Annotated in this window: 50 protein-coding genes and 1 pseudogene (1 of these 51 running past the window's edge); 28 read left to right on the plus strand and 23 right to left on the minus strand. The window is 39.0% G+C overall.

The features are described from left to right. Positions 1-163: 163 nt before the first annotated feature. The 7 genes from Xedl_RS12455 (at position 164) to Xedl_RS12490 (ending at position 5,966) form a co-directional block, all read left to right on the plus strand. Complete coding sequence (locus Xedl_RS12455; RefSeq protein WP_074024093.1) at positions 164-493, plus strand: hypothetical protein; 330 nt, start codon at positions 164-166, stop codon at positions 491-493. A 244-nt stretch (positions 494-737) separates the two neighbouring features. Then, positions 738-980, plus strand: a complete 243-nt coding sequence (locus tag Xedl_RS12465) for a hypothetical protein (protein ID WP_074024096.1) — start codon at positions 738-740, stop codon at positions 978-980. 93 nt (positions 981-1,073) lie between these two features. After that, positions 1,074-2,876, plus strand: a complete 1,803-nt coding sequence (locus Xedl_RS12470; protein ID WP_074024098.1) for a hypothetical protein — start codon at positions 1,074-1,076, stop codon at positions 2,874-2,876. Positions 2,877-2,885: 9 nt separating this feature from the next. Continuing rightward, a complete protein-coding gene (locus tag Xedl_RS12475) occupies positions 2,886-3,173 on the plus strand; it encodes a DUF2523 family protein (RefSeq protein ID WP_074024100.1) in 288 nt (95 codons plus the stop codon). 5 nt (positions 3,174-3,178) lie between these two features. After that, on the plus strand, positions 3,179-4,291 hold the full coding sequence (locus Xedl_RS12480) for a zonular occludens toxin domain-containing protein (RefSeq protein WP_074024101.1): 1,113 nt from the start codon (positions 3,179-3,181) through the stop codon (positions 4,289-4,291). After that, positions 4,288-5,511 (plus strand): type II secretion system protein GspD, encoded by a 1,224-nt coding sequence (locus Xedl_RS12485; protein ID WP_074024103.1) that lies wholly within the window; start codon positions 4,288-4,290, stop codon positions 5,509-5,511. The genes Xedl_RS12480 and Xedl_RS12485 overlap by 4 nt, the downstream gene beginning before the upstream one ends. A 206-nt stretch (positions 5,512-5,717) precedes the next feature. After that, entirely contained in the window at positions 5,718-5,966 is a 249-nt protein-coding gene (locus Xedl_RS12490; RefSeq protein ID WP_074024104.1) for a hypothetical protein, read from the plus strand. Between the two features lie 165 nt (positions 5,967-6,131). Here the strand turns inward: Xedl_RS12490 and Xedl_RS12495 are convergent, their stop codons facing one another. The 5 genes and pseudogenes from Xedl_RS12495 to Xedl_RS12515 form a co-directional block, all read right to left on the minus strand. Further along, positions 6,132-7,091, minus strand: coding sequence for a P63C domain-containing protein (locus tag Xedl_RS12495; protein WP_208605051.1), 960 nt, complete (start codon positions 7,089-7,091; stop codon positions 6,132-6,134). Between the two features lie 86 nt (positions 7,092-7,177). Continuing rightward, positions 7,178-7,384 (minus strand): hypothetical protein, encoded by a 207-nt coding sequence (locus Xedl_RS12500; protein ID WP_074024108.1) that lies wholly within the window; start codon positions 7,382-7,384, stop codon positions 7,178-7,180. Positions 7,385-7,626: 242 nt separating this feature from the next. Next, positions 7,627-7,857: a hypothetical protein gene (locus Xedl_RS12505; RefSeq protein ID WP_083600324.1), complete on the minus strand. Its 231-nt coding sequence runs from the start codon at positions 7,855-7,857 to the stop codon at positions 7,627-7,629. Positions 7,858-8,262: 405 nt separating this feature from the next. Then, positions 8,263-8,511, minus strand: a pseudogene (locus Xedl_RS33610) (hypothetical protein); the annotation flags it as partial. 100 nt (positions 8,512-8,611) lie between these two features. Continuing rightward, positions 8,612-9,073, minus strand: a complete 462-nt coding sequence (locus tag Xedl_RS12515; protein WP_074024112.1) for a YaiI/YqxD family protein — start codon at positions 9,071-9,073, stop codon at positions 8,612-8,614. Between the two features lie 179 nt (positions 9,074-9,252). Here Xedl_RS12515 and Xedl_RS12520 point away from each other — a divergent pair, with 179 nt between their 5' ends. Continuing rightward, a complete protein-coding gene (locus tag Xedl_RS12520) occupies positions 9,253-10,032 on the plus strand; it encodes a helix-turn-helix transcriptional regulator (RefSeq protein ID WP_074024114.1) in 780 nt (259 codons plus the stop codon). 42 nt (positions 10,033-10,074) lie between these two features. Continuing rightward, a complete protein-coding gene (locus Xedl_RS12525) occupies positions 10,075-10,794 on the plus strand; it encodes a transglutaminase-like domain-containing protein (RefSeq protein ID WP_074024116.1) in 720 nt (239 codons plus the stop codon). Between the two features lie 52 nt (positions 10,795-10,846). Here Xedl_RS12525 and Xedl_RS12530 read toward each other — a convergent pair whose 3' ends face one another. Further along, positions 10,847-11,950 carry an alkene reductase gene (locus tag Xedl_RS12530; RefSeq protein ID WP_074024118.1) on the minus strand — a complete coding sequence of 368 codons (1,104 nt, stop codon included), beginning with the start codon at positions 11,948-11,950 and terminating at the stop codon, positions 10,847-10,849. A gap of 459 nt (positions 11,951-12,409) precedes the next feature. Here Xedl_RS12530 and Xedl_RS12535 point away from each other — a divergent pair, with 459 nt between their 5' ends. Next, on the plus strand, positions 12,410-13,321 hold the full coding sequence (locus Xedl_RS12535) for a LysR family transcriptional regulator (protein WP_074024119.1): 912 nt from the start codon (positions 12,410-12,412) through the stop codon (positions 13,319-13,321). On the opposite strand, the gene Xedl_RS12540 is transcribed toward Xedl_RS12535, so the two are convergent. Both Xedl_RS12540 and Xedl_RS12545 read right to left on the minus strand, forming a co-directional pair. Continuing rightward, a complete protein-coding gene (locus Xedl_RS12540; protein WP_074024121.1) occupies positions 13,318-14,454 on the minus strand; it encodes an MFS transporter in 1,137 nt (378 codons plus the stop codon). The two genes, Xedl_RS12535 and Xedl_RS12540, sit on opposite strands and share 4 nt — an antisense overlap. A 164-nt stretch (positions 14,455-14,618) precedes the next feature. Further along, the gene (locus tag Xedl_RS12545) at positions 14,619-15,029 is read right to left on the minus strand and encodes an ASCH domain-containing protein (RefSeq protein WP_074024122.1); all 411 of its coding nucleotides are present in this window, start codon (positions 15,027-15,029) and stop codon (positions 14,619-14,621) included. 134 nt (positions 15,030-15,163) lie between these two features. Between Xedl_RS12545 and Xedl_RS12550 the strand changes: the two genes are divergently transcribed. Next, positions 15,164-15,565, plus strand: a complete 402-nt coding sequence (locus tag Xedl_RS12550) for a DUF2946 domain-containing protein (protein WP_074024124.1) — start codon at positions 15,164-15,166, stop codon at positions 15,563-15,565. A 77-nt stretch (positions 15,566-15,642) separates the two neighbouring features. After that, positions 15,643-17,646, plus strand: coding sequence for a TonB-dependent copper receptor (locus Xedl_RS12555; protein ID WP_074024126.1), 2,004 nt, complete (start codon positions 15,643-15,645; stop codon positions 17,644-17,646). Positions 17,647-17,684: 38 nt separating this feature from the next. On the opposite strand, the gene Xedl_RS12560 is transcribed toward Xedl_RS12555, so the two are convergent. Further along, positions 17,685-18,188 carry a MarR family winged helix-turn-helix transcriptional regulator gene (locus Xedl_RS12560; protein WP_074024127.1) on the minus strand — a complete coding sequence of 168 codons (504 nt, stop codon included), beginning with the start codon at positions 18,186-18,188 and terminating at the stop codon, positions 17,685-17,687. 173 nt (positions 18,189-18,361) lie between these two features. Between Xedl_RS12560 and Xedl_RS12565 the strand changes: the two genes are divergently transcribed. Then, a complete protein-coding gene (locus Xedl_RS12565; RefSeq protein WP_074024128.1) occupies positions 18,362-19,249 on the plus strand; it encodes an EamA family transporter in 888 nt (295 codons plus the stop codon). A 29-nt stretch (positions 19,250-19,278) separates the two neighbouring features. Continuing rightward, positions 19,279-19,875, plus strand: a complete 597-nt coding sequence (locus tag Xedl_RS12570) for an NADPH-dependent FMN reductase (RefSeq protein ID WP_074024129.1) — start codon at positions 19,279-19,281, stop codon at positions 19,873-19,875. Between the two features lie 222 nt (positions 19,876-20,097). Here the strand turns inward: Xedl_RS12570 and Xedl_RS12575 are convergent, their stop codons facing one another. Further along, positions 20,098-20,529 carry an N-acetyltransferase gene (locus Xedl_RS12575; RefSeq protein WP_208605052.1) on the minus strand — a complete coding sequence of 144 codons (432 nt, stop codon included), beginning with the start codon at positions 20,527-20,529 and terminating at the stop codon, positions 20,098-20,100. A gap of 435 nt (positions 20,530-20,964) precedes the next feature. Between Xedl_RS12575 and Xedl_RS12580 the strand changes: the two genes are divergently transcribed. After that, complete coding sequence (locus Xedl_RS12580) at positions 20,965-24,045, plus strand: autotransporter domain-containing protein (protein WP_074024130.1); 3,081 nt, start codon at positions 20,965-20,967, stop codon at positions 24,043-24,045. A 172-nt stretch (positions 24,046-24,217) separates the two neighbouring features. Further along, complete coding sequence (locus tag Xedl_RS12585; protein ID WP_074024131.1) at positions 24,218-25,699, plus strand: trypsin-like serine peptidase; 1,482 nt, start codon at positions 24,218-24,220, stop codon at positions 25,697-25,699. A 56-nt stretch (positions 25,700-25,755) separates the two neighbouring features. On the opposite strand, the gene Xedl_RS12590 is transcribed toward Xedl_RS12585, so the two are convergent. Next, entirely contained in the window at positions 25,756-26,502 is a 747-nt protein-coding gene (locus Xedl_RS12590) for a class I SAM-dependent methyltransferase (protein ID WP_074024132.1), read from the minus strand. Between the two features lie 40 nt (positions 26,503-26,542). Between Xedl_RS12590 and Xedl_RS12595 the strand changes: the two genes are divergently transcribed. Next, positions 26,543-27,742, plus strand: coding sequence for an MFS transporter (locus Xedl_RS12595; RefSeq protein ID WP_074024133.1), 1,200 nt, complete (start codon positions 26,543-26,545; stop codon positions 27,740-27,742). A 164-nt stretch (positions 27,743-27,906) separates the two neighbouring features. Next, positions 27,907-28,680, plus strand: coding sequence for a class I SAM-dependent methyltransferase (locus Xedl_RS12600; protein WP_083600326.1), 774 nt, complete (start codon positions 27,907-27,909; stop codon positions 28,678-28,680). A 130-nt stretch (positions 28,681-28,810) separates the two neighbouring features. Here the strand turns inward: Xedl_RS12600 and Xedl_RS12605 are convergent, their stop codons facing one another. The 5 genes from Xedl_RS12605 to Xedl_RS12625 form a co-directional block, all read right to left on the minus strand. Further along, the gene (locus Xedl_RS12605) at positions 28,811-29,695 is read right to left on the minus strand and encodes a radical SAM protein (RefSeq protein ID WP_074024135.1); all 885 of its coding nucleotides are present in this window, start codon (positions 29,693-29,695) and stop codon (positions 28,811-28,813) included. Positions 29,696-29,707: 12 nt separating this feature from the next. Beyond that, positions 29,708-30,703 carry a hypothetical protein gene (locus Xedl_RS12610; protein WP_074024136.1) on the minus strand — a complete coding sequence of 332 codons (996 nt, stop codon included), beginning with the start codon at positions 30,701-30,703 and terminating at the stop codon, positions 29,708-29,710. Between the two features lies 1 nt (position 30,704). Further along, positions 30,705-31,550 carry a TauD/TfdA dioxygenase family protein gene (locus Xedl_RS12615; RefSeq protein WP_074024137.1) on the minus strand — a complete coding sequence of 282 codons (846 nt, stop codon included), beginning with the start codon at positions 31,548-31,550 and terminating at the stop codon, positions 30,705-30,707. A gap of 569 nt (positions 31,551-32,119) precedes the next feature. Beyond that, positions 32,120-34,063, minus strand: coding sequence for a pyridoxal phosphate-dependent decarboxylase family protein (locus tag Xedl_RS12620; protein ID WP_074024139.1), 1,944 nt, complete (start codon positions 34,061-34,063; stop codon positions 32,120-32,122). Between the two features lie 473 nt (positions 34,064-34,536). Further along, positions 34,537-35,424, minus strand: a complete 888-nt coding sequence (locus tag Xedl_RS12625) for a dimethyl sulfoxide reductase anchor subunit family protein (protein ID WP_074024141.1) — start codon at positions 35,422-35,424, stop codon at positions 34,537-34,539. Positions 35,425-35,684: 260 nt separating this feature from the next. Here Xedl_RS12625 and Xedl_RS12630 point away from each other — a divergent pair, with 260 nt between their 5' ends. Next, entirely contained in the window at positions 35,685-36,440 is a 756-nt protein-coding gene (locus Xedl_RS12630) for an FNR family transcription factor (RefSeq protein WP_074024142.1), read from the plus strand. Positions 36,441-36,567: 127 nt separating this feature from the next. After that, the gene (gene uspE / locus Xedl_RS12635; RefSeq protein WP_074024144.1) at positions 36,568-37,512 is read left to right on the plus strand and encodes a universal stress protein UspE; all 945 of its coding nucleotides are present in this window, start codon (positions 36,568-36,570) and stop codon (positions 37,510-37,512) included. A 60-nt stretch (positions 37,513-37,572) separates the two neighbouring features. On the opposite strand, the gene Xedl_RS12640 is transcribed toward uspE, so the two are convergent. The 3 genes from Xedl_RS12640 to pntA form a co-directional block, all read right to left on the minus strand. Then, entirely contained in the window at positions 37,573-38,490 is a 918-nt protein-coding gene (locus Xedl_RS12640) for a tyrosine-type recombinase/integrase (protein WP_208605053.1), read from the minus strand. Between the two features lie 949 nt (positions 38,491-39,439). Next, on the minus strand, positions 39,440-40,828 hold the full coding sequence (gene pntB / locus Xedl_RS12650) for a Re/Si-specific NAD(P)(+) transhydrogenase subunit beta (RefSeq protein ID WP_074024194.1): 1,389 nt from the start codon (positions 40,826-40,828) through the stop codon (positions 39,440-39,442). Positions 40,829-40,853: 25 nt separating this feature from the next. Continuing rightward, a complete protein-coding gene (gene pntA / locus Xedl_RS12655) occupies positions 40,854-42,389 on the minus strand; it encodes a Re/Si-specific NAD(P)(+) transhydrogenase subunit alpha (protein WP_074024147.1) in 1,536 nt (511 codons plus the stop codon). 386 nt (positions 42,390-42,775) lie between these two features. On the opposite strand from pntA, the gene ydgH reads away from it, so the two are divergent. From ydgH to Xedl_RS12690, 7 genes are all read left to right on the plus strand, one after another. Then, entirely contained in the window at positions 42,776-43,729 is a 954-nt protein-coding gene (gene ydgH, locus Xedl_RS12660; protein ID WP_074024148.1) for a DUF1471 family protein YdgH, read from the plus strand. A gap of 267 nt (positions 43,730-43,996) precedes the next feature. Further along, on the plus strand, positions 43,997-45,388 hold the full coding sequence (locus Xedl_RS12665) for a basic amino acid/polyamine antiporter (protein WP_074024150.1): 1,392 nt from the start codon (positions 43,997-43,999) through the stop codon (positions 45,386-45,388). Between the two features lie 386 nt (positions 45,389-45,774). Further along, a complete protein-coding gene (locus Xedl_RS12670; protein ID WP_074024151.1) occupies positions 45,775-45,981 on the plus strand; it encodes a hypothetical protein in 207 nt (68 codons plus the stop codon). An 877-nt stretch (positions 45,982-46,858) separates the two neighbouring features. Next, positions 46,859-47,389, plus strand: a complete 531-nt coding sequence (locus Xedl_RS12675) for a fimbrial protein (protein ID WP_074024153.1) — start codon at positions 46,859-46,861, stop codon at positions 47,387-47,389. Positions 47,390-47,455: 66 nt separating this feature from the next. Continuing rightward, the gene (locus Xedl_RS12680; protein ID WP_074024195.1) at positions 47,456-48,142 is read left to right on the plus strand and encodes a fimbrial biogenesis chaperone; all 687 of its coding nucleotides are present in this window, start codon (positions 47,456-47,458) and stop codon (positions 48,140-48,142) included. Between the two features lie 92 nt (positions 48,143-48,234). Beyond that, the gene (locus Xedl_RS12685) at positions 48,235-50,790 is read left to right on the plus strand and encodes a fimbria/pilus outer membrane usher protein (RefSeq protein ID WP_074024155.1); all 2,556 of its coding nucleotides are present in this window, start codon (positions 48,235-48,237) and stop codon (positions 50,788-50,790) included. Positions 50,791-50,857: 67 nt separating this feature from the next. Continuing rightward, a complete protein-coding gene (locus Xedl_RS12690; RefSeq protein ID WP_074024156.1) occupies positions 50,858-51,856 on the plus strand; it encodes a fimbrial protein in 999 nt (332 codons plus the stop codon). Positions 51,857-52,018: 162 nt separating this feature from the next. Here the strand turns inward: Xedl_RS12690 and hrpA are convergent, their stop codons facing one another. Beyond that, on the minus strand, positions 52,019-55,939 hold the full coding sequence (gene hrpA, locus Xedl_RS12695) for an ATP-dependent RNA helicase HrpA (RefSeq protein ID WP_074024158.1): 3,921 nt from the start codon (positions 55,937-55,939) through the stop codon (positions 52,019-52,021). A gap of 308 nt (positions 55,940-56,247) precedes the next feature. Here hrpA and Xedl_RS12700 point away from each other — a divergent pair, with 308 nt between their 5' ends. Next, positions 56,248-56,886, plus strand: a complete 639-nt coding sequence (locus tag Xedl_RS12700; RefSeq protein ID WP_074024160.1) for an FMN-dependent NADH-azoreductase — start codon at positions 56,248-56,250, stop codon at positions 56,884-56,886. Between the two features lie 44 nt (positions 56,887-56,930). Here Xedl_RS12700 and Xedl_RS12705 read toward each other — a convergent pair whose 3' ends face one another. The 3 genes in view from Xedl_RS12705 to Xedl_RS12715 are tightly spaced (at most 44 nt apart) and all read right to left on the minus strand, a layout consistent with a single transcriptional unit that may run on beyond the window. Then, positions 56,931-57,251 (minus strand): YdbL family probable chaperone protein, encoded by a 321-nt coding sequence (locus tag Xedl_RS12705; protein ID WP_074024161.1) that lies wholly within the window; start codon positions 57,249-57,251, stop codon positions 56,931-56,933. A 10-nt stretch (positions 57,252-57,261) separates the two neighbouring features. After that, entirely contained in the window at positions 57,262-57,438 is a 177-nt protein-coding gene (locus Xedl_RS12710; protein ID WP_244149712.1) for a YnbE family lipoprotein, read from the minus strand. A gap of 44 nt (positions 57,439-57,482) precedes the next feature. Then, on the minus strand, positions 57,483-57,671 hold the end of the coding sequence (locus Xedl_RS12715; protein WP_074024164.1) for a YdbH family protein. Its footprint extends 2,436 nt past the window's final position; only the last 189 of its 2,625 coding nucleotides appear in the window; its start codon lies beyond the right edge, outside the window; the stop codon is at positions 57,483-57,485.

The raw sequence follows: 57,671 nt of genomic DNA on the forward strand, positions 1-57,671 counted from the left end.
CGGATAAGTGTTCAATCAGAGTCATAGGTCAGCAATGAGAAGGAAAATAAATCTCATTAGATCATGTCATTTGCCTTCATTCAAGAGGTGCTAAAAAAAGTATGCTCGCGCCCTGGCCCCCAATATACCAAACACTTGTTAATGAAAAATTAGGAGTATCAACATGTCCGTTTTAGAAAAAATTCCATTTTACATTGAAGTCACATCGACTGATGTGAAAGTTGAACAAAAGACACGAACTAATAAGAACACGGGCGAAATTACTCCCTATTATACTCAGCGTGTTATTGCGCATATGGGGCCACGTTCAATGTCAGAGACAGTTATCACATTGTCAGAGCCAAATCCGTTACCAGAGGGTAAATATCTTATTTCCGGTTCTAGTTTATATCCAGGTAAGCCATTTGGTGATAATCCACCTCGCCTTGAATTTAATCAGTGGAATGTTTCTTATGTTCCGATGGAAACAGTTAAACACTTAATAAAGCTATAGGAGAATTCTATTTAATAAGGGCTAGAAATGTCCTCTTTAACAGGTTCTATTTGTGATGTGTCTAATAATTGTCAAAAAATATTATTGGACATATCTAATCAAATTCCAATTTCTTACGATTATCCTTATTTGGGTAAAGTCTGGGGGTTGGCATTTAGTTCAGTAATGATGTTATATCTTTTTTCTTTTGGTTTGGGTCAAATAATTCGCATGGTAAAACATGCTTAATAAAGGAAATTCAAGGATGTCTATAAAATCTTTTTGTAAAAAAGTAGCGTTAGGTGCAACTTTGACTGTTTCTTCTGTCTTTGCTTTTGCGGATGATGCAGTTAGCAAAGCGGGGGATGTGGATTTAACTGCGCTGACTAATAATATTAGTTTTTCGGGTGTACTTGTTGCATTAATGGCAGTTGCGGGATCTATTATTACTTTGTATGCGGGTTTTGCGGGGATCAGGTGGGTCTTGAGAACGGTTAAAGGCGCTTAATTAAAATCATTTTATTAGGTAAGGGGTGAAAACTCCTTTTTTATTTATGAATGCTGACTTATTAACGCTGGTTGTGTTTATTTGGGGGCTGTTATGCGCATGGGCTGTCATTCAAGGATTCAAAGGCTAATAGTCTATTCATTTTGTTTTTTATTTTTATTTATTAGCTGGCCTTTTCAGGTTAAGGCTAATCCTGCTTTGGCGGCGGGATTATTGGTGCGTGTTATTGCTCAGACTGCTGTTAAGAGAGGTGCTGCAAGTATGGCGGCTCGTCAAGCGGCAACAAAATATCCTCTTACAGAAATTGCTGTTCAACAAACAATTAGAAAAGAAGCTGAAGCAACGGCGTTGGCGATGTCTCGCGTTGCTTCTTCAAGGGCGGCATCAGTTCCTGCGCGTTCGGCTTTGCGTTCGGCAGGGCAGGTTACTTGGGCGGGTGTGACGGTAGCTCAGGGTATTATGACAACATCAGAGCTTATTGGTGCTTTCCATTCTGGTGATTTGGCGGTTTCTACTGATGGTGTTTCATTGGGAAATGGTAAATATGAGGTTAGGGTAGGGGGGCGCACTCAGATTGTGGATTTTGAACCATCTGACGATCAACCTGTTATTCTTTATGGTGATTCTATTGGGGGTGATACGGGTGTTGTTGTTACGCTGTCACGCCCTGTTGTGGTGAGTGGTTATTTTCTTAATGGTGATGGTTTGAATTCCTATGTACCTTTAGAGCTTCCGTTTGGGGTCTTTAAATCAATGTCTTTTGATAATAATAAAGTGACCTATAGTTTTGATGTTCGTGATGATTCAGGTGATTATTATTTTATTGAAGATGATAAAGATTCTTCAATTCAGAATGCGATGATTTATGCGTTAGTGAAAGAATTTGAGCGTCAATATAAACCCGTTATTTATGATGCTAAGGGCGATAATGGGACTTTTAAATATGTTGCTACATCTTACAGTTTAGATATTCTTGATTTTATTCCTAAAGCTGATAGTCCATTTCCTTCTTATCCTGGTATATATGAAGAAATTGGAGGTGCTAATACTGCTTATAGTGCTACTATTCCAGCAATTCTTCATGTAAAAACATTAAAAAGCGATTTCTCCCCTTGTAGTTACGTTGATTTAGCAACGACAAAAAATACAGAAAGTAAATATATGTGCGTCCCTTCGACTGACAATGATTATATTATTAATGATAAAAAAATAAGTAATGTAATTCGTTTGAGTTTAAATGCTGATTATAAAGGAAGTTATTTCAAAAATAAGAATAAATTAAATTCCGTTAAATCTGTTTCTTCTTCTGAACTTGCTAATATTCTTGGTGATGAACCGTTAGATAATTCAATTATTGCTGATTTGATTACTGACTTATTACACGATGCAGCTTTACAAGATGGTTATCAGGGTATTCCTGTTTCTGATGGTGATTACATTTCAGAATCAGAGATAGCTGATGTTTTGAAAACGTTGGGTAAAGATAAATTAACAGCGCGTGATTTATTTTCACCGTATCAAAATATTGAGATAGACCAATCAACTAATGAAACAACCATTAATAATGGCGGAGGTAAAACCGATGTTAATGTTGATGCTAAGGTTGATTTAGGTGAAGACCCTAATATTAAATCACCAGATTTAGAAGAGCCGCCCACAGGAAGAGATATCATAGATCCAATTAAAAATAGTATGCCTTTTCTTTCCGATTTTAAATTATCGGGTAGAAATGCAACTTGCCCTACAGTTAACGACCATTTTTCATTGATGGGGTATGAGTTTAATTTAGTGATTGAAAATCATTGTCCGCTTATTGAAAAAAATAGGAATTTCATCGAGCTTATTGCGTCTTTAATTTGGGCTTTAGTTGCTTTACGTGTGCTTTTAAGTTCTTAAGGGGGGTTTATGTACGGTATTTTACTTTCTGCCCTGAATGCAATTCTTGGATATGTCCTTCGTACTGTTGTTATCAAGTTTATTGTTTTTGGTGCGTTGTATCTTGTCGTTAAAGAATTGATGTCTGTTGTAGTGGAACTGCTGCCTAAAAGTACGAACATTCAATCTTTGTTTGATTTGCTTCCTGATTCATCTTGGTACTTTATCAATTTATTTCAAGGTACTTTGGGCGTGAGCTTGGTGGTTACGGCTTGGTTTACGCGTTTCATCATTCGCAGAATTCCAATTATCGGGTAACTATCATGTCTATAACAGCTTACTTTGGCGTTCCCGGTTCTGGTAAAAGTCATGAATGTGTTAAAAGTGTTATTCTTCCGGCCTATATGAGAGGTCGTCGGATTGTGACCAATATTGATGGTATCAATCCTGATGCTATTCGTGAGTACGCTGAAAAACTCTCTAAGGGTAAAGAGATTAAGTTGGGTGAAATTGTCTCTGTGAGTGATGAGAGGGTTATGCAGGCTGGTTTTTTCCCTTATAAACGAAATGATCAAGAAGGGTACGACTGTAATGATTCTTTTTGTAAGTCTGGCGATTTAATTTGTCTTGATGAGGTTTGGCGTTTTTGGTCTTCGGATAAATGTTTAACATTGGAACATCGTTCTTTTGTTGCTGAACATCGCCATTTTACTGATTCTGATAGTGGTTTGTGTTGTGATCTTGTGTTGATGAATCAGCACCCTGATACGATAGCGAGATTCATAAAAACGCGGATTGAAACATCTTTTAAGATGACAAAATTAGTGATGATTGGTGCTAAAAGTCGCTATCGTGTCGATGTCTATAATGGCATAAAATTGAATAAATCTAATCGTACTACGTATTATCAGAATAAGTATGATAAGAACATCTTCAAACTTTACCATTCTTACAACGGAGGCAAGGGCAGTGAAGCAACTGTTGATTCTCGTCAAAATATTTTTTCTCAAACTAAATTATGGGTATTTTTATTTGGGTATTTATTCTTGTTTAGCGGTTGCGGCTATCTCGTCTACAAATACTTTAACCCTAGTATTGACAATAGTTCTGTCGTGGGTGGCTTTGGTAGTGACTCTGGTATGGATGCATCTCACGTACAATCTGATGGGCGAAATGTCGGAAACAATTCGTTTTCAGGAAACAGAAATCAAGGAACTCAAGGAGCAGCAAGAGAAAAAATAGCAGATCCTCCTATTTCTTCAAAGTGGCGTATTTCCGGTTTTTTAAGTATGGATAATTATAATTACGTCACTTTGGTTAATTCTTCCGGTGATATCAGACTGGTTAATAAAACTGAATTTCATGGTAAAGGTATCATGATGTTCGGCTTTGTTGATGGGGAAAAGGTGACTTATTTTAGTGGTGTATCAAAATGAAAAAAATACTTTCTATTATTTTATTGTCTTTTATTCCTTATTTTTCGTTTGCGAAAGGTGTTAATTTTTCTCTGGATGGTGTTTCTATTCCTAAATCTGTTAATTTTATTTACGGTCAGGTTTTTAAAAAACCATTTATGATTTCACCGGAAGTCATTATTGATGAAAGATTAGTGTCATTTCATATCACGCCAGACCTTGATGAAAAAGAATTTTTTGTTCGTTACCTTAATAATATGGGGATTGGGGTAATGAAAAAGAACGGAGTGGATTATATTTATAAGTTGAAAGTTGTTGAACCGGTGATTCCTCAATATACCTTTGTCTATAAGCCTCAATATCGTTCTGTGGGTTACTTAACGTCTGTTTTGTCTAGTGTTGTTCAGGGTAGATTTGGTCATGGTGGTTCGATGTCTACCTATGTGGGCGGATCTAAAGCTCCTAATCATTCCTCTGGCGCGAATTCCTTTAGTTCTTCGGGTGATATGTTGGTTTTTTATGGCACTAAAGCGGATATTTCACGGATAGAGCAGGTTTTGCCTTCTATTGATACAGTGTCTGACGAGGTTTATGTAGGTGGTTATGTTTATCAGGTTCAGACAACGGAGCGTAACGGTTCAGGTTTGGCATTGGCGGCTAAATTACTGAGTCAGCGCTTTTCTATTCAGATTGGCGGCAATGGTTCAGGGATCGGTATGGACAATTTTATCAAGTTTTCTTCTGGCAATATAAATGCGTTGGTTGAGATGTTTAATACTGATTCTCGTTTTACCGTGGTAAGTTCGCCATCTCTTCGGGCGCGTTCTGGTACATCGGCTTCTTTCTCTGTGGGTGAAGATGTTCCGGTTCTGGGGAATGTCAGTTTTTCCGGTGATAGGCCTATTCAGTCAGTTGAATATCGTTCTTCTGGTGTGATTTTTAACGTTATTCCGGAAGTAAGACAAAATGTGATTGATTTGTCTATCAGTCAGGAATTGTCTAATTTTGCAAAAACGCATACAGGTGTTGATAACTCACCGACTTTGATTAAACGTAATATTCAAACATCTGTTTCTGTGAATGATGGTGACATTGTTTTGATTGGCGGATTGGCTGATAATAAAGATACGGATGCGAATACTGGATTATCATTCATGCCGTCTTGGTTCTCTAGTAGCAGCAAAGAGAAAACAAAAACCGATATTGTTATCATTTTGCAAGCGAAAAAGATGAAACGTTAGGATTCGCCCCCGCAGCGGTGCGAGGAGGCGGAATCCTAACGGATCATCTTTTTACTGAATACGGATAGAAACAGGGTGAGTGATTGATGTTTCCAGCTAAATATCGATTATAATTTGAAGAAGAATAGGGGATAAATATGAGACAAATTATAGGATATGAGCAACTTGATATTTTCTAGGTGATTAATTACTTAGAGGGTATCTTTATGTCTGTGAAGAGTCAGGGTCGTGACCGTCTTCCTAATGGAAGATTAAAATCTTATCGTCGGGTAGGAAGGCGTTTTGCCAGTTGTAAAAAATGGTTTGATAAATCTCCGTCTTGGTATCGCAATCTGATGATGACCAGACCAGAACGGCGGGAAGTGAAACTGCTTTTGTCTAAGGTACTAAACGGTAGCGATCCTGATGGAATGATATTTCCGATACATAATAAACCTTATGTATGGTTTTATTGATTTTTTAAAAAGTTAAACCTAAAAATCATTATTAAAATCGTCAAGTATTAAATCGTGGGGCCCCTTTAGGGTTCCGATTTAATACTTGTACGACACTCGGATAAAAACACTTGGGATAAGTGGTTGTGGGCACGTAGTGATCACAATCACTTATTAGACCATTATCTATAAAGGAAGGTCTAGGTTTTTGCTAATTTTAGATTTTAATTTAATTTCCTCTTTAAATACTAATTCAAGTTCACATTGTGGGTCAGTATTATATCTTTTTTTGAAAAGGGAATTGAATTGTTCTTTATTGTCAGATATTTTCATTAATGTTGTAACCTCCGTTATCTGTTTTTTTAAATGTTCCCTTCCTATTTCTGGTGTTAATATTTGATGGAATCTATGTTTATAGTTTCCATTTTCTGTTTTTGGTGTATTATCTTTTAATGCATTAAAAACACCATCAGGGAGGATTTCATATATATATTTATTTGTTAGCTTACCTATGAATTTGGGTTTTTTCTTAATATTATTAGATGTATATGGATAGTTCCAAAGCCTAAATATTTCTTTGTAAAATTCATCCGTAAACGTTAATTGCCATTTTAATATTTCATCAGATACATATGCTTGTAATATTTTTTGAAGTTCATCTCTTTCCCTGTCATATTGATATCCTGTTGCTTCATCAATTAAAGATATAATACCTACTTTAGCAAATGATCTTATTAACATTTCACATTGTTCAGCGATTATTGATTGTCTAGCGGATAGAGTGATTTCTTTTCTTGCTTGCATGAATGAATCACAAAGATCAACTAAAATGCTAGCTTCATATCCGTTAATCTTTTTTTCGCCTTCATAGCATATTATTGGTTCATAGTGTGTTTCAGATTTATCCTTATAAATGAATGGGGCAAGTGACTTTTGGTTCAGATATCGTTGTAATCTATCTCCTGAGACTTGGTAACTTGTTTCCTCATCAACAAGTTTTAGGGCTTTTTGCATTTCTCTTCCAGAGAGTATTCGTGTACCATCTTTCAATACGTAACAGGATATGTTAAATCCTGCTAGATCTAATGAACCTTTGTACTGTATTTTTCTTGAGCTATTCATTTCTTGTCCTTCTTTTGATTTCAAATTGTCACATATAACCCCCGTACTGTACTACGGGGGTAGTCTAAGGTTATCTTCGGGCTTTCAGGTGAACCCGCCCAAATTAACGATTATTTTCTGTTGGGATAAGGATCTTTTACTGCATCACCTTGACCAGTTTCTATATTCCAGCCTCTGAGAGGATGAGGTTTATTTTTGAAGTTTGGGCAAGGTGGTAGAGAAGTTTTACTCTGATTAGAGTATTTATATCCACAATCTGAACAAGTGTATGTGCCTGCTGATACATCACTACCATATGGCACTTTCGTTTTTTTCATGAAAAGTTTCCTAATTTTTAAGGCATCCACTATTGAATGCCTTAGGGGGTTATATGGCTTAATTTAGTATTTTTCAAGCAATTATGTGACAGAATTATGGGATCTAAGTCATATCCTAGCTTTTAATTATTTTTTAAAAATTTTCTGTAATCCTCATCATTTACTCATTCCAGAGCAGTAGTGTCTTTGATTGGCTCTTTAAATTCTATAGCCTCTAGTATTATCTTATTTATTTCAAATAGTTATCTTGAATCACGACTGTCTTTTTTCAAAATTAGGTGACCATCTTCATCAAGTGTGATCATGGACAGAATTTGTTCAATTGCGTAATGCACCAAATCAGCCTCGCTGTAAATTTTTTGCCGTCCGCTCATGATATTTTTCTTTGTTAAGAGGAATGCCTTTTCCTGTAAATCGATAGATTCTGATTTCTTCAACCTGATGGTAGTTTTCAATGTAGATGCATGACTCATTAGCAGCCTCCGTTCACCATAATCTTTAATTCTATAAAATTTGTGTGCAAGTTGCCTACGACATGTTGACAGGAAACATGTGATATGTTTACTATCTATAGATAATGTTATTAGTGATTTGTATACAACGCCAATTGAGAGCGTATTTAGGGAAAGAAAGATCGGGTACTCAGGGTGTCAAAAACCTCAGTACTTTTTTTAAAGCTTCATGGGTTCGCATAATCTATATTATGTTAAATGAATAAAATGCAAACTAAAGTCTGCGGTCGAATTCCTTTCTTGCACTGCTCCTTGATAAGCTTCCCATATTCCGCTTCAGACTCCATATATGGGAAATGGTGGAATCCAAGGCACCTTCTACACCCTCTACCTTTAACGACTTTTTTTGGTGCTGATAAGTGCGGGAAATACTCCAACATCCCTGTCAAGATAGGCTGTTAACAGATCCTTCCACGGCTCTACCGCAAAGACAATGTTTGCCAGCGTAGTCCCCTCTTCGATTATGACGGCGTGACGAAAAAAGCGGAGAAGAAAGAAAGGATCAGCATCAGCAATCGTTTTCTGAATTGACAGCAGTGAAAGTGCGCTTGAATCATCATAATCTTACCTGAAACGCAGTATAGAGTCAGAACAAAAAATTAACGTGCCTTCTATCATTTCATATTTCATTCTACGCTTACGGTTTTTCTACTGGATACGTGTTAGGAATTTAATAAATTCGCATAATGAATGGTGTTCTCAGAATAGCCATATTTCATTTCAAGGTGCTTTTTTTTTGTTGCAATAACCAGTTATCCAGTTCATTTGCGAACCTCTGGCGATCACGCTGGTTTAACGTTGAAGGCCCTCGCGTTTGGATTCCACTCGCTCGCATCGTATCCATAAAATCACGCATAACTAGGCGTTCACGTATTGTCGCTTCACTATAACGTTCACCGCGTGGATTGAGTGCTATCGCACCTTTTTCGATCACTTCAGCAGCAAGAGGAATATCTGCTGTAATCACTAAATCACCGATTTTTGAGCGACGAACAATTTCATTGTCAGCGACATCAAACCCAGCTTGAACTTGCAATGTATGTAAAAAAACGGATGCAGGTACACTTAATCGTTGATTTGCCACAAATGTAATTAGTACTTTTTCACGTTCTGCTGCACGATATAATATTTCTTTTATAACTTTAGGACATGCATCAGCATCTACCCATATAGACATAACAGATCCTTTTCAACTTCATATTCTTATCTAACTCTAAGGATATTAACATTATTTTAAAATAATCAAACTGTTTTGACATGCTAATAGTTGACAGGTTATTTAGTTCATGCCTCTTATATACAACAACGATGATGAACAAATTATCAGAATGATCAGAATGGGTACAAGGAGGAAAGATGGCAATCAACGCAGTCGTTGCGGAAGATCATCTGTCATTGCTAAGTGAGAATATAAGTACATCAGCTCATCGCCATGCTTTTTTACATCTGATTATATCTCGAACTCATCAACCGATTACAATAAACATTGAAGAGAACTCTATTATCAGTAAAGCTATATTAATCAATAGCAAAGTAATGCATACAATTTTTCTAGTTCAACAGCCATATTGGTTAATATTAATTAATCATACTTCATCACTAGCATATTGTTTGCGGCATCAGTATTTACCAGAAAAAAAACCTTTTTCTTGTTTTTCTGACTTCATTTCTGAAGCATTATCCCTTAACGCGGCAAAGCTTCAAAATGTAAAGTTGGACGTTTCTCACTATAACACAGTGTGGAAAAAATTACTTGTTATCTTAGCAATTAATCACTGTTATCTTACTCATGATATCAATGATCAACGTATTCAACAGGTGCTTACAAAGATTTCCTCAACAAATGAACTTCCTGCTCAACAAGATTCACTATTAAAAACTATTTATCTATCCAAAAGCCGTTTATCACATCTTTTTACAGATATAACTGGCAGTAGTTTAAAAAGTTATTTGCTCTTTCAGCGCTTGATGCGTGCTCTTTGGTTGATTGCACAAGGCAATCGCATCACTGATGCCGCACTGCAATCTGGGTTTGATTCCCCTTCTCATTTATCTGCCACATGTCGGAAATTAATGGGAATAAAACCAAGTTTTGCTAAACATGTCAGCCAATTTTTGAAAGTTCCAGAGGAATAAATCTCCTACATTGTTATTTACTCAACCAATAGGAGAATAATAATGGATAGATATTTAATAGAAACACATTTGTTAGATTTTGAGGCTGAGAGCATCCAGCAATTAATTGAATCACGCCATTGGTGGGCACTTCCTGATAGCGAGAAAGTCAAATCTGTTTATAATTTTGTTCGTAATGAAATTAAATTTGGTTTTAATGAAGATGATTTATTAACTGCATCATCAATCTTGCAGTCTGGTTATGGCCAATGTAATACAAAATCTATCTTATTTATGGCACTGTTGCGCGCACTTAAAATACCCTGTCGTTTACATGGTTTCACAATCGATAAAATTTTACAAAAGGGAATTATGAACGGAGCGTTATATGAGAGGATGCCTAAAGAGATTTCTCATACTTGGGTTGAAGCCTATATAGATGGGAAATGGTATAACTTTGAAGGTATTATTCTTGATTCGTTTTACTTATCGGCATTGCAAAGAAAATATACGGATCATAATGGAGTATTTATCGGTTACGGTGTAGCCATTGAAGAGTTGCAAAGCCCGCCGGTTGAATGGAATGGCGATAATGATACCTATATCCAGCGTGCAGGAATTATACAGGATTTTGGTCTGTTTGATGACCCTGACAGCTTCTTTGCAAAACATTCACAGAAACTTAGTGATGAAGATAAAACTCTATTTACCAATGAGTTACGCCATAAAATTAATGAGAATATTACCAAGATTCGCCAGCAGAATTTTAGTGAATTAAAATAATTCTATTTTTCATAAAAGACAGAAAATCTTTCTGTCTTTTATGTCAATTTTTTTAAGGATTTGCCTTCAACCAATCGGTATATCCTTTTGCCCCATTACCGTAATAAGCGTCATTATTTGCATCAACCAGTTCAATACCATAGCGTAGACGTTCTACCAAATCGGGATTGGAAATAAACGGACGCCCAAAGGCAATTGCATCCACTTTACCTTCCGCGCGACGGGAAATCGCCATTTCAAGGTCATAATTGTTATTACCGATATAAGCTCCGTCGAACAATGATCTGAGTGCATCCAGATTAATGCCCTCAGGAATATCACGATTTTTCCCCATTGTGCCTTCAACAAAATGGAGATAAGCCAGTTTGAATTTATTGAGTTGTTGAATCAGATAGCTATATGTCGTCATCACATTACTATCAAGTGGAGTGTTTCCTATTTCTGTTGTCACTGGCGACAATCTGATACCAACTCGACCACCACCCCAAATATGGGTTACAGCATCAACAACTTCAAGAATCAATCTGGCTCGGTTTTCAATTGAACCACCGTATTGATCGGTGCGATGGTTAGTTGAATCACGTAGAAACTGTTCTAGGAGATAATTGTTAGCAGAATGAACTTCTACTCCATCAAACCCTGCACGTTTAGCACATTCTGCCGCATGTCTATACTGCTCGATAATATAGGGGATTTCGTTGGTTCCAAGTGCACGCGGTATGGAAGCTCTCTCTATGCCACGATTGGTAAAAACATTCCCGTCTGTTTCAATAACAGATGGCGCTACCGGTGCTTCTCTATTTGGTTGAAGATCAACGTGTGAGAAACGACCGACATGCCACAATTGCATGACAATCTTACCACCAGCAACATGAATAGCATCTGTGACTTTTTTCCACCCTGCTACCTGATCTTCTGTCCAGATTCCAGGAGTCATGGCATAACCGCGTCCCTGTGCTGAAATATTGGTTGCTTCTGAGATGATTAAACCGGCACTCACACGCTGAACATAATATGTAGCATTAAGTTCATTTTGAACCCCATCCTCATTCGTGCGGCCACGTGTTAAAGGTGCCATAACAATACGATTGGAAAGTTCAATTTCTCCTAATTTGGTTGGTGAGAAAAGATCGGTTCTAATACTATTATCGATCATAATATTCCCTATTTTTTATATTGATATAATGGTTCGACCAACACACAAACTTATAACTTTGTAAAATTATAACTTAAGCAGTATATATCAAGAAAATTAATTTCCATCAAATCGCTTATTATGTCTTTTTGTGAAGGAGATCCGAATGAAAGCCCGTGGATTAACGGTATTAATCAGATACTGAAACCTATTATTATTGTTCCATTTGATTATCATGATATTGAGCCATACTATGCTAATTCGCAACAATAAATTAGGAATAATGAGCATGCTGTACAAACTTAAAAGCAATACAACAAGTGGAAGGCTAAATGGTTTTTTAGGTGAATAGTTTGAAGGTAAAGAGAAAAGCGGCGCTTTGTTCGATATCTTTGCGAAAATTACACCATTTTCACCCCAATTATCGTTAATATAGGCTGAATTTTTTTAATACACTAATTGACATAGATATTCCTGAGTATGCGTAGAATGGATCATTTTAGTGGGATAACAGCGTTTGTCACAACAGCAAAACTAGGGAGTTTTACTGCTGCGGCAGAACGTCTTGGTTTGACAAAATCTGCTGTAGGTAAAAGTGTCGGGCGACTTGAAGATCGCTTAGGAATTAAGCTTTTTCAACGTTCAACACGAAGTTTGAGTTTGACACCTGATGGAGAAGCCTTCCTGATAAATTGCCAAAGCGCTATTGATATTCTTGAACAGGCTGAATCTACACTGACCTCACATATTGCCCATCCTTCAGGACGGCTCCGCATTGATTTACCCGCTGCTTTTGGTCGTCAGAGGATACTTCCTGCGCTGTTAAAAATTGCCCATGATTATCCTGAATTATCACTGACTGTTTCATTCAGTGAGCGCTTTGTTGATTTGATTGAAGAAGGCATTGATCTTGCTGTACGTATTGGTGAACTTTCTGACAGTAGTGGTCTGGTTGCCCGTAGATTAACGACCCAAAAACTCGTTATTTGTGTAGCGCCAGAGTATTTATCTCTTAACAATGAACCTAAAATTCCCGAAGAATTAAGCCAACATCGATGTATCGTGGGATTTCGTAGGAACCAGCCAATATCTTGGTTATTGAAGGAAAAGAACGGTAAGGTAAAACGTTATACTCCACCAGCAACTTATGAATTTTCTGATGGAGATGCAATGTTGGAGGCTGTTCTTGCAGGGTGTGGTTTTGCACAACTTCCATTATGGATGGTGGGAAAATACCTTGAAAGTGGCGAACTCAGAGAGGTATTACCAGAATATTCAGGTATAGAAATCCCAATTAACGCATTATGGCCGCAAAACCGTCAGTTGTTACCCAAAATACGCTATGTCGTAGACACTCTGGTTGAAATGGCGGAAAGCGGCTTGTTGAATTAATTTTTAAGGTAAATACTGAAAAAAGCTATTAAAGAAAAGAGAATGCTGCTCAGAAAAATTGCGTGTACGCCGAATTGAGCAAGAAACCACCCTCCAGCCACAGATCCAATAGTAATACCTAAATTAGAAAAAGAAATATAAAGGCTGTTAGCAAATTCCGGTGCTTCATTTGCTTCCCGCATAAGCCATGTCTGGCTGACCACCAGCCCAGCAGAATGCAGCCCACCCCAGAAAACGGTTAGTACACACATTACTATCGGTAAGGATCCAAAATACCAGATTTGAATATAGAGAATAATTAATAAAATGGGATAGACATAGGTTGTCATCACAACATTTTTTTGCAGCAAACCACTAAAAACAAAATTGCCTATAAATCCACAAATACCAAATAGTATTAAAATTATACCGATAGAATTTTTATTAAACTGAGTGATTTTTGCTAGATAATCAGCTATATAGCTGAAATTTGAAAACATCGCAGAAAAAATCAATATCACGGTAGAAATCGTTAGCCACAACTTCCCCTTACACAACACACGTAATTGTTCGATACTAACACTACGTTTTATAGCGGGAAGAGAAGGGACAAACAAGAGAATACCAATGAAAGCCAGAGAACAAGTAATTGCACCAAAATAAAACGCTGCGCTAAGTGATAGATGTTCAGCTATAAATGAACTCATAGGCATTCCTAACACCATTCCCACCGTGACTCCAGCAAAAACTGTTGCTATTGCTCCTGCACTTTTTTCTTTAGGAACGGCATTGGCTGCAATCACAAGAGCAATAGCAAAGAAAACTGCATGTACCAACCCTGGAAGTATCCTGAATAGCAGCATCAAATTAAAGATATCTGTTGTAGCATATATTAGGTTAGAAACGATAAATATAAAGAGAATAATAAGAAGAACGTATTTCTTGTTATATCCAGAGAGCATCAGAGTAAAAAATGGTCCCGTTACAGCTACCACAATGGCATAAATACTTACCAGAAAACCAACCTGAGTTGGCGTCACATGCAATTGTGCTTCAAGTTGTGGTAGCAATCCAATAACGGCTATTTCGGTAGTAATAACCCCAAAAACTGCAATTGATAAAGCTAACAGCAGGACAGAACTTTTATTTTGCATAATGGAATCTATTCAGCTTTAAAGAGGTGAGTAATATGATGACAAACCTCCAATAAGAACAGAAGGATACTTTCATCTACTGTTTGTAGACATAATTTCCTCAATGATTTTTTATAAATTTAAAGCCGCAATGTTGCAGCTTTAATAGGTTAGTTAGATAAAATCTATAAAGAAATATTTTTGACGATGTTTTCCATTACCTTAAATTCGAATACAACAATTTCCATATCTGGCGAAAAATCTCCTATCCTCTCAAAAAAACGTTGATGTTCTACTTGCCAATGAAACAAGCTCCTATCTCCCTCACCTTCTTTCCATGCCAATTCATCGGTCATTTCAGAAAATTGCATTAAGTGCATGGCCGTGATTATGACAATACAAACTGGATTTTCTTTACTGTCGAAGACAATATAGTGATTGCCAACTGTAATTTTACTATCGTCCGATTCATAAGAGTGGAAAGAGCAAGTCGTTGCTGTTTTTATGCCCTTGGCAACCAACTTAGCCAATTCATCATGCATGGAAGGAGAGTCACCAAATACCCAATGCCCTGATATAACTTTATTTGTTTTCATATTATCTCGCAGATGCTCTTGATGCTCTTTAAACCAACAAATTTTCGTTTTTACCCAAAAAATACTTTAACAACCCTCACCCCAAATGCAGTAAAATTAGCCCTCAATCGTAGAAATTGATCCGGATCATTAGCTTGTTATCGCTTTTTCGCCTCTCACAAAGCCGAACAACCGCCATTATCGCTGTACTGGCGATTTTGATGTTGTTCATTGCACCAGTGGTGTCAAAAACGCTGGAGCACCACCGTGAAGGAATAAAAAGCGAGATCAATCACCGTATGTCTGTGTCCGATATGCAATCGGCTCACACTATGCATCATCATGGTGCGGATCATGTTCATATAGGATTGATGGATGATATCGCTTGTGGTTACTGCCAGCTTCTGATTAATTTGCCTTTATTAGCGGGTGGTTTTGTTCCTTTTATTCTGCTGCTACTAATCGTATCCCGAACACCACCAGCATCGCGCTTCGTTGGCCCAATTATCCGGCTGTTTTACGGCGAATCACAACCACGCGCCCCACCCCATAATTAGTCTGCTTGAAATAAACCATTTTATTTTCTTTGCCTTACACAGTTTATACGGCAAGTTTGCTAATTAAGGGATCTTTTATGTCTGCTACACAACTATTTCGTATATCACCTCTGACAGCGGCTTTAGCTATCGCACTCGCCATGCCAACTATCGCTTGGGCTGCCAATATGGAACAAGATACCAAAGAAACCCGCATTGCCAGTGATCACAATAATGAAACGGTGATCACTGTAACTGCACCAGCAATTTCACCCCTTGAGGTAGCTTCTTCACTAAAAACACCCCGCCAACCAGTGCCTGCTAGTGATGGTTCTGATTACCTGAAAACCATTCCGGGTTTTTCACAGATCCGTAACGGTGGTACTAATGGCGATCCCGTATTTCGTGGCATGTTTGGTTCTCGTCTGAGAATGTTAATTGATGACAGTGAAATACTGGGCTCTTGCGGTGGACGTATGGATGCGCCGAGTTCTTATATTTCACCAGAGAATTATGATGTTTTGAGTTTAGTCAAAGGCCCACAAACCGTACTTTGGGGACCAGGTAATTCAGCGGGAACTATTCGTTTCGAGCGTGTTCGTCCTCAGTTTGAACAATTTGGCGCTCAAGGTAATGTCAGCACAGTGGTGGGTTCTAATCGCCGTTGGGATGGTAATGCTGATCTCAGTATTGGCAATCAACAGGGTTATATCCGTTTGATCGGAAATAAATCTCGTTCCAATGATTATAAAGATGGTGATGGCAATCGCGTTCCTTCCCGCTGGGATAAATGGAATACCGATATCGCCTTAGGTTGGACACCTGATGAAGATACATTACTGGAATTAAACGCTGGACAAGGTGATGGTGAAGCACGTTACGCCACACGAGGCATGGACGGTTCTCAATTCAAGCGCAAAAGTCTTGGCGTGCGTTTTGAAAAAACTAACATTGGTGAGGTGTTTGATAAATTCGAATCCAATTTTTATTACAATTACACCGATCATGTGATGGATAACTATTCCATGCGTCATTCAAAAAAGAAAATGGTCTCAGAACCCGATCGCCTGACAATGGGTGGCCGTATGATGGGAAGTTGGATATGGGAAGATTTCAAGTTACAGAGCGGTGTGGATATGCAAACCAATATTCACCGTACCAATACCGATCGTAAAATGGCTGAAGCTGAAAGAAATGGGTGGATGAAAAACGCCCGTTTCCGTGATTACGGTATTTTTGGTGAGTTGACCTGGGAGGCAACAGAGCAAAGTAAAGTTATCGGTGGTGCGCGTTTCGATCGTGCAACAGCATATAAATATGCCACCCAACAAGAACGTAAAGAAAACCTGCCTGCGGGCTTTATTCGGTTTGAACATAACCTGAAAAATACCCCTGTGATGCTCTATACAGGTATTGGTCATACCGAACGTTTTCCTGATTACTGGGAATTGTTTTCAGGTAAAGCAGGTGCAAGTGCCTTCACTGGTATAAAGCCAGAAAAAACGACCCAGTTGGATATCGGTGCGCAATATAATGATAATCGCCTGAAAGGTTGGATATCAGCGTATGTGGGTAAGGTGAATGACTTTATCCTGTTCGATTATAGCAACAAGAACTCCCTCGCTCGCAATGTGAGTGCTACTATTATGGGCGGAGAAACGGGGATTGCTTATAAGTTTAATGAACATTGGAAAACTGATGCCAGCCTGGCGTATTCCTGGGCGCAAAATACCACTCATCATCGTCCCTTGCCGCAGATCCCACCTCTGGAAGCTCGTTTCGGCTTAACCTGGGAACATGGCGACTGGACTAGCAGCGGTTTGCTACGCCTGGTAAATAGCCAGCATCGAGTGGCAATCAATGAAGGCAACGTTGTAGGCAAAGACTTTGATCGTAGTAAAGACTTCGCCATTCTATCTGCAAATGCAACCTATAAGGTGACCAAAAATGTTCAAATAAGTGCCGGTGTTGATAACATTTTTGATAAAACTTATAGCGAGCACCTTAACTTAGCGGGAAATCAAGGCTTTGGTTATTCCGGTAATACGGCAGTAAACGAGCCTGGACGTACTTATTGGGCAAGAATGAATGTTAAATTCTAATATCCTCTATTCTTAAACCGCTCTCGCCCTGATTTATGTCAGGGTGAGTCTTTTGGGGCTGACTCATTGTCCAGTAACCAATGCCGTAGCAGTGTTGTAAGCTGCTCTTGTTGAGTTTCTGTCAATGGCTTGAGAATCGCTTTTTGGTTCTCCAAATGGCTTTCCACTGCTTTGTCTATCAATGCTCTTCCTTCTGGAGTCAGAAAAATTTTGCAACTCCGGCGGTCTTCTTCATTAGCAATACGCCCAATCAATCCTCGCTGTACCATATGTTCAATACGAGTACTCATTGCTCCTGAAGTTAACATAACGGATTGATATAGCTCAGTAGGTGTAATGGGTATATTATTACGCCGTAGTGTCGCAAGGATATCAAATTCTATAGCGCTTAGGCCGTGTTCTTTGAAAGCATGTTGTAAGCGTTGTTCAATGATTTTATTTATACGACATAACCGCCCAATGACGCCTATCGACGACGGATCAAGGTCTGGGCGCTGTTGTTCCCACTGTATCATTAATCGGTCAACGTGATCGTACTTCATGCTTTCTCCCTATCCATTTATTTCGACAAAAAGATACTTGATAAAAATCAATTAGGCTATTATTTTAATTTACCTTTACATAAAGATACTTTTATTGATGATATTTTGAAGCTAGCAAGTACTAAGAGAGTGATACACAGGATAAAAAATGAATAAATTGGAAGGACAGCAACATGTCAGAAATTAGATCTCTCCAGAATATTTTACTGACTGCATTAGCCCCAATTGTTTGGGGAAGCACCTACATTATTACGACAGAAGTATTGCCACCCAATATGCCTTTACTGGCTTCTACCATCAGAGCGTTACCTGCCGGTATATTATTACTGTTGATTTGCCGTACCATGCCCAAAGGAATTTGGTGGTTACGTATTATGGTACTGAGCTTACTCAACATCGGTGCTTTCTTCTATTTTCTCTTTGTTGCGGCAGGATATCTTCCAGGAGGAACGGCATCATTAATCATGGCTTGCCAACCCATAATTGTTATATTGTTAAGCACTTGTATATTGAAAACTTCCCTCACAATAAAACACATTATTTCGTCGATATTGGGCGTTATTGGGATCAGTTTATTAGTATTGAATTCAACCATTAGTCTAAATTGGCAAGGCGTTGTTGCGGGTTTCGCAGGATGTGGTTGTATGGCTTTTGGGGTTGTACTGACGAAATATTGGAACCGCCCCGCCAATTTATCATTACTCAGTTTTACCGGCTGGCAATTAACTCTTGGAGGATTAATGTTATTGCCTGTCGCTATTTCCATAGAAGGTTTACCACAGCATCTTACCGTAACCAATATGCTTGGCTACGGCTATTTATGCATAATCGGTGCAGTGTTTTCTTATATTATTTGGTTTCGAGGAATTGAAAAATTACCTGTTGTGACAATCTCTTTTTTGGGATTTCTCAGTGCATTATCTGCTTGTATTTTAGGGTATTTTTTTCTAAAACAAACTTTTTCCTTGCTACAAATGTTCGGGACATGCACGATCATTATCGCTGTTTGGCTTTCTATTTCCCGAAATCAGACAGAAAAAACTAATAATCCTACAGTTTAATTATCTATTAAAAAATAACAGGAAAATCAATGAAGCTTACTATAATTTCAGGCAGTCAACGCCCAGACTCGCTCAGCCAACGTGTAGCTCGTTATTTGCAAAAATTAAGTAGTGAATATAGATTTACTGAAATAGAGCTTCTGGATCTCTCCAGTGTAGAATTGCCATTACATGATGGTTATACAACAGATATATCAGCGGAATCTCATCCCTGGCAGCCAATTGCACACCATTTAAGAGAGAGCAAGGCATTTATCTTTGTCACTCCAGAATGGCATGGAATGTCAACTCCGGCGTTGAAAAACCTTCTATTACATTGTTCTATAGCAGAATTAGGCCATAAACCAGCATTATTGGCGAGTGTATCAAGTGGAATTAACGGTGTTTATCCTCTTTGTGAATTACGGATGGTAGGCTTTAAAAATAATCATGTTTGTTTTTTACCTGACCATTTAATTTTTCGTCAGGGGGAAAGTTTGATTTCAAACGATCTGATTTGTAACGATGAGAAGTTTGAAAGCCGCGTTAACTATACGCTGAAACTTCTTAAATCTTATGCTAAAGCACTGGAGCAGGTTCGTGAAGATGTTGGCGAAGAAAGTGAAAATTATCTGTATGGTATGTAAATAAAAAATATTCAGTTCCTTATGCATAAAGCTCGGCTCAAAAGTTTGAGCCGAGAGTATAGAGTTCCGCCATTTAAATCTATTCTTTTTTTAAAACTGTATAAAAACACAGTGCACCGTGTTTTTGGCATTTTTGTTTAATAACAAAACAATATCAGCTCTATTTTCAATCAATTGGATTGAAAAACCATCACGTTACTAATGCAAGCTATTGTTAAGCCTCTAGGAGAGTTTCTTTAAGCACATAAAATACTCTTGGCATCCAGTATGTTCATCGACTTCTTCGCTAACAACATAAAACCCTTGCGATAAATAGAACTCGTAACTTGCTTGGTTTTGCTGATAAACCGATAGCGTGAGTTCAGTTCTTCGATTTTTGGCATCATTCACTAATGCCTTGCCAATTCCTTGCCCCTGTTTATCTGGTGATACAAAAACCGCAGCCAAACTATTTTCGTGAAGAGCATAAAAACCGACAACGTTAGAACTCTGTACATAGACATGAACTTCTGAAGCCGGAATATAGATACTTTTCATGTTTTTTACTTGCGATTGCCAAAATTCAGCCGCCACAAAATTGTGAGCTTTGATAGAAGCTTCCAACCAAATAGACAGAACCGCATCCATATCTGCTTTTGTAAATGGCCTGATCACTTTTGATATCCTCGTGATTTCGATTACACATCAATGGTTACTGATTTAGAAAGACATTTACGATTGATTGTTTATGTAAATAACAAATAACATTCAATTGATTCACGCATCGCCCAGATTATGCCATTTAAACAATATATTAAATGGAGCAATGCTATTTGCATGATCTTTATTGTTATAAAATTGTTATAATAAAGTTAACCTCGCTTCTTGCGTTTCTCGTCTAATTATTATGCTATAGCAACTTGTGGGCAGAAAATATTATGGTTTGCATTGTTCTATAGATAATTCAAATATAGTTCCAATCCCACCATAGCCTACTTGTTACATCTCAACAATCATCGTCATCGGTTTTATTAATAAGGACTTTTCAAGGAGCGATTTGCCAAACAGCGAATTGAAAGTTGCCACTTTTTGAAAAAGGGAATCTCTTTTATGAAAAAAAATAATTCGGTACGGCCGATTTTTCTGTGGATAACATTATTTTTTGGATTGTTACCTGTTAATGCTTCAATGGCCGCTCCTGAGTATCAGGAACAGGGTAAAAAAAACTCACCGAATAGTTGGTTATCAGATGAATTTAATCAACAGTGGGGATTGGCCGCTATTGGTGCCCATTATGCCTATGCTCGTGGTTACACAGGAAAAGGCATTAACGTGGGTGTATTGGATGAAGCCGTTACCCATCATCCTGAATTTACGGGCAAACTGAAAATTCTAAACCCAGATGATACCTGGAATTATGATGAAAATTCCGACACTGGAGTTATCAGCTTTGGAGCTCATGGCAACCATGTTTCTGGGATCATCGCAGCAAACCGAGACGGCAAGGAAATGCATGGTGTAGCATTTGATGCAGGTTTGATTACTGGGAAATATTTACAAAATCCCTATAACCGCACAGAAGCCATGATCCAAAGCAATGTACGTGTCATTAATAACAGTTGGGGAGTTCGCCCTCGCTATGAAACTGATGAAAACGGCAAACCTAAACGGTGGGAAAATGGGACAGTCAAGTATTATCAGGTCAAACTGCAAGATCTCATTAATTATGTCGCACCGATTAAGGATGATTTGGATCGGTTAAGTCGCTCTCCAATTCCAGAACTCGATGACTATACAACAAGAACTGCTGGCCTATTGCGAGCAGCACGTCATGGAAAATTAGTTGTTTTTGCCGCAGGAAATGCAAATAACTATAACGTTACTTGGTTACATGCGGGGATGCCCTATTTCTTCCCTGATGCATTGAAAAACTATCTCAGCGTTGCCAACTTGACCAAGGAAAACGAAATTAATGTTTCATCAACGCGTTGTGATTATACTGCCAGTTACTGTTTGTCCGCACCAGGAACAAAAATTTACAGTAGTACGGGAAAATTCGTTTCTAAGGTGAATGGAGAAATCGACGAAGATGCTTTCCAAAATGGTGAACTGACCCTTGATCCTACCTATGATGCCTACACAGGGACATCGATGGCATCACCGCATGTGGCTGGAGCCGCTGCTGTCTTAATGCAGCGTTTTCCCTACATGACTGCCGGACAAATCGCTGATGTTCTCAAAACTACGGCAACCGACTTAGGTGATCCAGGTTTGGATGACATGTATGGGTGGGGAATGCTCAACCTGAAAGATGCGATTGATGGTCCCAAGATGTTCATCACCGAAAAGGATATTCCTAAAAAATACTATATTCCTGGCTCTTATTCTGAAACGCAGTTTATCGCCAATATTCCAGGTATTGGCGGCATAGTTGAAGTTGAGGAAGGCACTACTGTAGAACGAATCTGTAATAGTATTGAGTGTGCTTATGACAGTTGGGGTAATGATATTTCCGGTCACGGTGGATTGACGAAAATAGGTCACGGCACACTGGAGCTTGTCGGTAAAAATAGCAACTATAAAGGGCCAACTTTGGTCGAGCAAGGCCGTTTACTGGTTAGCGGCTCTATAGCTTCGGATGTTACTGTGCAAGATGGTGCTATTCTTGGCGGAGATGGCTCAGTCGGTTCACTCTTAGCCAATTCCGGCGCCAATATTGCACCCGGTAACTTAAGTACTAGATCTGTCCTAAGTTCTGGCGGTACTCTGAAAGTTGATCGTGATGTTACTTTCCAAACTGGTTCTCGTTATCTGGTAGAAGTTGTACCAAATAGCCCAGGTCATAGTGATCGCATTATCAGCAATGGCTTGGCTACGCTGAAAGGCGGTGAAGTGCAAGTTACGCTGGAAAATAGTAATAACTTATTATCGCAGCAAGAAGTCCGTAGTTTGCTTGGGCAGCAATATAATATTTTGCAAGCAAACCTTGGTATCAACGGCAAGTTTGCAACTGTAGTGCCAAATTATTTATTCGTTGGCACTGAGCTTAGTTACCAAACTCATCGAGTGATGTTGGATATAAAACGTAATTCCACCCCATTTGCCAGTTTAGGAATGACCGCTAATGAGCGTGCTGTAGCTGATGCCGCTGATAAACTGAGTTTGGGTCATCCGGTTTATGAGAGTATCTTGATGTCCGATACAGCGGCACAAGCCCGCCAAGCATTTCAGCAGCTCTCTTCTGGCCAGATCCATGCTGATATCGCTGCGGCACAAATCAATAATAGCCGCCATCTGCGCGATACACTGAATACTCGTTTGCGTCAGGCTCATGGTGGAACCATCGAACAGGATATCAAAGCGGATAAAAACGGTGCCTGGGGACAAATAATAGGTAACTGGCAACGTGCTAATGGTAACAATGAAACCCATGGTTATCGCGTATCCAACTATGGCGTGTTATTAGGCGCGGATAAAGAGTTGGGTGATGATTGGCGGCTCGGTGTTGCCACCGGATATACCCGTTCTTCTTTGGATGGTGGATATAATACTTCAGCACGCAGTAACAATTTCCATTTGGCTCTATACGGTAGCAAACAGATTGATGCTTTGGCACTGAGAGCCGGCGCTACTTACAGTTGGCACCGTTTTGATACCAAACGTTCGGTTGCTTTTGGCCGTCAGTCCGACAATCTAAAAGCGAAATATGGTGCCCAGACCGGTCAATTGTTTACTGAGGCAGCTTACGGAATAAATACTTCCTGGCTAAATCTGGAACCATTCGCCAACCTGTCTTATGTTAATTTCCGTAATGAAGGCATAAATGAACATGGCGGAGCCGCTGCATTGAACGGTAAGAAACAATCGAAAAATGTGACCTTCTCCACATTAGGTTTACGTGTCGATCAAAAATGGCAGACTGAAAATGAAATTATTATAGGAGCATATGGTGAACTAGGTTGGCAACATCAGTTTGGCAATGTAGATCGGGGCACTAAATTAAGTTTTAGTAATAGCGATGCTACGTTTACTGTCAACAGTGTTGCAGCCGCACGTGATGCGGCTGTCGTTAAGGCAGGTACGGAATTGGAAATTAATAAAAATACTAAACTGTCACTGGGATATAACGGTATTTTATCAGGCAGCCATAAGGATAATGGTGTATTCCTGAACGCTAATTGGAAATTTTAGTTAATAAAAATTGCATATGTTTTTGATAACAGAAATTCACTGTTGGCGATGGCTGGCAGTGAGTTTTTTAGGTTTTTGTACTCACTTTGGCACAAATCATCTCGGTAGAATTGGAAAATGATTAAATTAGATAATTAATTTAAGTCATTAAACCGATCTAAAGGAGGAAATTGTGACTTATCATAAAATTCTATTAATTAGTTTGTTTTCTGTTTCAGCAAGTTCAAGTGCTTTAACTTTAAATAGTGATAGTGCTCCATTGATGAAATCAACCGATCCCGGCGCTGAAAAATTTAGAACCGTTGGTAAATTAAATGGCTTCTCACACTGTACTGCTACCCTGATTTCTGGTGAAGATGCACCGAATAAGGATACGCCAGCATTGATATTGACCGCAGGGCATTGTATCAATAGCGATGTAGGTACAAATGATGTCATCGTTGATAAGTCTGCGCCTGAATTTTGGCGATATACCCCAGATTATTTCATTGATAAGAAAGATGAATTATCACCAATAAAGGTCAACCGTATTTTATACTCAACAATGAAATACGAAGATATTGCGGTTTTACAATTGGATGCAACTTATGGTGATTTAGCGAAAAAAGGCTATCATCCTTTGAAGTTGAAGAAAAACCTTGAGATGAAACATCAACCTATTGTGTTGACTCATATTCCTGTCGACAACGTTGATTACGATTACGCTTATCTCAGAAAATCTGAGTGTAATATTACCGGAAAATCCCCCGTTTTATATGAAGGTTACTCTCCGTGGATTTGGTCTCCGGTTTTCTCTGTGAATTGCGATGGTATTGCTGGTGGAACGTCCGGTTCCCCTGTTTTTGAGAAAGATAAAACAGACGTGATTGGGGTACTGAATACAACAGTAACACCAAGAATGACTGGCTGTGGACTTGGCAGACCTTGCACTATCGAAAACAATAAAGGCGTTCCAATAGAAGGTGCTAGCTATTTTATCCCTGTCGACAGTATTGCCAATGCATTGACAAAGGATAGTCGGTTAGATCTTTCTAAGCTTGAAAATGACAGTGGCAATATTCTGGAAAGAAGTCCACTTTGGGTAACTCAGAGCGTTAATCCTGTTGATGGTGAGAAAGCAAAATGGGATATCGTTATCAAGGAAACTGCTAACGTTAAGAATATTCGATATAAAACAGGATTAATCAGTGATGTCGATTGTTCTGATGAAACAGGATACAGTGCTTCTATTCCTGCAAGCCAAAGCCCGCTGCAAAACATGCTAGTTCCGAACAAAGAAGGCATCTATAAACTTTGTGTTATTCACCAGAATAATGATGATCAATGGCAAAAGACAAAAGATGCCTCTGTCATGTTGCGGGAAATTGATAATACTCCCCCGTCAATTAAACCCATGTTGAATAAGGATGATTATGGGGATGTTTGGCGTATAACAGCCACTACTCGCCTATATGAGATCTCAAGTGTACAAATTAAATATGGACCTAAAGCAACAACGGATTGTGACGATAAAACAGGTTATAGCTATCCCAGGGGTCTAACAATGTTGAAAAAATCTGAAGCACCGTGGCGTGTTTGCGCATACGGTGAAGATTTGGCAGGAAATGCTGGCCCGATTAACGTACTTGATATTGAAGCAACCTCTACTAAGTAAAAAAGTAAATGAACTCACTGTTGGCGAAAGCTGGCAGTGAGTTTTCCTTCATATTTTCATTTATTTTTGCTTACGATAAAAATCATTTCTTCTGATTGCTCATGATAAGTTTCTCCTTGCCAGTTACCGAATACGTTTGTCGTAATTAAATTCGCGTCAGCGAGTGCTTGCTGGATCTCCGCAAAACTGGCAAATGTAATAGCCGAAAATGCCTGGTATTCCTGCTTGTTGTTTAAAATTTGATAGTAAGTGCCGTAAATAACCGTCGTATTGTGAACTCGATAATCATTCCATGCCAAGATAGGGCCTAATATTGGATGGATAAACTCACGTTTAGAGTCTGTTTTTGTCCAACTCAACCACTCTTTTGCTAAAGGATTACGGCTGTCAAAAATACACTTTCCCCCTTCAGCCAAGTGTTCATAAATCCGTTTAAGTACTGCAACTCGATCTTGATGAGTTAGGAACACTTGAAAAACGTGGCCGGATAAAATGATTAAGTCGAATTTCTGAAATAATGCCAACTGCTTAGCATCGGATTGTACCCAAGTGACCTGTGATCCTGCTGGTTTGGTTTTAGCGATATCCAGCATAGAGTCGGCAATATCACAGCCAAATACCACTTTATTGGGATAAGTTAGGACAATTTTATTAGTGAGCGTTCCCGTGCCACAACCCAGATCTAAAATAGCATGTGCATTTTTGGCAAGTTCGACATAATAGTCGTAACCCGGTCCCCATTCGTTATCGAAATCATAAAACTGAGCTAAGTTGCTGTCCTGATAGAGTCGATCAATTTTCATTAAATACCAATCCCATTCTTATATCCAAGGAGGCTCAAATATGCCACCACGTACTGTTTTATCTATGATGCTATTTATATTTTCACTTATTGTATTTTTCATTGGTGCGACGGAATTTATGTTATCACCCATGCTTAAACCTTTGGCTGAGGCATTTAAAACAACAACAAACAAGGCTACTTGGCTGGTTTCTGGTTATGCCCTCGCCTATGCACTGACAGCTCCTATTTTTGGTTGGTTGTCTGATCGGATCAGTCGACGCAAATTATTGCTGGTCTCCTTGCTGTTTTTTTTCCTTGATGGATTAGCATTGACGATAGCTCCTAATCTGGAGATTGCAATTGGCTTACGTATTTTGGGTGGTATTGCTTCTGCCGCTTTAATTCCGACTATTTTTGCGCTGGTTGCAGAACTTTTTCCACCTTATAAACAGGCGGCGGCGATGGGCATTGTTATGCTTGGTATGACAGCCGGAATTGCAGGAGGCCCTATTTTTGCCGGTGTTTTAACAGAGTTATTTTACTGGCAGTTACCATTTTTAGTGAGTGCAGCAGGTTGTCTTCTGCTCTATGTTTTAAGTAAAAAAGTTTTAAGCAAAAAATACATTTCAAACCAGATTAATACCCTAAAAACAGTTCATACAACGGCGACATTTCAATCAATGTTTCAATTTGGATATCAAGGAAAATTAATACGCCCTCTTATGGCAAAAGGATTTTGGAATGGTACAGCAGTATCTGCTTTTATATTAACTGGAGAGATTTTAAGACATCATTACGATCTGGGAACAGGGGCTGTTGGTATCTCTGTTTCTGCATTTGGTATCGGGCTTGGTTTGGGTAATTTATCCGTAAGTCTTGTGAAGTCTCTGAATATCAGAGATGAATGTGCACTTTTGTCGGCAATAGTCTTACTTTTCATCACCTGTTCTGCATTTATGCTATTGCCGCTGTCTTTGCTTTTTAGTTTAGCTTGTCTGGTATTATGGGGATATACACTCGGCCTTGCTGCTCCGATAAGCACTTCGATTCTGGCCAATCGGGCACAGCAAAGTAAAGGTCAAATATTAGCTATCTCAGAAAGCCTAAACAATCTAACTATTCTGTTTTTACTTCCAATAGTGACTATGTCGCTGACACAATACGGCACTGTTGTAGCCATGATGATACTGGCAGGATGTTTTATCGTGGCAATTGGGTTAACGTTGAAAGATGTATTGGTGACAGCGTCACTAAATTAAAGACACTCACATCTCAATGAGATGCGTTTCATTTACTATTAATTGCGTATTATCATGATATCCCTATTATCCTTGATACAAAACGTGGGGATATCGGTAGTACTGCAGAGCAGCCATTTTAGATTATAAAGACAGAGGTATTATAAGGAGTAAATATTGTGTCAATGAACTTTCATGCTCCAGAAAATAGGCATACTTACCTTGGCCGTGAAACTCAACCAGAATGGTTCGATTTAATGCAAAAGCTGGTGGATCCACACGATAAGGAAATCGCGGATATTGGTTGTGGTGGAGGTATTTATTCTTTGGCATGGCGAAAAATGGGCGCTAAAAAAGTCACTTGCGTTGATTTTTCTCAGCAAATGCTGGCTGATGCAGCGGAAAATACCCAAGGTTTGCCAAATTTTGTTCTCAAACAAGGTGATGCTCTTTGCACTGGTTTACCTGATAGCTGTCAGGATATTGTCTTTGAAAGAGCGCTTATCCACCATATCAGTCAGGAAAATAGAACCTCTTGTTTTGCTGAAGCCTATCGTTTATTGCGCCCTGGCGGAATGTATATTTTGCAGGACAGAACGTTGCAAGATATCCAACGTCCAGGATCACCTGAACATATTCGTGGTTATATCTTTGATATTTATCCTCACTTGCAAAATTTTGAAAATCAACGCAGGCCAAACAATATTGAAGTGATCGATGGATTACAATCCGTTGGTTTTAAACAAGTGAAGGTATTTTCTCTTTTGGAAAAATACACTATCTATAAAAATTTTTCACAGTTAGCCACAGGTTTTCAGGCGCGCAAGAGTCGATCTATTTTGCATGAATTAAGTGATGAAGAAATAGCTCATCTAGTCAGGCATATTGAAAAATCGTTGGATACTAAGACGGATATTGTTGAGAAAGATTTTTGGACGATATGGACAGGGATAAAATGATAGAAAGGATCTGCGACGGACGCTCCTGTCGTTAACAAATATCGCCATTTTAGGCGAGCTTGATAACTTGATGTGGAGCGTCCATCTTATGAACTCAAATTAATATGAATTATGACGTAATAGTAACACATTACATAATTCGATATTTATTACGAATATCTCTAACCTGAGATTTTAGTTGCCCGCAACCCCCGAAAATTTCTGTGCCATCACTGATGTCTGATATGCACTGAAAACCTGCTTCGATAAGTGCCTTGGCAAAATATGGCATCTTGCCTGAAGGATTCAATGTTATTCCATTGATATCACTAACTTCATTTAAGTATTTTAACTTGATAATGAACGTGTCTTTATCCACCAGATCTTTTAACCGTGCCAAATCCTCTTGTGAGTCATTTATTCCTTCTAACATCAGATAATTGACAATAACAGGAACACCTGTACGGTGATGATACTCTGAAAAATGGCCAAGCAGATCTTTGATACCAAATTTCGCTTTTGATGGAATCAGCATATTGCGCTGTTCGTCTGTTGTGGCATGAAGAGAGATAGAAATCATATCAAGCGGAAGATCATAAATTTTATCTCCAGCGTGACGAATACCCACAGTCGTCAGTGTCACCCTATTTGCCAGTGTTTGTTTTTTGAACTCGGTTATTGCGTCGCTGATCTCTTTTAGATTCAACATTGGCTCACCCATTCCAGCAAATAATATCGTATTAAGATTTTGATTATCCCTCAAAGCCCCTGAATGCAACAAATGTTCATGACATAACAAAACCTGTTGTACTATTTGTTCTGTTGTCATATTTCCCAACGGTTGTTGCCTACCGGTTTCACAGAACACGCAACCGACAGCACAACCGTATTGACTAGATATACAGAGATAAGGCAAATGTTGATCTGTATGAATAAAGAAAGTTGATTCAACACTTTTTCTTAAATCGAAGTCACTTGCTGATAGCAGATATTTCTTGGAGCCATTTTCTGACTCCACTATTTCGCTGATTTTCATTTTTACACCTTCTCAATGTTTAGCACGGCGATGCATATCAGAGACTCCGCACATTTTGGGACTAGACAGTGGCAAATTAGATTGCATGACCTCTTGATGCGTTTTAACGGGATCAAGGAATAATTGATGAATTTCATCTATATTCAGTTCGGAAAAATAACTACTATTAATTCCTTGATAATCTTCTGGAACAGTGGTTGTGGTAGGAAAAACAAGTTGATCAGGATATAAACGGCCGCTCCAAAATTGGTCACCTTTATCTAATGGCCTGACCATACTAGGCTCAACAACCTCAGAAATTTTAGCGCTGTCAGGAAATCGCAGGCTGTTTTCGGCGGCTGGATAATCATGAATAACCATCCAATCGACAATATTTTGCTGTCGTTCCATGAGTGTAATATCTTTAAAAAATGCTGTTAAAACAATCGGAATAACTATCCCGCCTGTATTGCGATAATATTCAATAAAGTCGAGCCGTTTCTGTAATTGCTCATTAGTATCTAGCGCACTGACAGAAACTCTCATCTCAGCCTTAACTGCAACCAAACGTTGCGCAACTTCATCAGTCATTTTTTTAAAGGATTTGGTGATAAAGATCATTAGTAACCCTTCTTCTCGTGCTAATTCAGCCATTCGTGTCGATAATGGCCAATTCCATGAAGGGTCACTATTCCATCCACATCTGATGTATTTTTGTGAATCAGGTAATGCTTTTAGATCACAAGAGAAAATATTTTCATCCAAAAGATTATCGATTCGTTTACCAAAGTCGATACCATTTTCCCAACTGGAGATGGCGGAAAAACACATTCCATAACAAGCCATACTTTCTGGTAAACAACCCGTTACCACATCTGTGGTTAAGCTATTAAATGGCAAATCACCAGCGATTCCTGCCCTGATTAACATAGGTTCAGCCGGACTTAGTTCGCGCCCTTGAGTATATTTTCGATTACTGTTTCTAACCAATTGAGTAATGGATTTTTCTTGTTCTTTAGTAAGGTTCATATCAAACTCCCCCAACAATCCAACCAGGTATTTCAGGTTGGTAAGATGTATCAGGATATATTTTCAATCCTTTGATAAATCTATTTCCGGTGAAACATTCACGGCGGTGTAAAAGCTGGCTATTATCATATAGCAGCAAATCCCCCTCTTCCCATTGGTGTGAATAAATATTTTCTGGTGATAAAATCTTATCTAAAATGGATTTTTTGAGAATGTCGGAGCTTGGTAAAATTTCTTCATCGCGGAAAAATGCGATAGTATTTTCACTGACATAAACATAATGTTTTTTTGTTTGCACATTTTCAAGAATGACAGGATGGGCAACTGTAATATGGGGCACATTGTCATGTGAAGATGCAGGCTGGCGAGTAGAATACAAGTTACTCAGTATTGACACTTCATCATAGGTAAAAGCGAGATGATTTACTGATGTTGAAGCGAAAGAGGTATTACCACCGCTAAATTGCACGACTTCACCATATAAGATGCTAACTGAAGCCGGATTAATTCTAAACTCCTGATCAGAATGCCAATAATCGGTATCATTGCCGGCAAAACCCAGTAATTCACCTTGACTATCACGAAGATTAGTCAAATAAGCGACATATTTTCGGTTGTCGGACAACGAAATTTTTCTGGCAGGTTCTTCGAGTTTTCCGCTTCCTATCTGTTTCGCAAAATTCACCAGTACTTCATCATCCATCTTTTGATTCTTGAAAATCAACAGAGCATACTTTGATAAGCACAATTTTATTTCTTTATACTCTTCTGATGATAACTCTGAAACATTTTGGCAAGTTATATAAGCACCAAAACTTCCTTTAATAGGCTCAATTATAAGTGACATATATTGTCCCCATAAAAATATTTATTTTGTTAAACATTATTAGCTAGTGGTGATTACTGGTGGTTTTATCATTTTTATTGATGTTAACTCCTTTTTTGTTAAAAACATTAAATGTTGTAGCAGATATAACGTTATATCAAAATAACTGAAAGCAAAATGATAAGCATTGTTTAACTTATTACTTTATTATTTTTATTTTTAATAATATCAAATATACTTATATATTCATTTTTTAATGCTTTTAATCTTTAGCGAGATTCAATAATATTCTTTATGATCCTTATCTATCAGTTATATTTAATTAACTTATGAGAAATTATGAAAATGTTAATAAAACAATCTGACTTAATATTTAAAAATTAAATTTACAGTCTTATTGAATGCTAATTTTTTGATTTAAACATCAATAACTTCAGTTCGCATTTAAAATGTTTTTATTTTGTGATAATAATCGCATTATTACTATCTGAAATAAAAAAGAGCTTACATCTACCTAAGCTCTTTTTTGAGTTAAAAAATTATTTTTCAATTAATTAAACAATATCGCTGAATATTTAATCTTGTGTTTATTAACTAATAAATGAAACTTCTAATTCTAGTTTAGAACGAGATTTTTTCTCTTCTTCATCAATAACTTGGCTCAATTTTTTAACAAAGATAGCTTGAAGCTGCTGCCAGAATTCTTCAAAATGCTCTTCATTGCGTAAACAATAAGTCATTACCGCTGCTCTCAGCACATAGATATTGCGAACTTTCTCCCATTCACTACGGCTAAAACCACATTTCTCGGTATAATGCCACGGTGTATCACCATATTCTTTATAATCTAATATGGTTGATGATGTGAGAAAATCGTTGGTATAGGCACGTCCTGTGGAGTATGAACAAAGCTCGTATAGACGCTTGTTGAGCGCATTATGATTGCTCAGGCTTTCATTCCCCATTTCTTTGAACGTAAAGTTGATCATATGGAAATCAGGTGATGGAAAGATATGCACTTCAAATCGATGCTTACCGATTTCTATTGGTGGTAAGTTTGCTAATTTATTCAATAGCCTTTGTGCTGTAACAATGCCCGCCGCAATTATTTTCCCATATCCATTAATATTTAAAGGTAACAGACGATGGGCAGCCCAAAGTGCCGCTGCTGTTGCTCCCGATTTTGAACCTTCCATAATGGATGAACCTAGAATTCCTCGGCTGGTAGTATTTGTTTCATCATCATGGCCTTCAAATACATATGCTGCATGTGAAGAGATTAATTCGAGAATACGCTTATCTTTCATGCAAATAGCACCCGCTGCATATTGAATGAAGCCAACTTTATGCGGATCTACGGTAATCGAGTCAACGTCTTTCAATGCTTTGAAGCTTTGGTAAACTTCAGGTTTTGGCCAACTCATATTTTCCGGTATGATCCCCACTGAACGGTGGTAACTGGCTAGTTCATCATATTCTACAAATTCTCCCTGCTCATTCAGGAGCATGGAACATGCATATCCTGCATAGGCAGCATCAACGTGAATATAGAATGATTCGCCATAACGTTCTTCACACTCTTTCCTCAACGCAATAATTTCATCAATCCGATCAATGGCTCCAACTTCAGTCGTTCCCACCACGGCAATCATTGCCAGGATTGGTTCACCTTGTTCAATTAATTCAAAGGTAATTTTCCGCATTTGGGCAATGTCAGTTTGATAGTTTCCATTTACAGGTAATGGAATAATGTTTTCTTGGCCAATACCAAAAATATCTGCGGCCTTCATCCAAGAATAGTGCTTGGATTGTGGAACCAATAATTTGCCCAGAATTTCCGCTTTAGCTCCCATACCACGGCATGTCATATCGCGAATTTCTTCAAATAGTCCACGTTTTTGCAGTTCGGTAATAAGATCCAAAAGTTCAGCGGTTGGCATATTTTTCAATTGCCGGGATGTCTTATGTTCAATGAGATCTTTTGCTTTAGGGTGTTGAGATATTGCAAAAGGCAATGTTTTTAAATTTCTGGCTACCCACAACCCTTCATAATTAGCCACTGTCCCTCCAGAAGTAATATGCCCCCAAGATTTTTGCTGGTCATAACCAAACATGCGGCACAGATCTAATCCTGATTCAAGCTCTAATTCTGTTGTTGTTGGGGATGCTTCATAGCTACAGTTATTCGGGTTGTACATCATGGCCATAACGTAAGCAAGATTAGAAACCATTAAGGTATCACTGCTGATATGACCAAGATAACGGGGGGAGAAAAAAGGAATAGATGTATTTTTCAGTTTTGCTGACAACTGATTTAAGATCCCTTCTGTGCGATAAAGCGTTTCTCTATAGTTATGCTCATAGCGAGCAACGGATGTTACCGAGGTTGAATCTTCGGGGTGAAAACCTGAACGCCAATGTAAATGTTCGCTCACTGCGTAATCCATCATCTCTCTAAAAAAGACAGCGTTTTCTGATTTTGGTCCCAAAAACAATGCATCTACATTTAAATTCGGATGAAATTGTTTAGTCATAATCATGTAACCTTTTAATTGATTCTTTTTTATCTTGTCTTATATTAAATTTTTATAAAATTATTAATATATTTGTTTTTATTTTCTGTTTTAACGGCAAATGCCTTGCGGAGATGATAAAATCCCCACAATAACTGACAGAAAATAAGTTGTTTGATTTTCGATCATTGCAATTGCATAAAAAACATTCTGCAATGTTATGCCGAATAAATCTATTTTATATAGATATGAAAAATAATTCTTATATTATTGATAATAAGTTAATAATTAACTTTAATTTTGTGCGCTACCACAAAGAAATGAAAATAATATCCTATAGTATATAGATGGAAATATTTCCATTGAAACTATAAGTGTGGTTACTTTAATGCCTAATGGAAACTGTTACGTTGTCACAGTTTCCATTATATAGAAAGAAGAGTGGAAAGAATGGGATAGTCAATTGAGACAGTATGAATTATCTATCATACGTTTCACAGAATAAAAAATGTATATTGATTGATCACTTCAGCAACAAACATGATAGCTGCCCCGATGAGAATAGAGTGATTTTTATTACTCAATGAATTATCTCTTGTTTTCCATAAGGAAAAAGTCCAGATTGCCATTGCAATAATATATAGGCACCATGAAAGCATTCTTAATCCAAAAGCGCTTTTGATATTGAATTCAGCTTGATGTGGAAAAATAACATTATCATTAACGATTGTAATTTCTGATAACCACTCCATATAAGCAGGTTGTTCAATCAATCGCATGGTGACACTTATGAAAACAACCAGCAAAGCTGCCATCACGAATTTGATAGACAATCTTCCTCGAAGATATTTTTCTAATGGATAGGAAATAAATGACAGTGCCAATGCAGGTCCCAATGTAAAAACTGCGCTATAAAATAAAAAATAGGTGTTAATGTTTGCCCAAGTGATCATGGCGCTATTAACATAAATAATTGCCATATAGTAAAGGTCAATTAAGCCAATAACTCCAATTACCAGCATAATATAAATATATGCGCGCTTTATAAGCGAAAATAAAAGTGTGTATAAGACCAGCAAACCAAAATAAATAACAGCAAAAATTGTTTCTATGTTTACCCATTTATGTATTACGTTCTGCAATACGTGATAAACACCAAATGGGTATTCTATAAAGTTCAAAGAAGCAACCAATCCTATCCCTGCTAATACACTACTGGTTAATAATGTTCTTAGTAATATTTTTTGTACAAAAGTGGTCACTGAATGTTGCCATGTGTTTGACTCATGCTTAATCCAGTAAGTATAAAGCCCGCTCATTAATACAAGCCCCACCGAGCTCTGTACTATCATTGTAAATGCAATTAATGGCCATTCACTCATGTCACAACCCTACTCCATCTATCCGCAACCAAATAACATCATCGATGTGTATTATATCCATATATTATTAATTAAATTTCAGTTTAATAGATATATTATATTGAATGGCTAGAATTTTACACAATCTCGACGTTAATACAAAAAATTTTATTTCCACCAGTGATGATAAATACCGCGATTAATGGCAGTATCTTGCTCTTATCAGAGCAACCTAAATATGTTAAGTTTACACATATCAATCACTTCTAATGAGCATCCCTATGATCCCGGAAAAACGTATTATTCGTCGGATTCAATCTGGCGGTTGTGCAATCCACTGTCAGGATTGTAGCATTAGCCAGCTTTGCATTCCTTTTACCTTAAATGAACATGAACTTGATCAGCTTGACAACATTATTGAGCGTAAGAAACCTATCCAGAAAGGGCAAACATTATTTAAGGCTGGTGATACATTAAAATCACTCTATGCCATCCGTTCTGGGACCATCAAAAGCTATACTATTACCGAAGAAGGTGATGAACAAATTACAGGTTTCCACCTTGCGGGTGATTTAGTTGGATTTGATGCCATCATTAATACTGAACATCCAAGCTTTGCCCAGGCTTTGGAAACTTCAATGGTATGTGAAATTCCATTTGAAACGCTGGATGATCTTTCTGGAAAAATGCCTAATCTCCGCCAGCAAATGATGCGTTTGATGAGTGGAGAAATCAAAGGTGACCAAGAAATGATCCTGCTGCTTTCCAAAAAGAACGCAGAAGAGAGATTGGCGGCTTTTGTTTACAATCTGTCTCGCCGCTTTTCACAGCGAGGTTTTTCTCCTCGTGAATTTCGCCTAACCATGACACGTGGTGACATTGGTAATTACTTAGGCCTGACTGTTGAGACAATTAGTCGCCTACTTGGTCGCTTCCAGAAAAACGGAATTTTAGCTGTCAAAGGTAAGTATATTGCGATCGAAGATATGAATAAATTGTCAGAGTTGGTTGGTAAGTCACCGGCTAATGTGTCCTAACGTTAGTTAAATTTTAGGCCAGATCATTATATTTTGCTGATCTGGCTTACTCTTATCTTGTTATAGTTATCTATATTGGTTTATCTTCTGTATGGAAGAGGCATTCACACTCTGTGAGGAACTCAATATGGCAAACTACCAAAATCTCTTGGTTGCAATTGACCCTAATCAGGATGATCAGCCCGCATTAAGACGCGCAGTCTATATCGTGCAGCGCAATGGTGGGCAGATTAAAGCGTTTTTACCGATTTATGACCTTTCATATGAAATGACTACCTTACTTTCTCCAGAAGAAAGAAATGCTATGCGAAAAGGTGTTATAGGCCAACGAGTCGCTTGGATAAAACAACAAGCCCATTACTACCTTGAATCAGGTATTGATATTGAGATAAAAGTAGTCTGGCATAATCGCCCTTATGAAGCCATCATTCAAGAAATTATTACTGAAAATCACGACTTATTATTGAAAATGGCACATCAACATTCCCGATTGGAATCGATTATTTTTACTCCACTTGACTGGCATCTGCTACGTAAGTGCCCTTGCCCAGTCTGGATGGTAAAAGATCAAGTATGGCCAGAAAATGGTTCTGCTGTTGTGGCTGTCAATTTATCTAATGAAGAACCTTATCATAATGAATTGAATCTGAAATTGGTGCGTGAGACACAAGAACTTGCCAATCGAATTGTAAAAGACCCTCTAATCCATCTTGTTAGTGCTTATCCAGTAGCCCCTTTAAATATTGCTGCTGAATTGCCTGACTTTGACCCTAATGTGTATAACCAGGCATTGCGCGGCCAACATTTGATCGCCATGAAAGAGTTGAGACAGAAATTCTATATTGATGAGCAACAAACTCACGTTCATGAAGGTATACCGGAAAAAGTCATTCCTGAAATATGTGATGAACTAAATGCTGGCGTGGTTGTTTTAGGTATTCTCGGCCGAACTGGGTTATCAGCCGCGTTTCTTGGCAATACGGCCGAACATGTCGTCGATCCGCTAAAATGTGATTTATTGGCTATAAAACCTGATGGATTTGTTTGCCCAATCAAGATAGATGTAGAGTAAAGTGCTTACTCGTATTTCAGTAGATAGATTGCCCGAAATAAAGTTCGGGCAGTCTCACTGTTAAAAATTCAGATTTCTGGCGGCATTTCTTAGACGTTCATCTCCGCGTCGATCATACTTTTGGGTTGTCGTGATACTTGAATGCCCCATTGCATCTTTGACGGTTACGATATCTTCACCATTATCCAGCATGGCTGATGCAAAAGTCCTGCGCAGATCATGTGGAGCAAATTTTTCTAATCCGCTTTCCATTCTACGGGTTTCAAGAATGTGATAGATGGCTTGATCTGATAAACGGCTATCGGTTACATCATCATGACGACGAATGCGGGTAAAAAGTGGGCCTGGGTGATCTCCGCGCACTTCATCTATCCAACGATTTAAACGTTCCCATGTTCCTTCCGGCATATAGGACAAGCGTTCTTTATTCCCTTTTCCCATTACTCTTAATGCTTGTTCACGACGAATAATGTGTTTAATTTCGAGTGAAACAATTTCTGAACGACGAAGCCCACACCCTACAAGCACACCAATGATGGCTGCGTCACGTAACCCTTTTGTACTGGTATCATTCTCGCAGGTAAAAAATAAAGTTTTTATTTCATAACGCTCAAGTGCCCTGCCTTTTGGCAACCGATTTCCCCTGACAGATCGCACCTGTTTTATATGTTGAAAATTGTCGGTGTCGAGTTGTTTCATTGACCATGCTTCCAATGCAACTCCTTTCAAGGCGGAAAGATAAGTATTAATTGTAGCGGGAGCTTTACCCGAATCTGAAAGCATTTCCATAATTGCTTGAATATGATGGCGACGAAGTGCATGCCAAGTACAGTCATGTACATTTTGGTATCCCAACATTTTTGCCACGATATCCAAAAATGATTTCATGGTCTTGCGACTGCGTTTTGATCCAAGGCTGACAAGATAGGCAATTGCAGGATTGTTATGTACCTGCTTTCCCGATACTGATAGCGACATCAGCATACCCTGCTCTTGTTGAGAATCGTTCAGCACGATCAGTGAATTCTCATCACTGCTATTTTCATGGTTGAACGGAACAGACATTTCCATTTCCCTATTCCTTGAAGTTTGTTTTTTGTGCAAATTGGAGGCGTTTTAATGGTTTCGCTCTGTAAAAATTACGTCTAATCACCCACATCATCTTATTCAATAAATCTTACTTTTTCAAATGTATATTTTAATAAGTAGAGTGTTTTTGTCAAAAATACTCTATCTATCATCATAATTTTATTCTGATAGGTCTTTGTATTTTCTATATATTTATGAATTGACAGTTTTATCATCGCGGCAGTGCAATAAACCCCTCTTCTAGCCCATGGGCCTCTATACCTTCCGGCATAGCTTCCCCGACAATTATCTGGCGGGGTATAGCCTGACGTTTTTAATCTGGGCGCCAACTTATATCTCCATTTCATTTTTCTCTATCTCATTACTTATTTTATCTTCCGGTTTATTTTGGCTTAAATTTTCCTTGTAGATGGAGAACCGAATTTTTGAATTTACTCGACTTACCACTCGTCGGATCCGGTAGGTAACATAATATTTTGTTTTATGTTTCAATGAAGCAATTTATTGGGTTTTGCAGGGCAAACGGGTCTAAATTAGATGCTGTCGCATTAAGAAAAATTCGGTCTGTTCACCCACAAAATACATTATGTTAATAGCCACTAAACTACAATATAATATGGTTAAAAAAATGTAAATTTTAGGGTTCATTATCATTACTCATGAGCGAGCGCTGGTGGGTTTAATGAGTTAGGTGAAAGAGATTACATTTGTTATCCGGCTGAACAGCATTAATATGCTGTCATATTTCAAGAAATAAAATAGAGACTTGTCGAGTGATATAAAAGAAAAGAGCTTCGCGTTATAACACGAAGCTCTTAGGATTTTGAGATTGTTTGAGTTATAAAGCCAGAAGAATGGCTTCTACACTTTCTTTCGCATCACCAAACAACATTTGTGTATTATCTTTAAAGAATAATGGATTTTGCACTCCGGCATATCCCGTATTCATCGAACGTTTAAATACGATGACATTTTGTGCTTTCCAAACCTCCAAAACTGGCATGCCAGCAATAAGGCTTGAAGGATCTTCCTGAGCGGCTGGGTTTACGGTGTCATTGGCTCCTATCACTAAAACCGTATCCGTTTCAGAAAAGTCGTCGTTAATTTCATCCAGTTCCAAGACAATATCATAAGGAACTTTAGCTTCGGCAAGTAATACGTTCATATGACCTGGCAACCGCCCCGCAACAGGATGAATGCCAAAGCGAACATTTATGCCCTTCTCTCGTAATTTGGCTGTAATGTCATGAACAGGATACTGCGCCTGAGCAACGGCCATACCATAGCCTGGGGTAATGATAACGGAAGTGGAATTTTTCAACAGTTCAGCGACATCTTCCGCAGTTGTTTCGCGGTACTCTCCTAGCTCTTGATCATCACCTGAAGAACTGCCATCTGTACCGAAACCGCCAGCAATGACACTGATAAAGGAACGGTTCATTGCTTTACACATAATATAAGAAAGAATTGCTCCTGAAGAACCCACTAAAGCACCTGTGACGATCAACAAGTCATTACTTAACATGAAACCGGCTGCCGCTGCCGCCCAGCCTGAATATGAGTTCAGCATGGAAATAACGACTGGCATATCTGCACCGCCAATCGAGGCAACTAAATGCCAGCCAAAAGCGAGAGCGATAACTGTCATCACCAGTAAAGTGAAGACTTGCAAGCCAACACTTTCTGTTTTGATAAAGGTGAACATTAAGATCAAGGAGACAACCAATGCTGCCAGATTAAGTTTGTGCCGATGTGGCAACATCAATGGCTTGGATGAGATTTTCCCACGTAATTTACCAAATGCCACAATTGAACCAGTGAAGGTTACGGCACCAATAAATATCCCAAGGAAAACTTCTGTCAGGTGAATATTTACCATAATAGAGCTGGCAAAAATATCATGGGTGATAAAACTATTGAACCCAACCAGAACCGCCGCCAATCCGACAAAACTGTGCAGGATAGCCACCAATTCTGGCATTTCAGTCATCTCCACTTTTTTGGCAAGACGAATACCAATAACTGCCCCGATGACCATTGCTAAAATAATCCAACCAGTTTTGCCAGTATCAGGCCCTAAGATTGTGGCAACCAGCGCAATCGCCATACCAACGATGCCAAAAATGTTACCGCGTCTGGCGCTTTCATGACGGGAAAGTCCGGCAAGGCTGAAAATAAACAAAATGGCGGCAACAATATAGGCTGCTGTCACTATTCCGCTCGATATTACTCCGTTCGACATAAGTCCCCCCCTATCCTTTACGAAACATTTTCAGCATACGTTGAGTGACCGTAAAGCCACCGAAAATATTAATGCTGGCAATTAACACGGCAATGAATGAAAAGAAACTTACCCATCCCCCTTCTCCAATTTGCAGTACGGCTCCAACCACAATGATCCCGGAAATCGCATTGGTAACGGACATTAATGGTGTGTGCAACGAATGGCTGACATTCCAGACAACGTAATAACCCACCACACAGGACAAGGCAAAAACAGTAAAATGAGATAAGAATTCTTTTGGCGCAACGTGTGCTAACCAGCCATACAGAATTATCGCTAGCGCGAGTGATCCATATTTCAGCCACGGAGATTTAGGCTTTTCTACTGGTTTCTCTTCTTTTTTTACTGACGTCGGTTTGGCAGTTGTTGGTTGGATAGAAACCTGGATAGGCGGAGCGGGCCATGTGATTTTACCTTGTTTAATGACAGTAACACCACGAACAACGACATCATCAAAATCAATGGTGATTTCTCCATTTTTCTCTTTGCACAGTAGTTTCAGCAAATTGACCAGGTTTGAACCATAGAGTTGTGATGATTGAGTGGGCAATCGGCTAGGCAGGTCGGTATAGCCGATAATTTTTACCCCATTGGCTGTCACGATAAGCTTATTGGCTTGCGTATATTCACAGTTACCCCCATTTTGGGCAGCCAGATCGACAATCACGCTACCTGGCTTCATAGAATCAACCATTTCTTTCGTGATAAGCCGTGGTGCCGGTTTCCCCGGAATTAATGCTGTTGTAACGATAATGTCGACTTCTTTTGCTTGTGCAGAAAACAATTCCATTTCTGCTTTGATAAAAGTTTCTGACATCACTTTTGCATAACCATCACCTCTACCCGCTTCTTCTTTGAAATTCAATTCCAAGAATTCAGCTCCCATGCTTTGTACTTGTTCCTTCACTTCCGGACGTGTATCAAAAGCACGGACAATTGCACCAAGGCTACCGGCAGCACCAATTGCCGCTAATCCGGCAACCCCCGCACCAATAATCATGACCTTAGCTGGTGGTATTTTGCCTGCCGCTGTAATTTGTCCCGTGAAAAAACAACCAAATTCATGAGCGGATTCAACAATGGCACGATAACCTGCAATGTTTGCCATTGAGCTAAGAGCATCTAAGGATTGTGCGCGGGAAATGCGTGGAACTGCGTCCATAGCAAAAACAGTGACCTTACGCTCTGCTAATTTTGCCATTAATGCCGGATTTTGCGCTGGCCAAATAAAACTAATCAGCGTAGCCCCTTCTTTCATTAAGGCAATTTCATCATCTTCTGGGGCGTTAACTTTTAAAATGATATCTGATTGCCAAACTGAGTGGATTTCTGCTATATCAGCCCCTGCTTTTTGATAAGCAACATCATCAAAACTAGCAAGTTGTCCTGCTCCTGTCTCAACTGTGACGTCAAACCCCAATTTCTGCAATTGCTCCACGGTTGATGGTGTGGCTGCAACGCGTGCCTCATTGGAAAGTCGCTCTTTCGGTACACCAATACGCATAATGTTTCCTTCTTTAAGAATGAAATATTGCTGATTATTACCCTGTTGAAGCCTATTTAACGATTAGATTGACTTTATTACTGCTATCAGCAGAACCTATCAATAGAATACCAAATAGTAACTTAATGAAAATAATGTCAACGAATTATCATAAAATCAGAAAAACAAAATGACCTTTTAATGTAAACAATTAGTTAGCTCGTATAACTTACTATAATTAGTAAAATTCTTAGTGTCATATATTAAAAGCTAGTAACAGTTTCTTTAGAAGGCATAATTTCTTGCGACAATTAGCATTATTACATGTAATAATTGCGTTCTATGTGATGCATAACAATGTTCAGCACGTTATAAATATTTTAGTGCGCAAGGCGAAAGGATTTTTTATGAAGCTGAAGACAACGATCATCGCTACCGCGATGTTCTCACTAACCATGATAACCACTGCACATGCAGCGAAAGAATTAACTCCAGAGCAAGCGGCTGAGCTGAAACCTTTTGAGCGAATTTCAGTTACTGGTCGTTTTAATGCAATTTATGAAGCTGCGGATGCGGTTTCTCGTCAGGCAGATAAAAAAGGTGCTGACAGTTTTTACATTCAGAGTCTTGATGATCTTAATGGACGTGGTAATTTGCGTGTTGTCGCCGATTTATACCACAAAGATGCGGAAAAAGCAGATAAAACTCCTAACTATCGCATCTATCATGGCATCAAAGAGTTACCTAAAACTGAAGCCATTACTTTAGAGCCTTTCGATACTGTAACTGTTAATGGTTATTTCCCGACCGACCCTGACCTGAAAGAAGCTATCGCCAAAGCGGCTAAAAAGAAAAATGCTGCATCATTCTTCATTGTCCGTGATATTGCACCGAATAATGGTGGAAACCAAATAGTCACTGCATATGTTTATAAAGAGGATGCGCCGAAACGTAAAGTTCAGTCTAATGAAGCTGTGATCCCAGCCGATTCTGAAGCAGGACGCCAGGCTCTGGCACAAGGTGGAGAGGAAGCCAAAAAAGTCGAAATTCCAGGTGTTGCTTCTTCAACTTCAACAAGCAATGTGGTTGGTCGATTTTTTGAAACCCAGTCATCAAAAGGTGGTCGTTACACTGTAACTTTACCTGATGGCACAAAAATTCAAGAGTTGAATAAAGCATCCGCCGCTCTGATGGCTCCATTCGATTCCGTCACCTTTTCAGGTTATTACACTACTGCCCCTGAAATTTCTTATCAGGTTGCTAAGCGTGCAGCAGAGAAAGGTGCAAAATACTACCATATCACACGGGAATGGCAGTCTAATGGTGGTAACGTTACCATCAGTGCAGATTTATTCAAATAATCATAGATTGTAATTCAGCCATTCCTGGAAAAGGCACAAAGAATACTTGTGCCTTTTATGCATAAAATTTATGTTTTTTTGCATAATAAACCATTGCATACAATCCTTTCACTCCGTAGAATCGCCCTGTTTTTGGATTTATCGACTAAAACGGTTCTGCAATCCATCGCATGGATGCAATCAATATCCAATATTGTTCGATATTCAGAACTAGTGTTCTAGTGTTCTGGCTAATCGTGTCGATTATATTTTTTTAGGAACGTATCTTTGGAAAAGAAATTAGGCCTTACGTCTCTGACCGCACTGGTATTCAGTTCTATGGTCGGTGCCGGCGTATTCAGTTTGCCGCAAAACATGGCGCAAGCAGGCAGTCCCGCTGCATTAATAATTGGTTGGGGAATAACAGGCATTGGTATTCTCTTTTTAGCCACTTCCTTACTTTTACTTTCACGATTGCGTCCTGATTTGGATAGCGGTATTTTTACTTACGCAAGAGAGGGTTTTGGGGAGTTAGTTGGATTTTGTTCTGCATGGGGATACTGGTTCTGTGCCATTATTGCCAATGTTTCTTACTTAGTTATTGTCTTTGCTGCGTTAAGTTTTTTCACTGATACCGAACACTCAATAATTTTTGGTGATGGCAATACTTGGCAATCGTTAATCGGTGAGTCTATTTTACTTTGGTTTGTTCATTGGCTGGTATTGCGTGGTGTGCAAACGGCTGCGGGAGTTAATCTGCTGGCGACAATGGCAAAACTATTACCATTAACCCTATTTATTATCTTAGCTGTCATCGCTTTCAAAATGGATGTGTTTTCATTTGATTTCAGCGGTATTGAGATGGGCGTTCCTGTTTGGCAGCAAGTTAAAGACACGATGCTAATTACATTGTGGGTTTTTATCGGTGTTGAAGGTGCAGTTGTTGTTTCAGCCAGAGCCAGAAGACGCCAGGATATTGGTATCGCAACTGTACTAGCTGTGATTTCAGCATTAGGGGTATATGTGCTGGTTTCCCTGCTTTCACTAGGGTTAGTCACCAGACCTGAATTAGCGGTTATGCGTAACCCTTCTATGGCAACTTTGATGGTCGAGTTAATGGGGTCTGCGGGTGAAATTGTGATTGTTGCTGGCTTAATCATCTCTGTTTGTGGCGCTTACTTGAGCTGGACAATTATGGCAGCAGAAGTACCATTTATTGCTTCCTTACACGGCTCATTTCCTAAAGTCTTTAAAAAACAAAACAGCAAGAAAGCGCCTGAATCATCACTTTGGATCACTAATGGTGCGATCCAACTCTCTTTGGTTTTAATTTGGTTAAGTGGCAGTAATTACAACACGTTACTTTCTATTGCTTCTGAGATGATCCTTGTCCCCTACTTTCTTGTCGGTGCATTTTTAGTGAAAGTTGCCTTTCAACGTGGTAGCCGTGCTTTACTCTTTATTGCTCTGGGTTCTTGTACCTATGGATTATGGTTACTTTATGCTTCTGGGCTCATGAACCTATTACTTTCGGTAGTACTATACGTTCCTGGATTGCTGGTTTTTCTGTACGCTCGCAGACAAAATCAGGAAAGAATACCGTTAACGATTACAGAAAAATCGATTATTGTGATTTTGTTTTTAATAGCGCTCCCGTCTACATGGCAATTAATGCACTAATAATAATTACAACACAGCGTATTAGCTGTCTCTTAAAAAGTTAACTATTCCAAAGAATCCGGCCTTTGTGCCGGTTTTTTAATGTTCCATTGTTTGTTGACCTTTGGTGTGAAGACAGGTACGCCCCCGTGTCATCGCTTGTCCAGTAAAAAACAATGGCTTAAAAAAGTATTGATCTGACATTTTAATTGTGGGAATATGAGGCTGCTAATCATAGCTACATATCAAACTAAACTGTCCAACAGAGCATCAGAATCCACTCTTATCCTTTTATAAACCACTAACTTAAAATATTTGCCACAACTCCCTATTGCCTGTTACCGATTTATAAAAACAGGGAATTTGAGATTGAGAGAAAATTTATATTCTTTTGGAAGGATAATATTATGAAAAGAATAATTTTAGCCTTATCAATAACTTTAGCCATCTTTTCTAGTTTCGGTGTAGGTATTGCAAATGCACAAGAAGCAAACATTGGATTCTTAAATCCCAATATTATCTACGCTTACGCTTGTGAAGGTAACACTGATTGCATGAAAAATTGTGCAGCTAAATTATGGTGGTCGTTTTTCCTGTTAGGTTTATGTATTTAATAATATGATTTCAATCAATCCAGAAAGCATATAATTCATTCACAGGCCCTACATAGTTGTATCTATGTGGGGCTTTGTTTGAATGTGGTCATCGTTTGAACCGTCTCTTTTGCGTGTTATCCACTCTTGGTGGAATTTAGTTTAGTGTTTTGATTGCGTTTTTTTGGATTAATTTTTTTATTTATAAGTATGTTGTAACTAAAAAAAGGTAGGCGCAGGTCGTTTTAAAGCCAATCCATAAGAATTAATTCTGTTTTTGTATCAAAATATTCCTCAAATATATAGAATCCGAACTATGTCAGGGTATTAGTCATAAAGATTTTATCAATTAAAAGTTAACTTTAAGCAAATGTAATTCATTTTCATTTATCTTAAAAAGAGAGATAACCTCTTACATAATCACAATAATTAGGGGTAAAAATTAAAAGATAGATTTTGTGTTACAAATAAATAATAAATGCATAATTTTTAGTTAAACTTTTAACAAAGAAGAAAAATTCAAACGTATTATGTGTTTTGCATTATTTTTATTTTTACAAAATGTCAGTAATTAATAATTAATCTTATAAAACAGAATAAAAGCTCATTGAAGTTCAGAAAAAAATCTATGTTATGCATAACAATGCTATTAATTTTATTCTAATAGCTGAAAACTTCAAATTATGAGATTAGTCAAGTTATTATTTTGATCTTTGTTAATTAATCGCTACTATATTTTTCACCTTATCTATTGATGAGGAAATATGAAAAGTTGTTTCGTTGTTTATCAGAAGTAAACCTAATCAACTCGTTGCCGTATTTATGTACGGCATTAACATTAACCCAATAATCTGTTTCTCTGTCGAATAAGTTCGTCAGAAGTAGGATGCATTAAGAAATGAAAACCAAGTTAATTATTTCAACTTTATTTGTTTCATCCGTATTTATGTCCGCTACCCATGCTGCTGATGGGCAAATTAAATTTACAGGCAAGATTACTGCTACTGCGTGTAAAATTGATTCAAATTCGGCTAACCAAACCGTAAATATGGGTACTATCAGTTCAAGTTCATTAAATGGATTGAATAGTACTTCTGCTGCTACCCGTTTTAGTATCAAATTGACTGACTGCCCGAAAGATTATAAACAAGCTCAGGTTAGATTTGACGGCCAACCGGACAAAACCAACAGCGGACTTTTAGCGTTAAACGGTAATGGAGGAGAGAATCCTGCCAAAGGTGTTGCAATTGCACTTTATGAAGATGACAGCTATACCCCAATCGATCTAGCAAAAAATTCACGTCCTCAATATTTCTCACAGAGAAAAGCAGAAGAATTGAAATTCATTGCCAAATACATGGCAACAGCTGATTCTGTGACTCCAGGTGCGGGTGACGCGGTCGCTAATTTCACTATTATCTATAACTAAAGGAAATTATGGCAGGGAAGCCAAAACAATATCACTCTGGTCTAAATATTGTTTGGAGCGACCACTTTGAAATATTTTCGCATTTTAATTTTTATTTTTATCTGTATTTTCAATACGAACATCTCTTTTGCTGGCGTCGTCATTGGCGGCACACGGGTGGTTTATATTAGTGACCAGAAAGAAGCCTCTATTTCCATAGACAATCCAGAAACCGACATTTCTTACCTTATTCAATCATGGGTTCAAGGTGAGGATGATGAAATGAAAGCACCTTTTATTATCACTCCCCCACTTTTCAAATTAACAGCCGAGAATGAAAATGTTTTACGGATTGTTAAAATTGGTAATGCATTACCTGATGATAAAGAATCTTTGTTCTGGCTCAATATCAAGTCTATTCCTGCTACAACCAAATCAGAACAGAATCAATTGCAAATCACGGTGAAATCTCGGTTCAAGCTATTCTATCGTCCTGCTAACTTAGCTGACAATGCCGGTATTGCTTATAAGTCTCTGAAGTTCAAAACCGATGGAGACAAACTCATTGCGGAAAATCCAACGCCCTACTATATCTCTTTTTCTGAGTTGACCACTGGCAATAATGTAGAAAACTACGAGATTAAATCTGCGGGAATGCTCCCTCCTTTTCAACAAAGGACTTGGAATATTCCTGTAAAAAATATCAGCCAAGTGACTTGGAAAACAATTAATGATTTTGGTGGCGTGACACCGGAAGAAAGACGCAAGTTGTAATTAAAAAACTAATTGTAATAAAAAACTATATACCCAATAAACTTCAAGGGACAACCTGGAGAATAGCGGGTATATCAAAATAGAAATTTATTATGGATAACTATCGTCATTATCTTCAACGAAATCGTCCTGATAATTTGGCATTATTTATCAGGATAAGCTTGCATTGTCTATATTGCAGGGTGCCTCTCTGTGCATTATTAACCACATCTCTTTTGATGTATAACAATAAAACCCACGCTGAAGAGTATTTCAACATCAATGCGTTGGAAATCCATTCCGGTTTTGAAGATATTGATCTGTCTATCTTTACTCAAGATGATCAGCAACCTCCCGGACGTTATTGGGTCGATATCTATCTTAATCGGGAAAAAGTAGATACGAGAAATGTCGATTTTATTATCGTCAATAACAAGCTATCTCCCCAAATTAAGATACAGCAACTCAGGAAAATCGGAGTAAATATTGAATCATTTCCCGCACTGCTTACTTTGCCACAAGAAACAGAACTTACTGATCTTGGCAAATATATTCCATCCGCATCGACATCTTTCGATTTCAAACATCAGCGACTGGATATCAGTATTCCCCAAGCGGCCTTGAATAGACAGGCGAGAGATTATGTCCCCCCCCATTTGTGGGATCAGGGATTAACTTCCCTGTTGGTCAACTATAGTTATAATGGCTCCATGAGTTGGCAGGATGATCAAGTAGGTTCAACAAAGAACCATTTTCTCAACCTCAGAACGGGGGTTAATTGGCAAGCATGGCGTTTGCGCAACTATTCCACTTACAGTAGCCAAGATAGAAAATGGCAGAATATCAATACATACCTTCAGCGAGATATTCATGCACTGAAAAGCCAATTAATATTTGGAGACAGTTATACCCCCTCGCTTATTTTTGATAGCTTTCAGTTTCGCGGCATGCAGTTGTCTTCCGATGACAATATGTTGCCCGATAGTTTAAAAGGATTTGCACCGATAATTAGAGGAATTGCCCAAAGCAATGCCCAAGTAACCATCAAACAAAATGGTTATATTATCTATGAATCTTACGTTTCTCCTGGGCCTTTTGTCATTAATGATCTCCATCCGACAACATCAACAGGAGATATAGAAATTATTGTCAAAGAAGCTGATGGGAAAGAACATCGTTCTGTACAAACTTTTTCCGTTGTGCCAATTATGTTACGAGAAAATAGCCTGCGACATTCCCTGACTTTGGGAAAATACCAATCTAATTCTCATCGTGGAAAAAAACCCTATTTCATGCAGGGTACGGTGATTTACGGTATCTCCAATCGTGTCACTGCCTATGGTGGAACCACGATTGCAAAAGATTACCAATCCATCGCCTTGGGTACGGGCTATAGTCTCTCCCATTGGGGTTCTCTTTCCTTTGATGTAACTTCCGCTAAAACCAATTTAATGTCGAAAGCCAACTATTATGGTCAATCTTACCGTTTCCAATATGCCAAAGATCTATCTCAGACAGGCACTAACCTCACTTTCTCCGGTTATCGTTACTCGACACGAAATTTTTACGATTTTAAAGAAGCGAATGAGTTGAATACTACAATCGATGGCAGGAGCAGTAATAAACGCAGTAAATTGCAGTTACACATTAATCAATCCCTTGGTGATTGGGGAACCATTTATTTATCTGCTTTTCAGCAAGACTATTGGCACCAGAAAGGCTATGAAAGGAATATCAGTGCGGGTTATAACACAAGTTACAATTCGATTAATTATAGCTTAAATTATTCTCACAGCGACTTCTCCGGTTCAAATCGCAATGAGCAAATTGTCTCATTTAGCATGCAAATTCCCTTTGATCGGTGGCTGAAAAATAGCTGGGTGAGCTATAACATGACCAGCAACAAAAACAGTGATACGTCTCATCAAGTTAGTTTAAATGGTACAGCTTTTGAAGATAATAATCTGATTTATAGCATTCAGCAAAATTATACTGGCCGTAATCAAAGTGTTGGCGGAAATATCAACGCAGAATATAAAGGAGCCTATGGTCAGGTCAGCGCGGGTTACAATTACGATAAATACTCCAGGCAATTCACTTATGGTTTAAATGGTGGGATTGTTGCCCATCCATATGGCATCACCCTTTCCCAATCGTTGGGAGATACATCGGTATTAGTCCGTGCCAGTGGTGCTTCAAACGTCAAAGTGCAAAATCACACCGGCATCAAAACTGACTGGCAAGGCTATACCATCGTGCCGTATGCCAGTAGCTATCGAAAAAACCGTATTGCGCTGGATACTCACTCAATGAGTAACAACGTTGATATTGATATCAATACGCAAACTATTATTCCAACCCAAGGTTCACTGACTCTGGCCAATTTTCAGACCCGCATTGGTTATCGCGTTTTGCTAACACTTTCCCATCAAGGTAAAGAAATCCCATTTGGTGCAACTGCAACACTGGAAAAACAGCATGACATTGATGACACCAACAGCGTCATTGTTAGTAATGATGGACAAGTTTATTTCAGTGGCATTCCTAAATCAGGTCGGATATGGGTTAAATGGGGACACAAAACAATGCAAGAATGTCGTGTCAATTATCGACTACCTGATGAAGAACCCGTTTCAGGTTTGTATATGATTGAAGCCTCTTGTGAATAATCTCTTACAAATAGCAATTTCGACATATTTATTTGATATAAAACTAAAAAATAGTAGGTATTATTCTATGGTCAACAAATTAAAATTGTTATTGGTAAGTACATTTCTCATCGGCACGATGAGTAGTTTTACTAGTTTAGCGTATAATTGCCAATATTCTGCGGGTTTTGTGCCTGATATGATGACTCCGGTTTCTTTTGGTACGATTACGGTTCCCAGAAATCATCCTATCGGGACAACTATCAAAGAAATACGTCTGGATCAGGTGGATGAGAAAGGTAATATCGCCCTCTGCGATACCAACCTGTCTACAAGATGGGAACAACCTGATCTTAACCCTGCGAACTACAACTTTGACGCCATTTATGAATCCGGCGTTCCGGGAGTTGGTATCCGCATTAACACGTGGGGAGCAGGTTATGGTATTGATTGGCTACCCAGAACAGCAACCAATCCACCCACTTGCCCTTCACCGCTGTACTTTCAATGGAAAACACAATATTGCGGAGGATCATGGGGGTATTTAACAGTGCAGTTGATAAAAATTGCACCAACAACCGGTTCGGGAGCTGTCAATTCGGCGAAACTGACTCGTGCTATATTAGGTTACAATACCCCTATTCATACTTTCTATTTGTCGAATACTTATATCATGACCAAAGGCTGTTCTCTCAATCGAAAGATGATTTCAGTCAATATGGGAGAGGTTAAAAAAAGTGATTTTCGAGGTATTAACAGTACCGCGGGAATGCAACATTTTGATATCGATATAAATTGTGATGCGAATGTGAATGTCGGACTGACGTTGGATGGAAGGTCTGCAAGCTGGAATACCCAAGATATCTGGGCATTGGATTATAGTGACAACGTCACGGCAAAGGGGATTGGTTTACAGATACTATATCAAAACCGCCCCGTAACGATGCGTACTCCAGTTGTATCTGGCTCCACTCAGTCAGGTGGAAATATAACTATTCCATTGTATGCCCGTTATATCCAGACAGAAGCAGAAGTTAAACCGGGCAAAGCAGATGCCACAGTAACAATTACTTTTGTATATCAATAAATAAAGATTATTTCCCTGCTTGGCATTTAGTGAGGTTGTTGTTAAGTGGGGGTTTAGTTGTTTAAATTTTGAAGTATGTTGTAACTATAAAAAGCTTATGGAATTTTTAGGCGTAAAGTAACGAAATTACGGGGCAGCATAAACCATAACTGCCCCTACATATCACGATGCGATATTTTCCATCGCCTGTAATATACGCTTATCAGATATTGGATACGCAGTACCCAATTGTTGGGCAAACAGGCTGATTCGAAGTTCTTCTATCATCCAACGAACTTCTTTTACTTCCGGTAATGGTTTTTGCTGAACAGACAGTTTGGCCAACCATTGCTGCCATTGACGTTGGATATGCTCAACTCTGCTCATATGCGCCCTATCCTTGTTAGGATCTACCGCCAATTTTTCCAATCGACGTTCTATGCCATTCAAATAACGCAAAACATCAGCCAGACGTTTCCAACCGTGGGAAGTCACAAAGCCATTAAAGACCAGACCAGAAATTTGTTCTTTGATATCGGATAGCGCCAGTGCGAGAGAGATATCCACCCGCCCTTTCAGGCGCTTGTTGATATTAAAGACTGCTGTCAGGATCTGCTCCACTTGCTTGGCAATATCCACCACTGCGTCATTCAAATCAGCACGAACTTTATCATGCAAACTAGAAAATGCCTGTTCATTCCAGACTGGCCCGCCATTTTCTGCGATCAATTTATCAACACCACAGGAAATACAATCATCAATCAAATCCAATACTTTTCCATAGGGATTGAAATACAACCCCAGTTTAGATTTGTTCGGTAATTTTTCATGTAAGTATTTAATCGGCGATGGAATATTCAACAATAACAAACGACGTGTTCCTTCCCACATTGCATTTTGCTGTTCTGATTCGGTTTCGAACAATTTGATGCCGATACTGTCCTTTTCATCCACCAATGCCGGAAATGCCTTAACAGAATAGCCTCCGCGTTTCTGTTCATAACATTCAGGCAATGTACCAAAGCTCCAGATATGCAATCCATTTTGTTCTATGCCATCATCTGCAACCGCCGAAAGCGTTTCCTGAACTTTTTCTTTCAATTTCAGTTTTAGTGCTGACAGATCTTTGCTTTCCGCTAACGGTTTATTTTTTTCACCCGTTTTATTCTCTCCAATAATGCGGAATGTAATCTTTAAATGATCAGGCACTTGTTCTAACTGCCAGTCATCGCGTGACACTGTCACCCCTGTCATACGACGTAATTCTTTCTCAAGGCTATCCAATAAAGGAGCCTGAGGTTGGGTCACACGCTCCAGAAATGCCTGTGCATAGTTAGGTGCCGGAACAAAATTACGGCGGATGGGTTTTGGCAATGATTTAATCAATGCAATAACCAATTCATGACGAATTCCTGGAATTTGCCAATCAAATCCTTCATCTTTGACTTGATTCAACACCGGTAAAGGAATATGCACTGTTACGCCATCGGCATCGGTTCCTGGTTCAAATTGATAACTCAAACGGAATTGCAAGTTACCTTGATACCAGTAATTTGGATAATCCAACGCACTGACTTTATTTGCATCCCCTTTGATTAGCATGCTCTTTTCAAAGTTGAGCAATTCGGGCTGATCTTTACTGGCGACTTTCCACCAGCGATCAAAATGGCGCGAAGAAATAACGTCCTTGCCAATACGCTGATCGTAGAAACTAAACAAGGTTTCATCATCCACCAGAATATCCCGTCGGCGAGACTTATGTTCCAGTTCTTCAACTTCTTCACGCAATTTCAAATTAGCGCGGAAAAATGAATGACGGGTTTGCCAATCACCTTCTACCAATGCATGGCGGATGAATAATTCGCGGCACAACATGGGATCGATTCGGCTGTAATTTACCAGACGACCTGTCACAACCGGCAAACCATACAAGGTGACTTTTTCCATAGCCATTACCGCTCCTTGAGACTTCTGCCAGTGCGGTTCACTATAGTGCTTTTTGATTAAATGGGCAGCCAATGGCTCTACCCATTCTGGTTCGATGCGCGCGGCAATACGTCCCCACAAACGGCTGGTTTCCACCAATTCAGCCACCATCGCCCATTTTGGTGGTTTTTTAAATAGCCCTGAGCCAGGAAAAACAGAAAAACGGGCATTGCGTGCACCGGTATATTCCTGTTTATCCGTGTCTTTTTGCCCAATATGGGATAACAACCCTACCAGCAAGGCAATATGGATACTGCGATAATCTGCTTCCTGACTGTTAATCGGCAGGCCAATTTCTTTCACAACTTGCCGTAGCTGAGTATAAATATCCTGCCATTCCCTAACACGAAGATAATTCAGATAATCTTGCCGACAAAGTTTGCGGAATTGGGAACTGGAAAGCGCTTTCTGCTGTTCCACCAGAAAATCCCATAGCTTCAGGAAGGCGATAAAATCTGAATCTTTATCCGCAAAACGACGATGTTTTTCATCAGAAGCCTGCTGCTTTTCCAACGGCCTTTCCCGTGGATCTTGAATCGACAAAGCGGATGCAATGACCATCACTTCACGCACGCAACCATGTGCTTTAGCTTCCAGCACCATACGCGCCAAACGGGGATCAATAGGCAACTGAGCCAATTGCCTTCCTATTGGGGTTAACCGATAAGCTCCCTCTGACAATGACTCCGGATCGATAGCGCCTAGCTCTTCCAACAGGCGAACCCCATCCTGGATATTACGTTTATCCGGCGCTTCAACAAATGGGAACGCGCTGACATCGCCCAAACCAATAGCAGTCATTTGCAGAATAACGGAAGCCAGATTAGTGCGCAAAATTTCAGGATCAGTGAATTGTGGACGTGACAAAAAATCCTCTTCCGCATAAAGACGAATACAAATCCCGTCCGAAACACGGCCACAACGCCCTTTTCGCTGATTAGCCGATGCCTGCGATACCGGTTCTATCGGCAGGCGCTGCACTTTGGTGCGATAGCTGTATCGGCTAATACGTGCAAAACCGGTATCGATCACGTATTTGATGCCTGGTACTGTCAGTGACGTTTCTGCCACGTTGGTTGCCAAAATAATGCGGCGACCAACATGGGGTTGAAAGATTCTGTTCTGCTCGCTGTTAGACAACCGTGCAAAAAGTGGCAAAATTTCAGTATGTGGGAAATTTTGCTTATTGAGAGCATCCGCCGTATCACGAATTTCTCGTTCACCGCTCATGAATACCAGTATGTCACCTGAGCTTTCACGCCCTAATTCATCCACTGCGTCAATAATGGCTTCAAGCTGGTCTCGATCACTGTCATTATCACCACCCGCCACGGGACGATAACGCACTTCTACCGGATAAGTACGTCCAGATACTTCAATAATTGGTGCATTGTTAAAATGGCGGGAAAAACGTTCAGGATCGATGGTTGCAGAGGTAATGATAACTTTCAGATCTGGACGTTTTGCCAGTAATTGACGCAGATAACCGAGGATAAAATCGATATTCAAGCTGCGTTCATGGGCTTCATCGATAATTAACGTATCATATTGCAATAACAAACGATCTTGCTGCAATTCTGCCAAGAGAATACCGTCAGTCATCAATTTGACCAGCGTATTTTCACTGACCTGATCATTAAAACGAACTTTATAACCAACCGTCGAACCAAGCGGCGTTTCCAGTTCATCGGCAATGCGGTTAGCAACCGAACGCGCTGCCAAACGACGAGGTTGGGTATGACCGATTAACCCTTTGACACCCCTTCCCAATTCAAGGCAGATTTTAGGGATCTGAGTTGTTTTACCTGAACCGGTTTCCCCGGCAATGATAACAACCTGATTATCCCGAATAGCTTTATAGATATCATCTTTCTTCTGGCTAACCGGCAGGTTTTCAGGATATTGAATCGAAGGACATGCAGACTGGCGATTCATGACTTTCTGTTTTGCAATCGCTATATCCGCAGCGATGGATTGCACTACAGCCTGCAAGGAGGCTTGATTCTTTATTTTTGCTGCTCCATACAGACGTTTTTTTAAACGGAACTGATCGCGCAACGGTGTGTGATCAAGTTCAGAGAATAATTCAGAAAATGATACTGTCAAAGGTGATTCCACGTGATAAATCCTTGTGACGTTTTTTAACTGAGTAGCGCTGTCTTTGCAGGCTCAGAGGATTATTTTTTATGACATAACGATATTAGAAGTGTAACATATCTTGTGCAAGCCTATGTACTCCATATATATCCCCTTCTTGGCAACTGCTACTTACCTATGATGATTATTATCTGTATTGATTCAATGAATTTGAATGAATATCTCAAAATATTAAGCTATTGATTGAACCATTCACTATATAAAATATGCCGCACAAACAATATTATCAATGAAGTTATTAGTATCTGAAAGAACTGAGGAAGGAAATAATGAATAAAGTACTGGTTCTAAAATCCAGCATCCTGGCGCAATATTCCCAAAGCAATAAACTGGCCGACTACTTTGTTGAAAAGTGGTTGACTGACCATGCAGAAAGCAACATTACCACACGTGATCTGGCCGAAAATCCAGTTCCAGTACTAGATGGAGAGTTGGTCAATGCCTTGCGTCCAAGTAGTGCAGAACTGACAGAACGTCAAAAAACAGTATTGGCCCTGTCAGATGAATTGATTACAGAGTTAACAACACACGATGTTATTGTCATCACTGCGCCAATGTATAACTTCGCTATCCCTACTCAATTAAAAGCCTATTTTGATCTGATTGCCCGTGCCGGCGTGACTTTCCAGTACACTGAAAAAGACCCAAAAGGGTTACTGGAAGGCAAGCGCGCGGTTATTTTGACCAGTCGTGGTGGTATTCATAAAAACAACTCAACTGATTTGGTGACACCCTATTTACGTACCTTCCTCGGATTTATCGGTATCACTGATGTAGAATTTGTATTTGCTGAAGGCTTAGCTATGGGTGCAGAATCCGCTAACCAGACACACCAAGATGCCCGTGAAGAGATAGATAATATCATAGCGAGAATGGGACAGAAGCAATCTGAAAAAATCGTTGCTTAATATTGTTCCGCAGAATTATAAAGATAGCGCACCATTCGGCGCGCTTATTTTTGCACCCAATTGCCATTAATACCGAGCACATATTCTCCAGAAGCGGCACGGTTTACCAACTTTTCTCCTGCCATCCTGGCAACTTGCGCAGTCGTCATGTTGTTTTGAGCCGCTATCTCAGCGTATTTCTTTTGCCGCTCATCGTTAACTCTTTTAACCACTGATTGAGCATCCTGGGTATTCTTTACCTGTGCCAGATAGCCACTAAATGTCTCTCCCACCAGCCCTTGCTGTTTTGCTTCATTCAACGTCATGCCCATAGCAAAGGAACTGAATAGCAGGCTTAACAGAAATATTATTCCTATTTTTTTCATGTGTTAGCCCTTAGAATAAGTTAGAGTTATCTTTGAGCATATCTTCAATTTGTCTGTCAACCTTAATATGAATTTCGTGCTCAATTTTGACATTCATGTTGATGTTGATAGGCTTATCCGGTGTCGCCACTTCCAATCTGAGACAACCCACTAATGCCATACTGAATAAGGCTACGCTGACCAACATCACACCCACTTTTACCGTTGGCAACCTGAATCTAATGTTCGTTCTCATTTATCACTCCCACTCATTACAGATATATTTTTCTGTAACCATTCTTCCAAGTTACTGCCAAAACGCAGGCTACGCCATAATTGAAAAATATTCTCTTCGTGATGATAGTTAAGCCTGACTTCGCGTTTTCTATCCACTACAGGATTTATCCCACTAATCTCTGAATGCAATGTCAATATCCCCAA

Source organism: Xenorhabdus eapokensis, from assembly GCF_001908105.1.

Bases quoted from the DNA above. Each gene is read 5' to 3' on its own strand.
- Xedl_RS12455 (WP_074024093.1), top strand. From the start codon at position 164: ATGTCCGTTTTAGAAAAAATTCCATTTTACATTGAAGTCACATCGACT.
- Xedl_RS12465 (WP_074024096.1), top strand. From the start codon at position 738: ATGTCTATAAAATCTTTTTGTAAAAAAGTAGCGTTAGGTGCAACTTTG.
- Xedl_RS12470 (WP_074024098.1), top strand. From the start codon at position 1,074: ATGCGCATGGGCTGTCATTCAAGGATTCAAAGGCTAATAGTCTATTCA.
- Xedl_RS12475 (WP_074024100.1), top strand. From the start codon at position 2,886: ATGTACGGTATTTTACTTTCTGCCCTGAATGCAATTCTTGGATATGTC.
- Xedl_RS12480 (WP_074024101.1), top strand. From the start codon at position 3,179: ATGTCTATAACAGCTTACTTTGGCGTTCCCGGTTCTGGTAAAAGTCAT.
- Xedl_RS12485 (WP_074024103.1), top strand. From the start codon at position 4,288: ATGAAAAAAATACTTTCTATTATTTTATTGTCTTTTATTCCTTATTTT.
- Xedl_RS12490 (WP_074024104.1), top strand. From the start codon at position 5,718: ATGTCTGTGAAGAGTCAGGGTCGTGACCGTCTTCCTAATGGAAGATTA.
- Xedl_RS12500 (WP_074024108.1), bottom strand. From the start codon at position 7,384: ATGAAAAAAACGAAAGTGCCATATGGTAGTGATGTATCAGCAGGCACA.
- Xedl_RS12505 (WP_083600324.1), bottom strand. From the start codon at position 7,857: ATGAGTCATGCATCTACATTGAAAACTACCATCAGGTTGAAGAAATCA.
- Xedl_RS12515 (WP_074024112.1), bottom strand. From the start codon at position 9,073: ATGTCTATATGGGTAGATGCTGATGCATGTCCTAAAGTTATAAAAGAA.
- Xedl_RS12520 (WP_074024114.1), top strand. From the start codon at position 9,253: ATGGCAATCAACGCAGTCGTTGCGGAAGATCATCTGTCATTGCTAAGT.
- Xedl_RS12525 (WP_074024116.1), top strand. From the start codon at position 10,075: ATGGATAGATATTTAATAGAAACACATTTGTTAGATTTTGAGGCTGAG.
- Xedl_RS12530 (WP_074024118.1), bottom strand. From the start codon at position 11,950: ATGATCGATAATAGTATTAGAACCGATCTTTTCTCACCAACCAAATTA.
- Xedl_RS12535 (WP_074024119.1), top strand. From the start codon at position 12,410: ATGCGTAGAATGGATCATTTTAGTGGGATAACAGCGTTTGTCACAACA.
- Xedl_RS12540 (WP_074024121.1), bottom strand. From the start codon at position 14,454: ATGCAAAATAAAAGTTCTGTCCTGCTGTTAGCTTTATCAATTGCAGTT.
- Xedl_RS12545 (WP_074024122.1), bottom strand. From the start codon at position 15,029: ATGAAAACAAATAAAGTTATATCAGGGCATTGGGTATTTGGTGACTCT.
- Xedl_RS12555 (WP_074024126.1), top strand. From the start codon at position 15,643: ATGTCTGCTACACAACTATTTCGTATATCACCTCTGACAGCGGCTTTA.
- Xedl_RS12560 (WP_074024127.1), bottom strand. From the start codon at position 18,188: ATGAAGTACGATCACGTTGACCGATTAATGATACAGTGGGAACAACAG.
- Xedl_RS12565 (WP_074024128.1), top strand. From the start codon at position 18,362: ATGTCAGAAATTAGATCTCTCCAGAATATTTTACTGACTGCATTAGCC.
- Xedl_RS12570 (WP_074024129.1), top strand. From the start codon at position 19,279: ATGAAGCTTACTATAATTTCAGGCAGTCAACGCCCAGACTCGCTCAGC.
- Xedl_RS12580 (WP_074024130.1), top strand. From the start codon at position 20,965: ATGAAAAAAAATAATTCGGTACGGCCGATTTTTCTGTGGATAACATTA.
- Xedl_RS12590 (WP_074024132.1), bottom strand. From the start codon at position 26,502: ATGAAAATTGATCGACTCTATCAGGACAGCAACTTAGCTCAGTTTTAT.
- Xedl_RS12595 (WP_074024133.1), top strand. From the start codon at position 26,543: ATGCCACCACGTACTGTTTTATCTATGATGCTATTTATATTTTCACTT.
- Xedl_RS12600 (WP_083600326.1), top strand. From the start codon at position 27,907: ATGAACTTTCATGCTCCAGAAAATAGGCATACTTACCTTGGCCGTGAA.
- Xedl_RS12605 (WP_074024135.1), bottom strand. From the start codon at position 29,695: ATGAAAATCAGCGAAATAGTGGAGTCAGAAAATGGCTCCAAGAAATAT.
- Xedl_RS12610 (WP_074024136.1), bottom strand. From the start codon at position 30,703: ATGAACCTTACTAAAGAACAAGAAAAATCCATTACTCAATTGGTTAGA.
- Xedl_RS12615 (WP_074024137.1), bottom strand. From the start codon at position 31,550: ATGTCACTTATAATTGAGCCTATTAAAGGAAGTTTTGGTGCTTATATA.
- Xedl_RS12620 (WP_074024139.1), bottom strand. From the start codon at position 34,063: ATGACTAAACAATTTCATCCGAATTTAAATGTAGATGCATTGTTTTTG.
- Xedl_RS12625 (WP_074024141.1), bottom strand. From the start codon at position 35,424: ATGAGTGAATGGCCATTAATTGCATTTACAATGATAGTACAGAGCTCG.
- Xedl_RS12630 (WP_074024142.1), top strand. From the start codon at position 35,685: ATGATCCCGGAAAAACGTATTATTCGTCGGATTCAATCTGGCGGTTGT.
- uspE (WP_074024144.1), top strand. From the start codon at position 36,568: ATGGCAAACTACCAAAATCTCTTGGTTGCAATTGACCCTAATCAGGAT.
- Xedl_RS12640 (WP_208605053.1), bottom strand. From the start codon at position 38,490: ATGTCGCTATCAGTATCGGGAAAGCAGGTACATAACAATCCTGCAATT.
- pntA (WP_074024147.1), bottom strand. From the start codon at position 42,389: ATGCGTATTGGTGTACCGAAAGAGCGACTTTCCAATGAGGCACGCGTT.
- ydgH (WP_074024148.1), top strand. From the start codon at position 42,776: ATGAAGCTGAAGACAACGATCATCGCTACCGCGATGTTCTCACTAACC.
- Xedl_RS12670 (WP_074024151.1), top strand. From the start codon at position 45,775: ATGAAAAGAATAATTTTAGCCTTATCAATAACTTTAGCCATCTTTTCT.
- Xedl_RS12675 (WP_074024153.1), top strand. From the start codon at position 46,859: ATGAAAACCAAGTTAATTATTTCAACTTTATTTGTTTCATCCGTATTT.
- Xedl_RS12685 (WP_074024155.1), top strand. From the start codon at position 48,235: ATGGATAACTATCGTCATTATCTTCAACGAAATCGTCCTGATAATTTG.
- Xedl_RS12690 (WP_074024156.1), top strand. From the start codon at position 50,858: ATGGTCAACAAATTAAAATTGTTATTGGTAAGTACATTTCTCATCGGC.
- Xedl_RS12700 (WP_074024160.1), top strand. From the start codon at position 56,248: ATGAATAAAGTACTGGTTCTAAAATCCAGCATCCTGGCGCAATATTCC.
- Xedl_RS12705 (WP_074024161.1), bottom strand. From the start codon at position 57,251: ATGAAAAAAATAGGAATAATATTTCTGTTAAGCCTGCTATTCAGTTCC.
- Xedl_RS12710 (WP_244149712.1), bottom strand. From the start codon at position 57,438: ATGTTGGTCAGCGTAGCCTTATTCAGTATGGCATTAGTGGGTTGTCTC.